Below are 55023 nucleotides of genomic sequence, written 5' to 3'. Positions count from 1 at the left end.
TGCGCGGGCGGGTCGCGGCGAGCTGCGCGGGTGTGAACGGCTGCTGCGGGCCCCCCGTGACCTGGCCCTGCGGGACGGTCTGGGACGGCGCTCCCGAGTTCGCGGCCGGCTTGCCGTCTTCGGCGTTGTCGCCGTTCCCGGCCAGCGCGAGCGCTCCTACGCCGAGCGCCAGACCGCCGGTGAGCGCGACACCGGCCGCGACGATCAGGCCGCGCCGCGGGCCGTTCTGCGGCCGGTCCTGGGTGGTCTGCTGCGGGTTCGTGTGCGGCGTCGTGGCGGAATCGCCCGCCCGCGTGTCGCCCGCGGCCGGTCCTTGCTGAGTCGGTGTCCAGCCCGCCTCGGGGACCGGCTGCGGCCTCGGGGCGTCCTGGGGGACGGCGTTCGGCGGCTGCGGCGGGACGGCGTTCGGCGCCCATGGCGACGGCGGCGCCTCCGGTGCCGTGACGGGCACCGGGGGCGGCGGAACGACGGCCGGCGTGGCCGAGGCGTCGGGGAACGAGAGCCGCCGCCCGGTGTCCGGCACCGGGGCCGGCAGGACGGCGCCGCCGCTGTGCGCGACGTCCGTCACCGGCAGCCCGAGCTCGGCCTGCACCCGCTGGAGCGCCTGTGCGAACTCCACCGCGGTCGCGAACCGCTGGTCGGCCGACTTCGCCATCGCGCGGCCGATCACGTCCGCCACCTGCGCCGGGACGTCCGGCCGGGGGATCGGCGGCGGCGGGTCGTTCAGGATCCGCAGCATCAGCAGCGCGATGCCCTCGCCCCGCGGCCCCTTGAACGCGGGCTTGCCGGCCAGGAGCTGGTACAGGGTCGAGCCGAGCGAGTAGAGGTCGGAGCCGACGCCGGGCGGCCGGCCCTCCAGCACCTCGGGGGCCGCGTGGTGCGGGGTGAACGCCTGCGTGTGCGTGGCGTCGAAGGAGTCGACCAGGCGGGCGATGCCGAAGTCGGCGAGCGCGGGCTCCCCGTACCGCGACAGCAGCACGTTCTGCGGCTTGACGTCGCGGTGCAGGACGTCGGTCTCGTGGGTGGCGGCGAGCGCGCCCGCCATCTTCACGCCGATCCGCAGTACCTCGGCGACCGGCAGCGGCCCCTCCCGCGCGAGCCGGTCGGTGAGCGCGCCGTGCTCGAAGTACTCCATCGCGATGTAGGGACGGCCGGAGCGGGTGGTGCCGGTGTCCAGCACGGTCACGATGTTCGGATGCCCGCTGAGCCGCCCGGTGATCTTGCATTCGCGCTGGAAGCGCCGCATCGCCGCGTCGTCGACCGCGCTGATCGACAGGACCTTCAGCGCGACCATCCGGTCGAGTCGCTCCTGGTGCGCGCGGTACACGACGCTGAAGCCGCCCTCGCCGACCTGCTCCAGCACCCGGTAGCCAGGAACGTCCTCGGTCATGGGTCGGGGGATCCCTCTCCGTTGCTCGTCTCGTCCGGGTCGCGGCGGGGGCGCGATCATTCGATGTCGTGCGGCCCGGGGCGGTTCCCCCGGCGGCCAACAGCGTAGTACGGGGACGAAACGGGCGTGGCCGATCTCGCCGGGACGCTCGGGCCCCGCCCGCCGCCCCGCGTCTCGTACGGAAATGAGATGACATTTCCATTGGCCTGGTTAATCCTTGTGCCAATTCCGCTCCAGGCGCGCCTCGATACGTCCTAACCTCGGGATTCGCGACGATGGAACGGCCCAGAGGGAGTGGCCCGCCGTGACGGACGATGTCATGACGAATCCGCGGACGGAAATGCCGCCGGCCAAATCGGCCTATGGCGACCTTGTCCGAATAGCGTATTTCGTTCTGCCGGGGAGGGGAAAGCGCGTCTACCGGCTGGCGATCGCCCGCCGGATCGTGGACACCAGTGCGCGCGGCGCCCGCGACCGCTCCGCCGCGGGGCACGCGCGCCGCCGCACCCGCGTGCTGCGCCGGGCGCTGCGCCCGTCCCGCCGCCTCCAGATCGGGCTCGGCCCGTGGCTGCGGGCGCTGCCCGCCCGGCTGCCCGATCCCGCGCTGACGGCGGCGCTGTCCAAGCTCGAACCGCACGTCCGCCTCGCCTACGTGCTGCGGAACGTGGAGGGGCTGCCCCGCTACGCCGTCCGCGACCAGCTGATCGAGCTGCGGGTGCGCGACCCCTGGTCGGCGATCCGCGCCGCCGAGGCCGTCGAGGTGCCCCCGCTACGCCGTGAGGACCGGTTCGAGCCGGTGCTGCTGCGTCCGGTCCGCAACCGCTCCGTGCTGCCGCTCGCCACCGCCGCCCTCCTCACCGTCGCGCTGGCCGCGGCGCTGGTCCTGACCGAGCGGAGCGGGCCGCCCGAGGCGTCCGCGCGCGTGCTGCGCCTCGTCGCGGCGGCGCCGGACGCCTGGACGCGCGGTGCCCGCACCCTCGACGCCTGGCCCGCCCGCGGCGACCTCGCCCGCGACCGGGCGTTCACCGGACGCGCCGCCGGCGCGTGGTCGGCCGTGCCCGGCGGCCGCCGCGCCGGCGGCGGCACCGCGCAGCTCCTCTTCGCCGGGCACCTCGACGGCGCGGCCCTCGCCGTCATGCGCAGTGGCGGCCTCCTGGCCCGCTACGCCTCGGGCCGCCTGGACGTCGTCACCGCCGGCGCCGACCCGTCCGCCCCGATCGCCCTCGGCGGCGGCCGCTACCTTCTCGCTCCCTGGGAGACGCGTCCGGAGACGCTCGCCGGGCAGCGGCTCGCCGTGTCCGGCGGCGTGACCGTGCCCGTGCGCCCCGGCACCGGCTGCGGGCGCGGCCCGCTCTTCCACCTCGGCTCCCGGACGGTCGGCGACCTCGGCGGCCCCCGCGGCACCGTCCTCACCTACCACTCGCCTGCCCACCGGCCGGGCGGCGCCGACCGCCAGGCACGCCTCGGCCGGACCGCCCGGGAGTTCTGGAACCGCCTGGCCTGCGCGACGCCCCGTCCGGCACAGGCGGTCTCCGAGGCGCTGGCGTTCGACTTCTGGTCGGGGAGGCTGCCGCACGGCGGGCCGTCCGCCGACTGGGTCTGCACCCGGCTGACGTACGCCGGTGGTGACGCGGCGGCCTTCGCGACGCTGCTCGCGGCGGAGGACGTGGCCACGGGTGCCTGCGACGCGCGCCGCCCGGTGAGCGGGACCTGGTGGCGCGCCCCGTCCCGCCGCCGGTACTACGTGGCCGCGGCCGGACGCGGCCTCGTTCCGCATGCGGACGGCGTCCGCCGGCCGACGACGCGGAACCGCCTCCTCGTCGCCACGGGCGCCCCGGACGGGCCCGTGCGCCTCACCGCCCGTTAGGACGGCCCGATCAGCACCCGCTTACCTCGATCGGGCACACTGGTGGGACCGAACGAGATTCAGGGAGTCGCAGATGGGCAAGGGGCCGCTCTCCGGAGTACGGGTGATCGAGCTGGCCGGGATCGGCCCGGGGCCGTTCGCCGCGATGCTGCTGGCCGACCTCGGCGCCGACGTGATCCGCGTGGACCGCGCCTCGGCCGTCCGCGACGGCGAGGCCACCGGCGGCACCGACTTCACCAACCGCGGCAAGCGGTCGATCGCGATCGACCTCAAGAGCGAACGCGGCAAGGAGGTCGTCCTCCGCCTCGCCGAGAAGTCCGACGTCCTCCTCGAAGGGTTCCGCCCCGGCGTGACCGAGCGTCTCGGCATCGGCCCGGACGACTGCCTCGCCCGCAACCCGCGCCTCGTCTACGGCCGGATGACCGGCTGGGGCCAGGAGGGCCCGCTGTCCCAGACCGCCGGCCACGACGTCGGCTACATCGCCATCACCGGCGCCCTGCACGCCATCGGCCGCGCGGGCGGTCCGCCCCAGGTCCCGCTGAACCTGCTCGGCGACTTCGCCGGCGGCAGCATGTACCTGGTCGTCGGTGTCCTGTCCGCCCTGCTGGAATCCCGGACGAGCGGCCGCGGCCAGGTCGTCGACGCCGCCATCGTGGACGGCACCGCGCACCTGTCGACCTTCATCCACGGCTTCCTCGCGGGCGGGATCTGGGAGGACCGCCGCGGCGTCAACATGCTCGACACAGGCGCCCCCTGGTACGACGTCTACGAGACCTCCGACGGCCGGCACATGGCCGTCGGCGCCATCGAGCCCCAGTTCTACGCCGAGTTCCTCCGCCGCGCCGGCCTGGACGAGGAGGACCTCCCGGCCCAGTACGACCGCGCCGGATGGCCGGCCATGCGCGACCGCTTCGCCGCCGTCTTCCGGACGAAGACCCGCGACGAGTGGACGGAGATCTTCGTTCCGAGCGACGCCTGCGTGGCCCCCGTCCTCTCCATGGCCGAGGCCGCCGAGCACCCCTACAACACGTCCCGCGACGTCTTCCCGGACCTGGCCGGCCACCGCCAGCCCGCCCCGGCCCCCCGCTTCTCCCGCACCACCACCGAGACCGCCGGCGTCCCCGTCCTCCCCGGCGGCCAGACCCGCGCCATCCTGGACGACCTGGGCTTCGAAGACACCGACACCCTCCTCAAGGAAGGCGCGGTGGCCCAGGCCTGACCCCGAGGGCGCCCGGCGACCACGACACACCGGCCGCCCTCGGCCCCTCAGACAGAGATCTCATCACGGTTGTGGTGATGTGTTCTTTTGTGAATTCTCCCGGCCGACGGGGCGCGGTTCCTGACGGGGGACGCGGGGCAGGGTGCGGGGGAGAGCGACAGCGAATGCGGTCGCCAGGAGGAAGAGGGTTGCGGAGATGGTGAGGGCCAGGGCGTAGCCGTTGTTGAGGGCGGATTCGGTCGTGGCGTCGCCGGTGTGGTGGGCGGCGACGGTTGCCAGGGCCGCCAGGCCGATGCAGCCGCCGAGCTGGCGGGAGCTGTTGAGCAGGCCCGAGGCCATCCCCGCCTCGCCGGGGGCGACGCCGGTGGTGCCCGCGACGGCGACCGGGGCGAGGACGAGACCGGTGCCCACGCTGCACAGCAGGGACGGGCCGAGGACGTCGGTGAGGAAGCCGCCGCCGGGACTGATGAGCGCGAACCAGCCGAGGCCCGCGGTGGCGAGCAGGCCGCCCGGGATCAGGGACGCGCGCGGCGAGCGGGCCGAGGTGACGCGGGTGGCGACCACGGATCCGGCCACCAGCCCGGCGGAGAAGGGCAGGAACGCGGCGCCGGTCGCGGCCGCTCCCAGGTGCAGGATCTCCTGAAGGTAGAGGGACACGAAGTAGAAGGCGGCGAACTGGCCCGCGGCGGCGAGGAAAACGATCAGGTTCGCGCCGGCCACCCAGCGGCCGCGCAGGAGGCCGAGGCGGACGAGCGGGGCCGGTGACCTGGACTCGGCGAACACGAACGCCGCGAGAATGATCAACGCCGTGGCGAGGGTGGCGATCGTCGCCGTGGACGTCCAGCCGCGGGTGCCGGTGCGGACGACGCCGAAGACCAGCAGCCCGATGCCGCCGGTGGCGAGCACCGCGCCGAGCACGTCCATCCGCTCCCGTGCGGCGGTACGCGCCTGCGCGGGGACTCCCGCTGGGACGAGCGCCAGGGCGGCCGCGACGATGGGCAGATTGATCAGCATCACCCAGCGCCAGCCCGCGTACTCGGTCAGGACGCCGCCGGCGAGGACGCCGAGCGCCCCGCCCGCCGCGTTCACGGCGCTCCAGACGCCGAGCGCCCGGACGCGGGCGCGGCCCTCGAACGTGGTCGTCAGCAGGGCGAGGGCGGCCGGGGCGACGGCCGCGGCGCCGAGGCCCTGCCCGGCGCGGGCGGCGACGAGCTGCCAGGGCGCCTGGGCCAGACCGCCGGCGAGCGAGCAGAGACCGAAGAGCGCGAGGCCGAGGACGAACAGCCGGCGCCGTCCGTACAGGTCGCCGGCCCGCCCGCCGAGCAGCAGGAACCCGCCGAAGGTGAGCGCGTAGACGTGCACGACCCAGGCCAGGTCGACCGGGGCGAAGCCGAGGGACGTCCGGATCGCGGGCAGGGCGACGTTGACCACCGCCATGTCCAGGGCGACGACGAACTGGGCGACGGACGCTGCCGCCAGCACGACCCCAGGTCTGGAGTTTCTATACATGTATAAAAACCTAGCCGGACTTCCGCCCGGCTGTCCAGCCCGCGCCGCGGGCATGGGCGATGATGAGGGGATGGCGTCCCCAGAGCGGCGGGGCGGCGGCAGGCCGCCCCGCATCTCCCGCACGGAGATCATCGAGACCGCCCGCCGGATCGTGGACGAGGAGGGCGTCGGCAAGCTGACGATGCGGCGCCTGGCCACGGAGGTCGGCAGCACGCCGATGGCGCTCTACCACCACGTGCGCGACAAGGAGGACCTCCTCCTGCTGCTGGTGAACGACTACGCCGCGCGGTCGCTGCACAGGCCCGACCTGCCGTCCGACCCGCGCGAGCGCGTCGTCGTCCTGGCCGCGGCCATCCGCGAGACGCTGGCGGGCGTCCCCTGGATCGTGGAGCTGCTCACCGCCGACGACCTGATGGCGGAGGAGGCGCTCTGGTACAACGAGCGGATCGTGGACGCCCTGATGGAGTGCGGCCTCACCATCGAGCAGGCCGTCCACGGCTACCGGGCGGTCTGGTACTACACCGCCGGAGAGATGCTCGTGCGCGCCGCCTCCGCCCGCAGGCGGGCCCGCGACGACCGGCCCACCCACCGCGACCGGATCTTCGCCGACCTCGACCCGGTGGCGCTGCCGAGGCTGGCGTCCCTGTCCGGCCGCTGGGCGACGCTCACCGCGCAGGACACCTACCTCGACGGGCTGCGCGCGCTCGTCGACGGGCTCACCCGTGACTGAACGCGCAGGTCGAGCGGTGTGCCGGCCGAGCCGATTGTGAGACGCCTGACAATTTCCCCGGGGTAACCGGCGGTCGTCGTACAAGACCGCGCCGGAAAGCGGCCGTACCTTGTGGGCACTCCACCCCGACCACGACGAATCGAAATGCCGGACGCCCGGCCTTTTCGTCGTGCCCGCATTAGGGAGATGCACATGCGTTTCAGACGGCTCCGTTCATGGGCGGTCATCGCCGCGACGGTTTCGGCCGCGTCCGGCATGGCCGGAATGGTCGCGCCCGCCGCGCACGCCGAGACGAGCCCCGAGGGGGCGAACGACTGGAACTGCAGGCCCTCGTTCCTCCACCCGCGTCCGGTGGTGCTCGTGCACGGCACGTTCGAGAACATGGCGTTCAACTGGCAGAAGCTCTCCCCGGCGCTGAAGAAGGCCGGCTACTGCGTCTACGCCCTCAATTACGGCGGCCCGAAGGACGGCCCCATCCAGGGGATCAACGACATTCCCACGTCGGCCGGGGAACTGTCCGCCTTCGTCGACAGGGTGATCGCCTCGACCGGGTCGTCCAAGGTCGACATCGTCGGGCATTCGCAGGGCGGCATGATGCCGCGGTACTACCTGAAGTTCCTCGGCGGGGCCGCGAAGGTGGGCAAACTCGTCGGGGTCGTCCCGTCCAACCACGGCACCAACATGTCGGGGCTGGTCGAACTGGGCAGCCTGCTCGGCATCACGCAGGCGGTCGTGAAGGCCGCGCCCGCCGCGGGCCAGCAGATCGTCGGCTCGGACTTCCTGAAGAAACTGAACGAGGGCGGCGACACCGTTCCCGGCCCCACCTACATCGTGCTGTCCACGAAGTACGACGAGGTCGTCACGCCCTACACGTCGGAGTTCCTCAACGGGTCGAACGCGCAGAACGTGCTCCTGCAGGACAAGTGCGCGAACGACACCAACGCCCACGTCGGCATCGCCTTCGACCCGGTAATGATCAAGTTCGTGCTGAACTCGCTCGACATCTGGGGGCCGTACTGGCCCATCGACTGCGGCGACCCGCTCGGCTGAGCCCGCCCAATGACAGCGGCGCCCGGTGGCCTCGTCCTCTCGCCACCGGGCGCCGCCCGCCGTGCCTCAGGTCAGCCGACCGCGTCCGCCACGGCGTGCGACCAGATGCCGAGCGCGTCGTCGATCTGCTCCGCCGTGACGATCAGCGGCGGGATCATCCGGACGACGTTGCCGTAGGCGCCACAGGTCAGCAGTAGGAGCCCGCGCTCCGCGGCCGCATTGTGCGCCCGCGCCGCGGCGGCGGCGTCGGGCTCGCCGTCCGGCGTGGTGAACTCGCCGGCCTGCATCAGCCCAAGGCCGCGCACGTCGCCGATCTCCGGATGGTCGGCGGCGACCTTGCGGAGCCCGTCGCTCAGCCGCGCGCCCTGCCGGGCCGCGTTGCCGACGAGGTCCTCGTCGGCGATGACCTGGAGGGTGGCGAGCGCGGCGGCGCACGAGACGGCGTTGCCGCCGTACGTCCCGCCCTGCGACCCCGGGCGGGCCTTCTCCATCAGCGCCGTCGGCGCCGCGATCGCCGACAGCGGGAACCCGCTGGCCAGACCCTTCGCCGTGATCAGGACGTCCGGACGGGCCGCCGAGTGCTCGTGCCCCCAGAACCGGCCGGTCCGCCCGAACCCGGTCTGCACCTCGTCCATGATCAGCAGGATGCCGTGCCGGTCGGCGCGCTCCCGCAGCCCTTCGAGGAACGCGGGCGGCGCGGGGATGTAGCCGCCCTCGCCGAGCACGGGCTCGACGATGAACGCGGCGGTGTCGGACGCGGGGCTGGCGGTGGCGAGCAGGTAGTCGAGCTCGCGCAGCGCGAACCGGGTGGCCTCCTCCTCCGGCCAGCCGTACCGGAACGCCTGCGGGAACGGGGCGATGGCGGCGCCCGGCATCAGCGGGCCGATGCCCGCGCGGAACTTCGTGCCCGCCGTGGTGAGCGCGGCGGCGCCCATCGTCCGGCCGTGGAAGGAGCCGTGGAAGACGACGATGTTCTGCCGCCCGGTCGCGTGCCGGGCCAGCCGGATGGACGCCTCGACGGCCTCGCTGCCGCTGTTGAGGAAGAACAGCGAGTCCAGGCCGTCGGGAAGGACCTCGCCGAGCGCTTCGACGAGCCGCAGCAGCGGCCGGTGCATGACCGTCGTGTACTGCCCGTGGATCAGCGTCCCGACCTGCTTCTGCGCGGCCTCGACCACGCGCGGGTGGCAGTGGCCGGTGTTGGTGACGCCGATGCCCGCGGTGAAGTCCAGGTGCCGGCGGCCGTCGGCGTCGTACAGGTACACGCCCTCGCCGCGCTCGGCGAGGACGGGGGTGGCCTGCTTCAGCAGGGGTGACAGCGTAGCCATGCATCCCTCCGGTAGATTGTCGACAATCTGCAATCTATGTGCCCCCGGGCTCGGATGTCCAGGGGACCTGGTTAAGACACGCGGAGCCGGTCGATGGAGTCGGTCATGTGCTCCTCGATGAGGGTCAGCAGCCGCTCCTCCTCCCCGTCCCCGATCGCGTCGACGAGCCTGCGGTGCTCCTCGACGAGGTCGGCGGGTTCGGGGTAGGTGTCCTGCAGCGCGTTCAGGCACATGCGGGTCTCCACGAGCAGCGTGTGCGCCATCCGCTCCAGCCGGGGGCTGCCGGACGAGCTGACCAGCACCTCGTGGAACGCCTGGTCGGCATCGCTCATCGCGACGCGGTCCCGCTGGCGCGCCGCCTCGACCAGCGCCTCCAGGGCCTCGGTGAGCCGGGCGACCGCCTCGCCCCGGTTCCGCTCCATGATCAGCTGGCATGCCTCGCGCTCGATCGCGAGCCGGGCGAGGTAGACGTCCTCGACGTCCCCCTCGTCCAGCGTGATCACGAACAGGCCGCGGTGCGGCTCGCTGACGAGCAGGCCCTCCTGGACCAGCCGCTGCATCGCCTCGCGGAGCGGGCCGCGGCTGATGCCGAGGCGCGCGGCGAGCTCGGCCTCGCCGAGCTGCGCGCCGGGCTCCAGCGATCCGTACATGATCGCCGAACGCAGCTCGTCCGAGACGATCTCGACGGTCGACTTGCGGGGGACAGGTTCCAGCTCACCCAACCGGCCCATGCCCGGGGCCCCTTTCGTCATAGCTGTCAGGTATGTCGCCCCTGCTCGGCCCCCTGTTCGGCGGGACCGGCGGGGACGGTGGCCGGGACGGCGAACAGCCGGCCCAGCCCGGTGCGCGGCGGGAGTCCCCCCGGGCCGGACGCGAGTCGCAGCCCCTCCCACACGCTCACCTGGTTGGCGGTCAGCACCGGCTTGCCGACGCGCGCCTCCAGCTCGTCGAGCCAGGACACGGTGTGCAGCGCGGTGTCGGGCACCAGCACCGCCTCGGCGTCCGGATGGTCGTTGGCCGCGACGAACGCGAGCACCTCGTCGCGCCCGAGGGTGCCGACCTCGGCGGCGGTGACGATGCCCCGGCAGGACAGCGCCACCACCTCGATGCCTGCGTGGCCGAGGAACGCGACGAACCGCTCGGCGACGTCGGACGGATAGGTCGCGGCGACCGCGACCCGCGTCACGCCGAGCGCCCGCGCCGCGTGCACGAACGCGAACGACGTGCTGGACGCGGGCACGCCCGCGGCCTCCCGCACGCCCGCGACCTGCTGCGCCGCGCCGTCCCAGCCGAACACGAAGCTCCCGCTGGTGCACGCCCACACGGCGGCCTTCACACCCATGGCGCGCAGCGTGCGGGCACCTTCGCCCAGCACGTCGGCGCCGCCGATGTCGAGCAGCGCGTCGACGCGGTGCGCGTCCTCGCGCATCAGCGTGTGGACGACCGGCAGGCTGACGCCGCCGAGGGCGCGCTCGATGGCCGGATACTCGTCCTCGGCGCTGTAGCCCGGGTACAGGAACCCGGCGCTCAACCTGTTATGCGGCATGTCGCGGTCAACCCTACCTTCGCGGATCATGGCGGTCAGGCCGCCGTGGTCGGGGCGAGCTGCACCAGCGACTGCCCGGGACCGGCCGCGGAGCGGCCCATCGCGCGCAGCGCCGAGCACATCGTCACCTGGTTGGCGGTCAGCACCGGCTTGCCGATCATCTGCTCGAGCGGCGCGATGATGTCGTACGTCGGGACGTTCGTGCAGCTGATGAAGACGGCCTCGGCCTCCGGGGCGTCCACCGTCGACACCGCCGACACGATCTCGCCGTACCCGACCTTCCAGATGTGGCTGAGCAGCCCCATCCCGACCGACGACACCACCTCGATGCCGTACTCGCCGAGGAAGGACACGAGCCGCTCGGTGACCGCGTCGATGTACGGCGTGACGACCGCGATGCGCGACACGCCGAGCAGCCGGAGCGACTCCACGAGCGCGCCCGAGGTCGTCGTCGACACCGGCGCTCCCGCCGCTGTCATGGACTGGTGCAGCTCCAGCTCGCCCGCCTTGCCGCGGATGAAGCTGCCGGACGCGCAGGCGTAGGCGACCGCGAGCGGCTCGGGGGCGAGGACGTCCCGGGTCGCCTGCCGGACGATGGACTGGTCGGACAGCGCGGAGGCCATCTCGACCGTGACCGGCACCGGGACGTACGGCAGCCGGGTCATGAACAGCGACACGTCGTCGGGCGTCCAGCGCCACAACTCACGGTCGAGCGCGAAGTCGAACGGCGCGACCACGCCGATGCCGTGCTGCGCGAGCAGCTCGGGGCCGACGACCAGCGTGGGGTCGAATGTCATCTGCGTGCCCACCGCTCTAGGACTCGGCACGGGCGTAGACGAGACGCTCACCGACGCCGCCGGATCGCCAGACGTCGTTGCACGCCTCCGCCATCCGGTCGAGTCCGTCGACGATCGTCGCGTACACGTTGCCGGGCACCCAGCCGACGTCGCCGTTCAGCAGCAGGTTGTTGCGGCCGTAGAAGATGGCGAGGTCGATGACGCCGGGCAACCCGTGGATGTTCTTCTCCTCCTTGAACTTCCGGTCGAGCATCCCGCCGGTGAAGGAGAAGTAGACGACGTCGCCCGGGATGGGGGTGACGGTGGTGTTCTCCAGGCCGACCTCTTCCTCGGAGAACCGTTCGACCATCGTGTACACCTCGTTGCGCGCGTACTTCGCGTGGTACGCCTCGCCACCGAGAGGCAAGGAGCGCCAGACCGCTTCGCAGGTACGAGGCGCGTCCTTCTCCAGCAGTTCCGCGACGCACGAAACACCGCGGCGCTCCAGAGTGATGGTCATGAGCTTGGGCATGCTGGTACCTCCCCGTGAACAGGGGTGGGCGAGAGCGTCGCCACCCGAAAGGACTCTCCATGTTTGCGAGGGCGCACCCCCACACCCCCGGAGGGGGCTTAGTCAGAGCGCTCTGGGATCCGTCCTGGCCGTGCTGGGCAGGTTGCGACGGTCTTGCAGCACACGTTTCAGTGCGGTGACCGGGGCCGCGGTGCACCGCGCTGATTGTTGACAATCCTACGAACGCTTTCTAGCGTGTCAATGCCTCCCCGAGTTGCCTTCTCGTAAACTCCGCACACCCCGGAAGTGACACCCATGCAGTCTGTTCAGCACGCCCGCGCAGGGCGGCCCGACGTGGTGGTGCTGGTCGGGGACGTCCAGCCGCGCGGCATGGCCGAGGCCGAGCGCCTCGCGCGCCTCCGTTACGTGGGCGAAACAGAGCTGGCCGAGGCGCTTCCGGGCGCCGACGCCCTGTTCATGTGGGACTTCCTGTCGGACGCGGTCGCCGCCGCGTGGCCGTCCGAGGGAGGCCCGGCCTGGGTGCACATCGCGAGCGCCGGCGTCGACCGGCTGATGTTCCCCGGCCTCGTCGAGAGTGAGACGATTATCACCAACTCGCGAGGAGTGTTCGACGAACCCATCGCCGAGTACGTCCTCGGGCTGGTGATCGCCTTCGCCAAGGACCTGCACACCACCGTCCGGCTGCAGGGCGAGCGGCGCTGGCTGCACCGCGAGACCGAGCGGATCACCGGTGCCCATGCGCTCGTCGTCGGCACCGGGCCGATCGGGCGCGCGATCGGGCGCCGGCTGTCCGCGGCCGGGCTCGCCGTCGCCGGCGCCGGCCGCACCGCACGCGACGCCGACCCCGACTTCGGCGTCGTCCACTCGATCGAGCGGCTGGACCAGGTGCTCGCCGACGCCGACTACGTCGTGCTCGCCGCGCCGCTCACCCCGCAGACCCGCGGCATGGTCGACGCCGCGACGCTGGACCGGATGCGGCCGTCCGCGCGGCTGATCAACGTGGGACGCGGCGGGCTGGTGGCCGAGCCCGACCTGGTCGAGGCGCTGCGCGCCGGCCGGATCGCGGGCGCGGCGCTCGACGTCTTCGAGGACGAGCCGCTGCCGCCGTCCTCGCCCCTCTGGGAGATGCCGAACGTGATCGTCTCCCCGCACATGTCCGGCGACGTGATCGGCTGGCGCGACGAGCTGGTCCGGCTGTTCGCCGACAACCTCGGCCGCTATGTGTCCGGCCGTCAGCTGCGCAACGTCGTGGACAAGCGGCTCGGCTATGTCGGGTCGGGTCCGCGGGCGGGCTCGAATCAGAGGGGGTAGCCATGAGTGACGCGGCCGATCTGACCGCGACCGAACTGCGTGCGGCGTACGAGGCCGGGACGCTCTCCCCGGTCGAGGCCGCCGAGGCCGTCCTGGCCCGGATCAGGCGGGACGACCCGGAGCTCAACGCGTTCTGCCTCGTCGACGAGGAGACCACGCTCGACATGGCCCGCGGGGCGGCGGACCGGTGGCGCCGCGGCGCGACCCTCGGTCCGCTGGACGGCGTGCCCGTCTCCATCAAGGACGTCCTGCTCACCCGCGGCTGGCCGACGCTGCGCGGCTCCACGACGATCGACCCGGACCGCTCGTGGGACGAGGACTCGCCGTCCGTCGCCCGCCTCCGCGAGCAGGGCGCGGTGTTCGCCGGCAAGACGACCACGCCCGAGTTCGCCTGGAAGGGCGTCACGGACAACCCGCTCACCGGCGTCACCCGCAACCCGTGGGACACGTCCCGCACGCCGGGCGGGTCGAGCGGCGGCGCCGCGGCGGCCGTCGCGGCGGGCATGGCGCCGCTCGCCCTCGGCACCGACGGCGGCGGCTCGGTGCGCATCCCCGCCGCGTTCACCGGCACCTTCACGATCAAACCGACGTACGGCCGCATCCCGCACTACCCGGCGAGCCCGTTCGGCACGCTCGCGCACATCGGCCCGATGACGAACACCGTGGCGGACGCGGCGCTGCTGCTCGACGCGGTCTGCGGCGCCGACGGCCGCGACTGGTCGGCGCTGCCGCCGCCGGACGTGCCGTTCCACGAGGGCGGGCCGGACGACCTGACCGGGCTTCGCGTCGCGTTCAGCCCCGACCTCGGGTTCGCGCGGGTGGACCCGGAGATCGCGGCGTCCGTGGCGGCCGCCGCCGAGGTCTTCACCGAGCTGGGCGCGAAGGTCGAGCAGGCCGACCCCGGCTTCGGCGGCGACCCGGTGGAGGAGTTCGAGACCCTGTGGTTCGCCGGGGCCGCCAAGGTCGTCGAGCACCTGTCGCCGGAGGAGTTCGCGCGGCTCGATCCGGGGCTGCGGGAGATCTGCGGGCAGGGCGCGCGGTACTCGGCCGTCGAGTACCTCACCGCCACGGCCCGCCGCATGGAGCTCGGCCGCATCATGGGCCTGTTCCACGAGCGGTACGACCTGCTCCTCACCCCCACGATGCCGATCGCCCCGTTCGAGGCCGGCCTGGAGGTCCCGCCGGGCTCCCAGTCCCCGCGCTGGACGAGCTGGACCCCTTTCACCTACCCGTTCAACATGACCCAGCAGCCGGCGGCGAGCCTGCCGTGCGGCTTCACGTCCGGCGGCCTGCCCATCGGCCTTCAGGTCGTCGGCGCCCGGCATGCCGACGCCCTGGTCATGGCCGCCTGTGCCGCCTACGAGCGGGCGCGCCCCTGGACGGCCTTCACGCGAAGGTGATGACGGCGCGGCCCCGGCTGGTGCCCTCGTCCATCGCGGCGAGGACGCCGGGGGCCTCGTCCAGCGTGACGGGCCTGACCTCGGGGACGATCCCGTGCGCCGTCGCGAACGCGAGCGTGTCGCGCAGGTCGTGCGGGGAACCGGACGGCACGCCCATCACCCGCAGCCGGTTCATGACGAGCGCCGCCGGCGGCACGCTCACGTTCTCGGCGCCCATGCCGAGGTAGAGCAGGGTGCCGTCCGGGCGCAGGCCGCCGAACGCGGCGAGGCCGGTCGCGGTGTCGGGCGCGGTGTTGACCACCAGGTCCGCGCCGCCCCACGCCCGCAGCTCCTCGGCCGGATCCTGCTCGGCGGTCGCGACGAACAGTTCGGCGCCGGCGTCCAGCGTCTCCTTCTCGGCGCGGCGCGACCGGGACACCACGGCGACGCGGGCGCCCATGGCGGCGGCGAACCGGAGCGCCATCGTCCCGACGCCGCCGGTGCCGAGCACGGCGACCTTCGAGCCGGCGGCGGCCCCGGCCTGCCGGAGCCCGTTGAACGCGGTGATCCCGGCGCACATCAGCGGCGCGCCCGCGACCGGGTCGAGGCCGTCCGGCAGCGGGGTGACGAAACCGGCGCTGCCCACGAAGTACTCGGCGTAGCCGCCGTCGGTGGTGACGCCGTTGACCTGCTTGGGCGCCCCGGTGCAGAGGATCTGGTCGCCCCGCACGCACTGGTCGCAGTGCCCGCACGACCCGTGGATCCATCCGGCGCCGACCGGGGTGCCGACCTCGGGCCACCCGACGCCCTCGCCGAGCGCGGCGACGACACCGCTGATCTCGTGCCCGGGGACGGCGGGGAACGTCCCGAACGGGTAGTGGCCCCGCAGGTGGTTGACCTCGGAGTAGCACATCCCGCAGGCGGTGACCTTGACGAGGATCTCGCCGGGGCCAGGTTCGGGCACCTCCCGCTCGACGATCTCCAGCGGCTTGCCGGGTGCGGTAAGAACGGCGCTGCGCATGGCGGCGCCCCCTCTCATGTCTCGTGACGGCCCGCGGCCGCCCATAGCGTTGGTATAAGCAGGACTATAGTCACGCTACACGCCGTTCGCATAGCGATGATTCGGAAATTTCTGTAACATCGTTGTTGTGACAGCTCAGAAGGACCTCGCCACACGGGACCGGATCGTGCGCGCCGCGGCGCGGCTGCTCACCGAGGCGAACGGCGAGCCCGTCTCGACGCGGGCCGTGTGCGCCGCCGCGGGCGTCGGGGCGCCGACCCTCTACCACCACTTCGGCGACAAGCAGGGCCTGTTCGACGCGGTCGCGGCGCACGGGTTCGAGGAGTACCTGGCGAGCAAGCGCGCGCAGGGCACCACCGGCGACCCGGTCGAGGACCTGCGCCGCGGCTGGGACCTGCACGTCGAGTACGGCGTCACCCACCCGGCGTTCTACACGCTGATGTACGGGACGTCGCGCACCCCGGCCGCCGCGAAGGAGGCGCACGGCCTCCTGCTCGGGCTGGTCGAGGCCATCGCGCGCGCGGGCCGCCTCCGCGTGCCGGTCGAGACCGCCGCGCGCGTCCTCCACTCCGCGGGAACCGGCGTCACCCTCACGCTCATCGCGAACCCCGCCGGCGAGGAGGCGGACCGGGAGACCTCCGTCCGGACACGGGAGGCGGTCCTCGCGGCCGTCACCGTCCCGCCCGACGCGTCCCCGCTCACCGACGCGGTGGCCCTGAGGGCGGCCGCGCTGCGGGGCGCGCTGGCCGCCGCTCCGCCGCCCGATCTGACGGGCGCCGAGGCGGCCCTGCTCGGCGAGTGGCTCGACCGCCTCGCGGCCCAGCCGGGCTCCAGTGCCGGCCAGTCGGAGTCCAGTGCCCGCTAGTCGGAGTCCAGTTCCTTCCGGCGCTTCTTCTGCCGGCTGGACTTGCGGCGCTTGACGCCGACGCCGCCCCAGAACGCCAGGCCCTTCACGACGACCGTGGGGGAGCCGGGCACGCCCGGCCCGCTCGCCCGCTGGTCGAACCCGCCCATGATCCCGAGGCCCTTGACGTGCACGGTGATGTCGTCCGGCACGATGATCTCGAACCCGCCCATGATCGCCAGCGCCCGGATCGTCACCTGGCCCTCGTCGAACCGGGCCTCGCGCAGGTCGATCTTCCCGCCGCCCCAGAACGCGAACGCGCTGAACCTGCGCGGCACGTTCCACACGCCCGAGCGCTGGAACCCGCTCATGATCCCGATGCCGATCCGCCAGGACGGCGCGCCCTCGACCGGCCGCCAGTCCGCCCCGGTCGCCGGCACCGGCGGCGCCGCCGTGCCCGCCGCCGGCAGGTCGCGGGTGATCGGCTCCAGATCGGCGTAGGTCTTGGCCGCGTAGACCGCGTCCAGCCGCTCGTCCAGCTCGGCCAGCGTCAGCCGCCCCTCGCCGGCGGCGTCCCGCAGGACCTGCGCGACCCGCTCGCGGTCGGCGTCGCCGGCCCGCATCTCCGGCGCTCCGGGCGTCCCGGCATGCTCGGGGAGGTTCGTCATGGATCGAGCCTAGACCGCCGCCGTGCTCCGGGCGACCGGATGGCCTACGCCTCCGCGGCCGCCGGTTCCAGGCGGACGACGACGGACTTGGACGTCGGGGTGTTGCTGACCTCGGCGGTGCTGTCGAGCGGAACCAGGACGTTCGTCTCCGGAAAGTACGCGGCCGCACAGCCCGGCGCGGTCGGGTACGAGACGACGCGGAAGGCGGGGGCGCGGCGCTCGGCGCCGTCCGACCACTCGGAGACGAGGTCGACCATGGCGCCGTCGGCGATCCCGAGCCCGGACAGGTCGGCCGGGTTGACGAACACGACGCGGCGTCCCGCCTTGATGCCGCGGTACCGGTCGTCCAGCCCGTAGATGGTGGTGTTGTACTGGTCGTGGCTCCGGACGGTCTGCAGCAGCAGCCGCCCTTCCGGGACCCGCAGGACCTCCAGTTCGTTCACCGTCAGGTTGGCCTTGCCGGTCGCGGTCGGGAACCTGCGCTCGTCGCGGGGCGCGTGCGGGAGGGTGAAGCCGCCCGGCTCCCGGACGCGGGCGTTGTAGGCGGCGAATCCGGGGACGACCCGCGAGACGTGGTCGCGGATCACGTCGTAGTCGCGCTCCATCGCCGCCCAGTCGATGCCCGCGCCCGGCAGCGCGGCCCGCGCGAGCCGGCAGACGATCGCGACCTCCGACACCAGGTGCTCCGACGCCGGGGCCAGGCGGCCGCGGGAGGCGTGCACCATGCCCATCGAGTCCTCGACGGACACGAACTGCGGCCCGGTCTCCTGCTCGTCGCGCTCGGTTCGGCCGAGCGTCGGCAGGATCAGCGCCAGCTCACCGGTCACCGCGTGCGAGCGGTTGAGCTTCGTGGAGATCTGGGCGGTGAGCCGGCAGTTCCGCAGCGCCGCCTCGGTCACGGCGGAGTCGGGGGTGGCGCGGACGAAGTTGCCCCCCATGCCGAGGAACACCCTGGCCCTGCCGTCCCGCATGGCGCGGATCGCGTCCACGGTGTCCACCCCGTGCTCGCGCGGCGGCTCGAACCCGAACTCGGCGGCCAGCGCGTCCAGGAAGGCGGGCTTCGGCTTCTCCCAGATGCCCATCGTCCGGTCGCCCTGCACGTTGGAGTGGCCGCGCACCGGGCAGACGCCCGCGCCGGGACGGCCGATGTTGCCGCGCAGCAGCAGGAAGTTGACGACCTCGCGGATCGTCGGGACCGAGTTGCGGTGCTGGGTGAGGCCCATCGCCCAGCAGACGATGATCCGCTTCGCGGCGAGGACGTCGCCGAGCGTCGCGGCGATCTCGCCCCGGGTCAGGCCGGTCGCCTCCAGCACGTCGTCCCAGTCCAGGCCGAGGACGTGCTTCTGGAAGGCGTCGAATCCGTGCGCGTGGGCGTCGAGGAACCCGCGGTCGATGGCGTCCGGCGCGTCCGACTCCAGCAGCATCCGGTTCAGCGCCTGGAACAGCGCGAGGTCGCCGTTCAGCCGGATCTGCAGGAACCGGTCGGCGAGCATCGTTCCCTGACCGGTCACCCCGGACGGGCGCTGCGGGTTCTTGAACCGCATCAGCCCGGCCTCGGGCAGCGGGTTGACGGCGACGACGCGGGCGCCCTCCTTCTTCGCCCGCTCCAGCGCCGACAGCATGCGCGGGTGGTTCGTCCCCGGGTTCTGGCCGACGACGAAGATGAGATCGGCCTGGTAGAGGTCCTCCAGCAGCACCGAGCCCTTGCCGATGCCGATCGTCTCGCTCAGCGCGGACCCGGACGACTCGTGGCACATGTTGCTGCAGTCCGGCAGGTTGTTGGTGCCGAACGCGCGGGCGAACAGCTGGTAGGCGAACGCGGCCTCGTTGCTCGTCCGGCCCGAGGTGTAGAAGACGGCCTCGTCCGGCGACTCCAGCGCGTTCAGCTCGGACGCCAGCAGCCCGATCGCCTCGTCCCACGACACCGGCTCGTAGTGCTCGGAACCGGCGCGCTTCAGCATCGGCTCGGCCAGCCGCCCCTGCTGCCCGAGCCAGTGGTCGGACCGCCCGGCCAGTTCGGCGACGGTGTGCTCGGCGAAGAACTCCCGGGTGACGCGCCGCGTCGTCGCCTCCTCCGCGACGGCCTTCGCCCCGTTCTCGCAGAACTCCGCGATGTGCCGGTGGTCGCCCTCCGGCCAGGCGCAGCCCGGGCAGTCGAAGCCCTGCTTCTGGTTGACGCGCAGGAGCGTCAGCGCCGTCCGCCGCACGCCCATCTGCTCGTACGACTGCCGCAGCGCGGCCGTGACCCCCGGAACGCCGGCCGCCCACGTCTTCGGTTTCGAGACCTCAAGGCCCGAGTCGTCGAAGTCGTCGGCGGGGGCTTTGCGCGTCATGGGAACCATCCTCGTAGTCGGCCGACCATCCCACTGTCGCACGTTACGCCTGTTCGGCGCGTTACTGAGGGGGGCCCTCGGTCAGGCGGAGGGTGGCCGCCGCGCGGTCGCCCTGGCGGGTCGCCCATTCGATGCGGACGACGTCACCGGGGTGGCGGGCCTGCATCAGGGCCGTGAGGGTGGACGGGGAGTCGACCGCGCTTCCGCCGAAGGTGACGATGGCGGCGCCGACCGGGACGCCCGCGGTCTCGGCGGGACTCCCGGGCACGATCTCGGCGACCAGCGCGCCGGGGGACCGGCCGTTGGAACGGACCTTGACCCCGAGCATGGCCGTCCGGCCGATGTGCACGGTCGAGGAAGCCTCGCCCCGCTGGATCTGCCGGGCGATCTCCAGCGCCCGGTCGGACGGGATGGCGTAGCCGCGGTGGTCCCTCTTCTGCTGCGTGCCCTTCATCGAGTACCCGGCGGACGCGGCCGTGTTGATCCCGATGACCTTGCCGCCGGTGTCGAGCAGCGGGCCGCCGGAGTCGCCCGGCTTGATCGGGGCGTTCGTCTCGATCAGGCCGGTGAGCCGCTCGGACGACCCGTTGCTGTCGTCGCGCGCGGTGACGGACTGCTGCAGGGCGGTGACCCTGCCGGTGACGACCGTGGGCGTCCCGCCCTTGCCGCCCGCGTTGCCGACGGCGGTGACCGTGTCGCCGACCGCCGCGCCGGCCGCGGAGGCGAACGCGGCCGGCTTCAGCCCGGACGCGCCGGACAAGCCGATCACCGCGATGTCGCCCGTCCGGTCGTAGCCGACGACCCGCGCGGTGTAGGTGCGGCGGTTGTCGGTGTCGGTGCCCTTGATCGTGGTGGCGCCCTGGATCACGTGGTTGTTGGTCAGGACGAGGCCGGACGGGGTGAGCAGGATGCCCGTCCCGGCGGCGCGGGTGCCGTTCAGCGTCTGCTCGGTCTCGATGTTGACGACGCCGGGCCGCCGCCCGCTGGGTTTGGCGGGCTTGGCCGTGGTGGCCTCGACGGGCGGCGGGACGTCCCGCGCGCCGCCGGTCTCCACCGTGCGGCAGCCGGGGACGAGGAAGGCGGGCACCGTGACCAGGAGCAACGCGATCGCGGTACGGGTTCCGTGCCGCGCGGGGTGCTCGCTCACCTCGGTGCCTCCTCCCTCGATTTCCTCCCATGATTCCCGATTCCTGGCGAATAGTCGTTGGGTGATCTGGGGGTCGGGCCGGGGGAGACGGCCGGGGGTCAGCGGGTGAAGTAGCGCCGGGGGTTCTCGACGAGCATCTGGTCGATCTGCGCGTCGGAGACGCCGGCGGCGCGCAGCGCGGGCAGGACGTCGTCGCTGATGTGCCGGTAGTTCCAGTTCGGCTGCAGCGCGGGCACCGTCGCGGGGTCGGGGCCGAACCAGTCGATGAAGCAGCTCGCGTCGTGGCTGAGGACCATACGGTCGGCGTAGCCGCGCTCGCACAGGGACGCGACGGTGCGCACCCGCTCCGCGGTCGGGTTGATGATGTCCAGCCCGAACCGGTCCATGCCGAGGATCGCGCCCGTGTCGGCCAGCTCCATCAGGTAGTCGAGGTCGTTGCTGTCGCCGGCGTGCCCGATGACGACCTTGGCGAGGTCCACGCCCGCCTTGCCGAGCAGGTCGACGACCGTCCGTCCCGCGTGGATCGAGCTCTCGGTGTGGACGGTGACCGGCGCGCCCGTCTCGCGGTGCGCGGCGGCGACGGCCCGCAGGATCCGCTCGACGGACGGGGTCAGGCCGGGGGCGTCGATCGCGCACTTGAGGAACGCGGCCCTGACCCCCGTGCCGGCGATGCCCTCGGTGAGATCCCGGGTGAAGCCGGCGATCATCGGGTCGGCGCCCTCGTCCATCATCGTGCCCGGGCCCCGGTGGAGGAACTGGAACGGGACGTCGTTGTAGGTGTAGATGCCCGTCGCCACGATGATGGTGAGCTCGGGGACCTGCTCGTTGACGCGCTGGATCCGCGGGATGTAGCGGCCGAGCCCCCACACGGTCGGGTCGGCGATGGTGGTGACGCCCCGCTCCGCCAGCTCGCGGAGCTTGCCGACCGCGTCGGCGACCTTCTCGTCCTCGTCCCACCAGTCGCCCGCGCCGTAGTTCTGGACGTTCTCGCTGCCGAGCACGAAGACGTGCTCGTGCATCAGCGTGCGTCCGAGGCTGGTGACGTCGACAGGGCCGCGGACGCTCTCGACTACGGGCATCGATTCTCCCCCCACACATGCATACCGACCGGTCGGTTTCTGGCAAGCTATGCGCAGGGCCCATCCGAGTCAATGCCCGCGTCCGAGGGAGGTGCGTCCGGTGCCGGAAACCGAACCGGCCGTCGACACGGTGCCGGAGTCGACGGTGCCGGAGTCCACGGTGCCCGTCCGGCATAGCGCGGTCGAGCGGCGGATCCTGGACGCCGCGCTCCGGCTGTTCGCCGAGCGCGGCTTCGACGGGACGTCCGTGCAGGGCATCGTGGAGGCCGCCGAGGTCACCAAGGGCGCCCTCTACCACTACTTCGACTCCAAGGACGATCTCCTCTACGAGATCTACCACTCGCTGATCGCCCGGCAGCTCGCGGACCTCGGCGCCGTGCTGGCGGAGTCGCCGCCGCCCCGCGAGGCCGTCCGCGCGGTGCTGACCGGCCTGATCCGCAGCACCGCGGAGCACATCGACGAGGCGAAGGTGTTCTCCCGCGAGATGCACCGCCTGGACGGCGCCCGGATGCGCTCGGTCCGCGACGACCGGCGCCGCTACCACGTGACGTTCCGCGGGCTCATCGAGCAGGGCCAGCGGGACGGGGTGTTCGGCACCGCCACGCCCGCCGAGACGGTCACGATCGTCGCGCTCGGCATGGTCAACCAGATGCCGTCCTGGTACCGCGCGGACGGCCCCAAGACCGCCGCCCGGCTCGCCGACGAGGTCGCCGCCTTCATCCTCGACGCCCTGGACCGGCAGGCCCCGGCCTAGCGCGCCGCTCAGCGGCGGGTCTGCAGGTGCAAAGCGGCGTCGCGGACGTCGGCGAGTTCGGCGTCCCAGTCGTCCGGAGGCGACAGCGGCGCCAGCACGAACTTCGACAGCCCGGCCTCGACGAGCCGCTTGAGATGCGCCTCCAGCCCGTCAAGATCCGGCACGAACTCGTCCAGCGAGGCGGGCCCGCTGACCCGCCGGACCCGGGCGAGCCGGGCCTCTGCTGTGTTGATTGCGACCCCCTTGGCGTCGGGCGCTGGGCGCCCTCCTTCGGCGGGCGTCGCGGCGATCGCTGCATCGCTCCGACTCGCCTCGCGGCTCGCTGCGCGATCAGGTTCTCGCGAGCTCGAACCTGGCTTCGCACGCGATCGCACGCAGTCAGGTTGTTGACGGCTGAGGAGGTCGACTGGTGTAGCTGCGTCCGAAAGCCTTGCCCGAGGTTTGGCGGGTTGGGACGGAGCGCCGCGCACCGAATCGTGGTGGCGGTGCCCATGTCATTCACCATCACCGGCGCAGAGGTGACTACGCCTTCTCAAAGATCACCGCTCGTTCTCCTGCCGCACCCCGATCGTCTGCGGTGAAGTGACCTTTTCGAGCCTGCGTCCGCGCTGATCACTCGTTGCCCTGCCAACGACACATCCCATCGCCGAGTACAAGGTGATCGCAAACAGGCTCACGTGCGCCTGAGTTCACTATTGGTCTCAGCCACGCAACAACTTCAATGCGTGCGATCGCGTGCGAAGCCAGGTTCGAGCTCGCGAGAACCTGATCGCGCAGCGAGCCGCGAGGCGAGTCGGAGCGATGCAGCGATCGCCGCGACGCCCGCCGAAGGAGGGCGCCCAGCGCCCGACGCCAAGGGGGTTGCAATCAAACACGCGCCTCCGGCCCGAGAGTGGACGCGGCCGGGGCCATGCCGATGCGAACGATCACAGGGCCGACGGTACGCGTGGTCAGTTCCGTGACGCAACCCTGGTGCGCCGGGGCGGGTCCGGAACAGGCGTCAGAACGGGAATCGTTGCGCCGCCGCGACGACCGCGCCGGTGACGGTGGCGATGGTCAGGACGGACACGCCGGACAGGACGGCCCAGCGGCCGAGCTGGTAGCCGGCCGGGACGCGGTCCGAACCGCGGCCGCGTACCGGCCAGGGGGCGCGCAGCGGCGCCGTCCCCGGAAGCTCCTGCGGCACGTCGGTGGGCGGGCGGTCCCCGTTGGACGCCGCGGCCGGCGGCAGCCCGGTCACCCAGCCGAGCAGGTCGGCGACGTCCCCGGGCTCGGTGCCGAGCCCGGACGCGAAGTAGCGCACCTGGCCGGCGACCTGGTCGAGGGTCCGGACGGTGTTGCCGAGCCCGACGCGTCCGAGCCATTCGCGCAGGTCGGCGTCGTGGTCCAGGCAGCGGCCGATCTCCGTGCGGGCCAGCAGGTCGGTCTTGGTGACGACGACGGCGACGCGTTTCTGCCGTCCCTGGTCGGGCCGGGAGCGCAGCTCGTTCAGCACCCGCTGGAGGGTGTCGGCGGGGTCCTCCTCCGACGACACGGCCGCCTCGTCGACGAACTCCCTCTCGTTCCCGGTGAGCGTCCTGCGGAGCTGCGGGAGGGCGAACGGGTCCACGACGAACAGCAGCGCCTCACTGTGGTCGAGGTAGCGCAGTGACTCGACCTCGGTCGCGCCCGTGTAGTGCTCGCCCGCGGGGTCGAACAGGTAGAGGATGCGCCGCGCGCGGCCCGGCAGCTCCACGTCCACCATCGTGGCCAGGGGAAGCTCCGGTCCGGTCTTGGCGAGGCGTCCGCCGCGCTGGAACTCGCGGATCGCGCCCGCGTACGCCTGCGCGTGCCGCTGCTCGACGAACGCGAGCCTCCCGTGGGCGGCGCGGGTCTGCGCGTGCAGTGCCCGGATGCCGAGGACCATGAACGTGGTCTTGCCGGCGGCCGGACCGCCGACGAACGGCAGCGGCTCCACCCGGACGCGCCCGATCCGCTCGGGGAGCCGCCCGCCGCAGTGCGGGCAGTACGCGGCGAGACGGAAACGCCCGAGGGGGACGGTCGTGGGCAGGCGCGCCCCGCAGCGGCACACGTGCCGGAACGCGCCGCCCGATCCGGGCGCGAGACGCCCGTGCCGCGCCCCGCATCCGGGGCATTCGTACTCGGGCAGGCCGATCCGCTCGTAACAGAACGGGTGCGGGCACGTCTGCAGGATGCGCCCGTACATCATGAAGACGCGTTCCACCGCCGCCAGGACGAGCACGCACGCCAGCCACACCGCGAGCCCGACCGCCGCGACCGCCCCGTACAGGACGGTCAGCGCCAGCACGAACACGGACGCGGGAACGGCGGCGGCGACGATGCCCGTGCAGAGCGCCAGCCAGACCGGGAAGACGAAGAACCCCCACGGGCCGCCGAGAAGCGTCTTCGTCAGGTGGTATACCACGCTGCGGGCCGTCCGGTACACCTGCGGGGCGACGGTGCGGCTGATCGTCCACCAGTCGCGCCACACCTGGCCGAGCAGGTAGTGCCGGTAGGCGATGCCGGGCGCGGCGACCGGCGACGGCCCCTCCAGGGTGGACGGCGCGAGCGTCCGGTAGGCGTGCAGGTAGTACACGCCGAGGGCGGTGGCGCCGGCGACGATCAGTGTGGCGGCGAACAGCACCGGGAACACGTACATGAACCCGAGCCACATGACGCCCACCCACACGGCGACCAGCAGCAGCACGATGAGGGGGTTCACGGCGTTCCCTCCGCGAGGAGGTCCCGCAGTTCGGCCCGCAGCTCGGGACGGCGCGCCAGATGCGCGTCGAGCTGTTTCGCCGCGAGCCAGCGTCCGGCCGCCGCCCGCGCCCATGTCTCCAGGGACGGTTCGGTGACGCCGCGCTTGCGCAGCCGCAGCACGACCTCGACCAGCGCGTTGCGCTGCTCGACCTCGCCGCCGCGCAGCGGGGTCCGCCCCGCGCGGACGCGGCCCGGCAGCTCGGCCGTCCACTGTTCGCCGAGCCGGGCCCGGACGGGCGCGGACACGGCCGCCAGCAGTTCCGCCCGGAACCCGGGCGGCCGCAGGAACAGCCGCCGCGCCGCGCCGGTGAACGCCTCTCCGGCCAGCTGCGGGGTGGCGCCGCCGGAGCCGCCGATCTGGTCCATTGCGCGGGCGGCCCGGGCCGGGCCCGCGGTGATCGCCTTCCCGTACGCCTGGACGAGGGCGGCGTCGTGTGCGGCGCGTCCGTCCGGCATGAGCTCGCGGACCCGGTCGGCGAGCCGCAGCGTCGCCGGGTCCGCGAGCGCGTCGCCGCCCGGGAACGCGAGCCGCGTGAACGTCCGGGACGGCAGCCCGGCCAGCGCCGGATGGACCGCGGGCCCGTGCGCGTCGAGCAGTTCGGCGCATTCGGCGGCGGACGGGGGCGTCGCCCAGATCCGCCGCAGCGCGGCCTCGATGTCACCGCCGTCCAGCCGTAACAGCTCGCCGGTCACCTTTGTCCGGCGGCCCGGATGCCTCCGCCCGACCGAGGTCAGCACCGGAATCGCGGCGGCGGGCACGCGGCGCAGCCGCTCGGCGTGCTCGTAGAGGAGATCGCAGTTCCCGGGCGTGAGGACGGCCGTCCGCCCCTCGGCGTCGGCGAGCCCGGTGACGGCGCCGTCCAGCAGCGCGTCCCGCGCCCCCGCCGGGCAGCCGGCCAGAGCCGCCCGCAGCTCGGCGGAGCCGTGCCGGACGCAGCGCGCCGCCGACGCGCTCACCTCGGCCGGATCGAGCGGCACCCGCGCCCGCTCGGCCACCCCGGCCGCCTCCGCGACGTCCCGCAGACCGGTCGCCTCCGCGAGCGCGTCCGAGACCCGTTCGCCGACGCGGAGCGCGCACTGCCGGGCGACGTCCGCCGCCCCCGCCTCCCGCGCCCGCTCGTGCAGGGCCAGCGCGAGATCGAGCCCCATGGACGGGACGCCGGGGACGAGGTCGCGCCACACCCATTCGGGGATGCCGGGCCCGCGTCGCGACAGCAACTCCGCCGCCGCGCCCTCCTCGCCGGCCGTGACGGTCGCGTCGCCCCGGCACAGCGCCAGCAGCGCGGCCGCCGCCTCCTGCGCGGGGTCGTTCAGCGGCGCCAGTTCGCCGAGGGTGTCCAGGCCGCCGAAGTCACGGACGCGCCAGCAGCCGGCGACGGTCCGGGCGAAGCGGCTCGCCCGGCCGCCCTCGGCGCCTTGGCGGAGGTCGAAGACGGCGGCGTGCGAGGCATGGTTCTGAGCGGCGGCCCAGACGGCGGGCGTGGTGCCCACGAGGCGCTGCGCGGCGCCGTCCGGGTCGGCGGTGTAGGTGACGAACGACAGCCGGGCGGCCGCCGCGACCGGCAGCGAGTACGACACGACCGCGATCCAGCGGGCGACCAGCTCGACGTCGTCGGCGACCAGGACGACGCGCCCGTGGCCCCTTCCCAGCACTCCCGCGACGGCGTCCACCAGCTGGGCGAGCAGCGCGTAGGGGTCGCCGGGGCCGGAGTCGGCGAGCCACTCCGCGAGGGACTCCGGATCGAGCCCGGCGCCCGGGTTCAGCTCGTCCAGCGGATCGAGGACGGCCTCCGGCGCGGGCAGCGGCGTCCAGTGCGCGGCCTGCCAGAGCTCGGCGGGGCGCAGCCCCTCCAGCTCCTCGGGCTCCGCCACCACCGCGTGCGCGAAGAAGTTGCCGTAGCGGCCCGAGTAGTCGCGGCCGAGGTACCGGCAGCGCAGCAGCAGCGGGCGGCCGTCCACCTCGTCGTACAGCAGCGAGACGGGGAACAGGTCCAGCTCGGAGTCGCCGGGGGACAGCGGCGCGTCGGGCGGCGGACGGTACGACAGGTACGGCGTCACCGCGGCCCGCGCCCCGTCCGGCAGGCCGGGCGTCTCGGCGACGAACTGGAACCCGGCCCGGCCGGTGGGGCCCCGCCGGGCCGACGTGTAGTGCAGCTGCCAGGCCACCGCTACGCCCCTCCCGGACGGACGCCGTCGAGCATTCCGAACCGGTGCAGCAGCCACAGCAGCGGGTCCTCGGCCCGGTAGGGCCGGACACCGCCCGCGCCGACGCGTCCGGCCTCCGGGACGCCGCCGAGCGCCGACAGCCCGAACAGCGCGTGGTCGGCGTACTGCTGCCCGAGGTAGGTGTCGAGCTGCCCCGCCTGCCAGTCGTGCAGCAGCGCGCGGACCTGCTCGTTCACCGCGTCCCTGTCGTCCAGGTCGAGGACGCCCTGCCCGGACCGCGACCGGTGCAGCGCCGACTGCTTCAGCAGCCCCGGCCGCAGCACGTCGATCTTGGTGAGCGCGACCGCGACCGGGACGGGCAGCGGGTCGCCCGGCCGGGTGCCGTGCCGCTGCCGGAGCGTCTCGGTGACGCGCGCGATGATGTTCAGCGGCTCGCTGTCCGGGTCCTCCGCGGCAGCGCGCGGGCCCGGTACGGTGTCCCGCACGCCGGTCCGCGCGCCGGGCAGCTCCAGCGGATCGACCAGGAAGATGATCGCGTCGGCGGCCTCCAGGTACCGCAGGTGCAGGTCGGTGGCCTCGCGGCTCCGCAGGTCCTCGCCGGCGGTGTCGAACAGCACCAGGGCGAGGGAGTCGTTGCGGGGACGCGAGAACCGGCCCTTCCGCGTCCGTGTCAGGAGGTACACCAGCGGCTCGCGCGGCCCGGTCGCGGCACTCGCCGTCGTCGGGAGCAGCCGCCGCTCCTCCAGCAGTGGCCGCGCGAAGTCGCGCTTGTACCGGTCGATCGTCCGGTCGTCGCACGCGACCAGCGACGCGTCCAGCTCGGTGCCGACCCGGTTCATCAGCTCGTGCAGCAGGACGGCGATGTAGGTGCTCTTCCCGGCGTTCTTCGCCCCGACGAGCGCGACGATCCGCCCCGGCGAGTCGCAGTACGCGGACGGCAGCGGATTGTGGCACTCGGGACAGGCCCGGTTCCCGGTCGGAAGCCCGCACTCGGGGCAGTCGGCCCGTCCCCGGCGCCCCGACGCGGCGAACACCGGCGGAAGCGACGCGCCCGCCGTCGACCCCGTGTACTCGGCCAGCTTCTCGTCGAGCTCCGGGGCGCAGCCCTGCCGCCGCCCGGACTGCCCCCGGCACCGGAACAGGATCCGCTGCGCCGCGACCGGCGCGAAGCAGTAGGGGCAGGTGACGTCCTGCCTGGACGGCACCCCGGGGATCGCCAACCGGGCCGGCGGTCTGGTCATCATGCGACCCGGAGCCGGCGGACAGGGGGGTCGCTCAGCTCCACGACGTCGTCGTCGGCGAAGCAGCGCAGCCAGTACGGCCCGGACGCGTCCGGCACGTCCAGCGACAGCTCGCCCGGCACGGGCACCTGCTCCCACGCGCCGAGCGTCTCGCCGTCGCCGGCGCGATGCGGCATCACCTTCCCGGTGCGCAGCACCAGCGACAGCCGCGCCACCCGCAGCGGACGGGACGAAGTGAGCCGGATCGTCAGCGACCGCCGCCACGGCGGCCCCGACCGCAGCACGTCGTACCGGACGATCGTGCGCGCCGCCACCTCGGCGGTGACCGGCGGCCCGGACACACGCGTGCCGCCGACGGTCCCGGCCGCGGCGACGGACAGCTCGACGGGCTCGTCCTCGGGGACGGCGAGCCGGATCCCGCCCTGGGTGTCGTAGGCGGCCCTGGTCACCACCTCGCTGGAGCGCGGGTCGCCGGTCTGCGCGGGTTCGCGGCCGACCCGGTAGACGACGTCGACCTCGGCGACGTCCGGCGGCCAGTCGAACCCGACGTGCACGTACGCCCCGCGCCGCTCGGCCACCAGCCGGCGCGGCGGGGGCAGGTTCACGTGCCGGTGGTAGGCGCCGATCGCGGCGGTGCCCTCGGCCACCGTCACCGCCAGCAGCCATCCGCCGGCCCCCGGCCGCACGTCGAGCCCGCCGGGCGCCGGCGTGCACGCCAGCCGCCGCGTCTCCCGCCGCACCTCCTCCAGCGGGACGAGCGCGCTGCGCGGCCACGGCGGCGGGCCGTCCGACAGCACCAGTTCCACGGTCCCGTTCCCGGGCGCGTCGAACCGGACCCGCACCAGCCCCGGATCGGACGCGCCGGTGTCGGTGGCCAGCTCGTACACCGGCTCGGGCGGCGCGCTCGGCGTGGCGGACGCCCGGACCCCGTCCGTGACGACCTCCCGCCCGGACGCGTCGAGGTAGACGGCGGCGATCCGGTAGTGATGCGTGCGCCCGTTCGGGACGCGCTCCCGGAACCCGTCCCTTCCCGCCGGGACCGGCTGCCCCTCGCGGACGACGACGACCCGCGCCGCCTCCACCGGGCACCGCCACCGTCCGGTGATCTGCCCGTCCCCGGCCAGCAGCTCGACCTCCCCGGGTTCGGGCCGCACTATCACCGGCCCCGCGACGGCGGGCGCCGCGACGGCTTCCCCCCGCGCCGCGAACACCCCGTAGTACAGGGGCACGTTCACCGGCGGCCGCTCGTCCACCGCGCCGCCGATCACTTCCCCGTCGCGCATATCGCGCGGTGCCCTGGCCCGCTGCCGCACGACGTGGTAGCCGATCTCTCCCGCCGTGGACGGCGAAACCTCCCACGACACCCTTACCGACGCCTCGCCCGGCCGGCCTGCGTCGGCACGGGCGGCGGGGACGGGACGTGGCGGCAGTCGCAGCTGGTGGGCGGCCGCGCCGGGAAGGTCGCGGACGAGGCGGAGGGCGTCGGCGAGGAGGCGGTGGGCGCGGTCCGGGTCGGGCTCGGCGGTGGCGGTCTCGCGGAGGCGGAGCGCGGTGTCGAGGCGGTGCCGGGCCTCGGCGGCGAGGACCTCCTCCTCGGACGCCTCGGCGTCCGGTGACGGGTGCGGGATCTTCGCGGCGTCGGCGAGCTCGGCCGCCGCGTACACGTCGCCCGCGTCCAGCAGTGCGCGGAGGCGGCCCGCGAGCCCGCCGCCCGGCCCGGTCTCGCGGACGACGGCGAACACCAGCCGGCGCGCGTCGCCCTGCTCGACGCCGAGGTCCTCGACCGCGTACCGGAGCAGGGCGCGCTCGGACGCGCGCTGCCGCAGGCGCTCGCGGAGACGGTCGGCGATGTCGAACAGCAGCAGCTCGGGCAGTTCCGCCCCCGACCGCAGCGCCGCCAGGATCGTGTCGGCGTGGGTGGTGCTGGTGTCGCGGCTGCGGCGCGCCCACCCGGCCCCGGCCGCCGCGACCGCGTCCTCGTCGGGGCGCAGGGCGCCGCCGGGCGCGGCGAAGCCGTCCAGCAGCCGGATCGGGCCGGTCAGCCGCTCGCCGAACAGGAAGTCGGCCAGGTGCCGCCTTCCCAGGACGTCCAGCGACTCCCGCACCTTCCGGTAGGCGGGGTAGGGCGCGGCGGACGGCAGCCGGTCCGGCTCGCGGATCTCGACCCGGTCGGCGGCGGCCAGCTCCGCCAGCTCGGCGCGGGTCACGCCGCCGGCGCGGGCGATGCTCTCGACCTCGGCGGGCGTGGCCATCCGCAGCGTCCCGGCGGCGTCGGCGAGCCGGGCGCGGGCCTCCGCGCGGCGCCGTTCGGTGCGTTCCGCGCCGCCGCGCAGCCGCGCCTCCAGCGCGCGCGGGTCGCCGCGCTCGGCGGCGGCGAACAGCGGTGCCAGCTCGCGGTGCTCGGCCTCCAGCCGGTCGATCAGCTTGCGGTACTTCAGCTGCCCGCGCGCCCGCCGCCAGCACTGCCGGACCTGCTTCACCCGCGCCGCGACCGCCGGTCCGTCGAGCGGAGCGTCGAGCGGAGCTCGTCCGTTGAATGGTGGTGGGTGGGGGCTGGAGGACGGTGGGCGGGGGCCGGAGGACGGTGGATCGGCCAGCGCGTAGCGGACGCGCAGATCCTCGGGAGGCTGGTCGCCCGCGGCCCGCGCGGGCTCCAGCACCTCCCGCCGGTAGTCGTCGTCGAACGCCACGGGCGCCTCCCGGTGGACGGCTGGTACTAGCTGACCTGGACCCGGGAGAGGGCCTTCCGGGAGCGCTCGACCTCCTCCTCGGACATGCCGCCGACGTCCACCTTCAGCTCCAGCCGCTCGCCCGTCTCCTTTTCCACGGCCGTGACGTTCAGCAGCCCCGACGAGTCGAGCGCGAACGTGACCCCGATCGGCCAGCCCGCCTTCTTGCCCGGCGGGACGCGGATCTCCCCGGTCGCGATCTCGGTGTTGTCGATCAGGTCGGCGGACTCCACGACCCCGGCCTGCTCCACCACCCGGATGTCGGCGGACGTCTGGTCGTCGTAGACGGTGAAGAAGTCCTCGGTCTTGGCGGCGGGCAGCTCGTCGTTGGCGTGCACGAGGTGCGCGACGTTCTCGGCGCCGGTCTCCCGGTCGACCACCACGATCCCGAAGGCGTGCGAGGCGACCGTCTTGATCTGCCGCCCCGCGATCTGCTTCTGCTGCTCGGCCGACAGCCCCGCCCGGCTCGCCATCTCCTCGGCCCGCTCGGCGGCGCCCTCCCGGACGAGCCGACGGTAGGTCTCCTCGAACGCGTACAGCGCAGCGCCCTTCGCGACCGCGAGGTCGGGGTCCTGCAGGCGGGGCGCCAGGCCGAGCTCGGTCTCCAGCCGCGCCGCGACGACCGGCATCTTGGTGGACCCGCCGACGAGGACCAGGTCGTCGTAGTCGTCCACGCCCTTCTCCGCGGCGGTCGACAGCGTCCGGCCGGTGATCTCCACGGTGCGGTCGAGGAGGTCCTTGGTCAGCTCCTCCAGCTTCTCCCGCGTCACCTCGACCGCCGCGACCCGCCCGCCGTGCATCACCCGGACGGTGTGGGACGTGCGCGTGGTGAGCGCCTTCTTCGCGTCCTCGGCGTCGCGGCGGAGCTGCTGCTCGGTCTGCTTGTCGTCGAGCGGGTCGCCCGCGTCCGCGTGCTCGGCGCGGAACCGCTCGGCGAGGTGCTCGACGAGCCGCGCGTCCCAGTCGGCGCCGCCCAGCTCGTGGTCGCCGTCGGTGCACACCACCTCGATGTGGCCGCCGCGCAGCGTGATGACCGTGGTGTCGAACGTCCCGCCGCCGAGGTCGTACACCAGGATGGTGCGGTCCTGCTCAGGGTTGAGGACGCCGTAGGTGATCGCGGCGGCGATCGGCTCGGACACGATGTCGATGACGTTCAGCCCGGCGATCCGGCCCGCCTTGCGGGTCGCGTCGCGTTCGGCCGCGCCGAAGTAGGCGGGGACGGTGATGACGACGTCCCGGGTCTCCTCGCCGGTGGTGGTGCGCGCGTCCGTCGCCAGCTTCAGCAGGATGAACGCCGACACCTCCTCGGGGGTGAAGTCGATCCCGTGGATGGGGCGCGTCACGTCCCGGCCCATGTCCCGCTTGATCAGGCTGACGACGTTGTCGGGCTCCAGGACCGCGGTGTCCTTCGCGGTCGCGCCGACGACGACGTTCTCGCCGCTCTCGAAGAAGACCACGGACGGCGTCGTGTCGGTGCCCTCCAGGTTCCGCAGGACCGCGGGCCGCCCAACGTCGTCGATGGAGGCAATGCAGGAGTACGTGGTTCCCAGGTCGATCCCGTAGACGGCCATGTCCCTCTCACCCGCTGTTCGTCGTCTGTCCGGTGTTCACCGTGCCGCCCGCCCCGCTGTCGCGGCCCGTCCCGCCGCCCAGGCCCGAGCCCGTCCCCGCGGCGGGCCCGGATCCGTTCGAGCCGGCCTCCACCGCCTTCCCGTTCCCGTCGTCCGCCGTCACGGCGAGGCGCCCGACGCTGACCGCCGCCTTGCGCAGCACCTTCCCGCTCTGCTCGAACCCGTCGGACTGGACGGCCGTGACGGTGCCGTCCCTCAGCGGGTCGTCGACGGGCGTGACCGCGACCGGGCGGTGCCGTGCCGCGTCGTAGGGCGCGCCCGGCTCGACCGTGAACCTCTCCACGCCGAGCCGCGCCAGCGCGTCGGCGACGTCGTCGGCGACGGCCGCGAGCAGCAGCGCCGTCTGCTCCGGATCGGGCGGTTCGGCCGGGCCGGGCGCGGCGAGCCGGCCGGACTCGCGCCGCGCCTGGTCGTGCAGCCGGTACAGCGCGGCGCGGACGGGCTCCAGCATCGCCTGCAGCTCCCCGCGCCGCAGCCGCTGGTTCTCCTCGTGCAACCGGTCGATGACGGCCTCGCGGTGCGCGGCGCGCTCGTGCTCGCGGTCGAGCCGCGCCGTGAGCCCGGCGAGCGCGTCCTTCATCTCGGCGCGGAAGACCGCCTCGGGGACGCCCGGCACGGCGGCCGCCCCGTTCCCGGCGGGCGCCGGCTCCGGCCCGGCTCCGGAGTCCTCGCTGACTGGGGGTTCCCCGTCCCTCGACACGTGCAGTTACCTTAGTGGTGGGCGGCAGGAGGTGACAGGCCATCCGATGACCTTCACCGGACTCTAGTTTGACCTGTACCCGCCATTCCAGCACCGACTTCCCGTGCCGTTTTCTTCGAACGACACCTCGGGGTAACACGAGGGAAACGGCCGTCGCCGAGGCTGGGGGCCTCGCACGAAGACTGGAGGTGGCGATGTTGCTGCGGATACGCGTGCGCCTGCCGGACCGGCCCGGCTCGCTGGGCCGGGTCGCGCGCACCCTGGGGGCGGCGGGCGTGGACGTCGTCCAGATGGCCGTGCTGGAACGTGACAAGGGCCGGGCGATGGACGACTTCACCGTCGCCTGGCCGGCCGGGGCGGGCGTGGAGCGCCTGGCCGAGGGGCTCGAATCCGTGCCCGGCGTGAGCGTCGTCGGGATCTGGCCGACGGCCGAGCCGCAGGGCGCCTACCCGGACGCGGCGGTGATCGGGCAGGTGGCGGCCGCTCCGGAGCGCGGCGCGGAGATCCTCGCCGACGCCGTCCCGGCCATCCTGAGCGCCGACTGGGCGGGTCTCGCCGAGCCGAAGGGGGAGCGCGGGGCGGTCCTCGTGCACGCCAGCGCCGGCGGCGAGCCGGGCGCCGATCTGCCGGGGCTGCTGCCGCTGCGGCCGCGCGCGTTCACGGCGCCGGACGGCACGCAGTTCGCGGTGTGCCCGCTCGCCGGGGGCGGTGTGGCGCTGGTCGTGGCGAGGACGGGCGCCCCGCCGTTCCACCGGACGGAGGTCTCCCGGCTGGAGCAGCTCGCCGCCGCGGCCGACGCGGTCCTCGCCGGCGCCGCCCGAGTCGTCGGAGCCTGACCTGGCCATTATGGCCCACCTGGTTTTAGAGTCGCGTTCTAGGATTTAGTCGCGCTCCAGGAGGTGGCCGATGGCCGTCCTGCTCACCCCGCACGCCGAAGCCAGGCCGGACGAACCCGCGATCACCGACGAGCGCGGCAGCACGTCGTGGCGGGAGCTGGACGCCAGGACGGGCCGTCTTGCGAACGCCCTGCGCGGCCTCGGCCTCGCGACCGGCGACGCGATCGCGATCCACTCCGGCAACCGGCGCGAGTACTTCGAGCTGATGTGCGCCGCCTCCCACATCGGCCTCCGCTACGTGATGGTCAACTGGCACTGGACGGCCGATGAGCTCCGCTACGTCCTGGAGGACGCCGGCGCGCGGGCGCTGTTCTCCGAGGACGCCTTCGGCGGCATCGCGCGGGAGGCGTCCGAAGGGCTCGACCTGGCGGCGCGCGTCGCGTTCGGCGACCCCGTCGAGGGCTTCACCCCGTACGAGGAGTTCCTGGAGACGGGCGGCCAGGAGGAGATCGCCGATCCCGCCCTGGGCTTCCCGATGTTCTACACGTCGGGCACCACCGGCCGGCCGAAGGGCGTCAGCCGCAAGATGCTGGGCGTGGGCGCCCCCGTCGAGACGGCGACGCTGCTCGGCGACGTGTTCGCCGACATCCTGCGGATCCCGCCGGACGGCCGGACGCTGCTGGTGGGGCCCGTCTACCACTCCGCCCAGTGGCTGTGGTCGTTCATGTTCCTGCTGGTCGGGCGGTCGGTGGTGATCCGGCGCGGCTTCGACCCGGCCGAGACGCTCCGGCTCGTCGACGAGCACGCGATCACGAACGTCCATCTCGTCCCGACGCAGTTCGTCCGGCTGCTGAGGCTGGACGAGGGGACCCGCGCGGCGTTCGACGGCTCCAGCCTGGCGGTGGTGTGGCACGGCGCCGCGCCCTGCTCGCCCGAGGTCAAGCGGCGGATGATCGACTGGCTCGGCCCGATCGTCTCGGAGTACTACGGCTCCACCGAGGCGTCGGTGAACAGCGTCATCACCGCGCCGGAGTGGCTGGAGAGGCCCGGCAGCGTCGGCCGCCCGCTGCCCACGACCGAGGTGCACATCCTGCGCGAGGACGGGGAGCCCGCCGGGCCGGGGGAGCGCGGCCAGATCTACTTCCGCTACACGTCCGGCGACGACGTCGAGTACTGGGGCGACGAGGAGAAGACCCGCTCGGTGCACCGCGCGGGCGGCCTGTTCACCACCGGCGACGTCGGCTACCTGGACGAGGACGGCTACCTGTTCCTCGCCGACCGCGTCATCGACATGATCATCAGCGGCGGGGTGAACATCTACCCGGCGGAGATCGAGGGCGTGCTGATCACCCACCCGTCCGTCCGGGACGTCGCGGTGTTCGGCGTCCCGGACGAGGAGTTCGGCGAGCAGGTGAAGGCCGCCGTCGAGCTCGGCGACGGCGCCGTCCCGTCGGACGCGCTCGCCGGCGAGCTGATCGAGCACGTCCGCGGCTCGCTGGCCGGCTACAAGGCCCCGCGCTCGATCGACTTCGTCGAGCGGATGCCGAGGACGCCGACCGGCAAGCTCTACAAGCGCCTTCTGCGCGACCCGTACTGGGAGGACCAGAAGCAGAAGATCTGAGTCAGCCCAGCAGGGCGAGGACCGCGTCCAGGCCGGTGAGGCGCGCGTCGGAGCCGAGCCCCTGGGCGACGGTCGCCGCCGCCGCGGTGCCCCAGAGCGCCGACTCCAGGACGTCCTTGCCGTGGACGAGGCCGGTGATGTACCCGGCGCAGTACGCGTCGCCGCAGCCGGTCGTGTCGACGACGTCCACGGGAAGGGTGGGGATCCGGTGCACGTCCTCGGCGGTGGCGACGAGGCTGCCGTCCCCGCCGAGCGTGACGACGACGGTGCCCGGCCCCTGCGTAAGGAGCGCGGCGGCGGCCTTCTCCGGGTCGTCCTCGCCGGTCATCAGGGCGGCCTGCTCCTCGTTGGGCAGGAAGTGGTCGACGTGGGGCAGGAACGCGGCGGCGCCGGTCAGCAGGTCGGGCATGTTGGACAGCAGGTCCATGGTCACCACGGTGCCGGTCTCGCGGGCGGCCGCCAGCATGCCGAAGAACGCCGGGTTGTTGAGCCCGAACGTGACGTCCGGCCCGCCGAGGTGCACCACGCTCGCCGCGCCCAGCAGGCCCGGCCCGACCGCGCCCGCGGTGAGGGTCAGGTTCGCGCCGGGGACGTGGAAGCTAGGCCGCCCGCCGTCCGGCCGGATCGGCAGGATGGACGCGCTGGTCTGGTCGGAGGTCCGCCGGACGAGCCCGGCCACGTCCACGCCGTTCCGCTCCATGATCGTGACGAGCAGGTCGCCGAGGTCGTCGTCCCCGATCGCGCCGACCGAGATCACCTCGTTGCCGAGCCGGGCGAGCGCGACGGCGGTCCCGGCGGCGGCGCCGGCGGCGGTCACCCGGATCTCGTCCACGACGACGGTGTCCTGCCCGTCCGGGATGCCCTGCACGGGCCGGGCGAGCACGTCGAGGATGTGCGCGCCGATGGTGACAACGGTCATGACCCGCCCCTTAATGATCGTCAGGGCCGTAGCGTACGCGGTGAGAACCGCGGAATGTGAGAGGTATTCGCATGTTGCTGGAGAAGGAACGGGACGACCTGTGCGCCATCGGCCGCAGGCTGGCCGATACCGGTCTGGTGACGGGCGCGTCCGGCAACATCAGCGTCCGGTCGGGCGACCTGGTCGCGGTCACGCCGGCCGGGATGATGCTCGACCGGATGGAGCCCGCCGACTGCCCGGTGGTGAACCTGTCGTCGCAGCTCGTCGAGGGTGAGCGGGCGCCGTCGTCGGAGACGCCCATGCATCTGGCGCTTTATGAGGCGACCCCGGCGACGGCGATCGTGCACACGCACTCGACCTATGGCGCGGTCGTCGCGACGACCATGTCCGAGCTGCCGCCGATCCACTACAACACGCTTCTGCTGGGCGGCGTGGTGAAGGTCGCCGAGTACGCCACCTACGGGACGCCCGAACTGGCGGAGAACGTCCGGACGGCCATGGCGGGCGGCAAGCGGGCCGCGCTGTTGGCCAACCACGGCGGAGTCACGATCGGCCGTGATCTGGACGAGGCGTTCGAGAACGCGCGTCTGCTGGAGTGGTTGTGCGGTGTCTATGTCCGGGCCAGGATGATCGGCGAGCCGCGCGTCCTGACCGACGAGGAGCTGGCGAAGGTGGTCGAGCGGGGCCTTGCGCCACCGGAGTTCCCGCGCATGTAACCTAACGCTTGTTAGGTCACCCTGGGAGGCCCGCTTTGCCCTTCGTCCTGATCGACAAGCCGCGCCCGGACGTCACGCTCATCACCCTCAACCGGCCCGAGCGCATGAACGCGATGGCGTTCGACGTCATGGTCCCGTTCCGCGAGGCGCTGGAGGAGGTCGGCCGCGACAACGGCACCCGCGTCGTCGTGATCACCGGCGCGGGGCGCGGGTTCTGCTCGGGGGCCGACCTGGAGAACCCGGGGCACATCCCCGGCATCGAGGGGCTGACGCTGCCGACCATCGCGCTCCGCTCGATGGAGCTGCTGGACGACGTGATCCGCGCGATGCGCCGCGTCCACCAGCCGGTCATCGCGGCGGTCAACGGCCCGGCGATCGGCGGCGGCCTGTGCCTGTCCCTGGCCGCCGACATCCGGCTCGGGGCGGACACGGCGCTGTTCCGCGCGGCCGGGATCAACAACGGGCTGACCGCGAGCGAACTCGGCCTCAGCTACCTGCTGCCGCGCGCGATCGGCGCGTCCCGCGCGTTCGAGCTGATGCTGTCCGGGCGGGACGTCGACGCGGCCGAGGCCGAGCGCATCGGCCTGCTCTCCCGCGTCGTGCCGGGCGACAAGCTGCTCGACGCCTGCTACGAGCTCGCGGAGCGGATCGCCGGGTTCAGCCGTCCCGGCACCGAGCTGACGAAGCGGATGCTGTGGTCGAGCCTGGACGCCGCGAGCCTGGAGGCCCACATGGGCCAGGAAGGGCTCGCCCAGCTGTACGTCCGCCTCACCACCCACAACTTCGAGGAAGCGATCAAGGCCCGGAAGGAGCACCGTCCCCCGGACTTCCAGGACTGACGCACCGCGGCCGCGTCCGGCGCTGGTACGACCACGCCGCGACGCCCAGCGCCACCCCGTAGACGGCGAACGCGCCGATCCCGCACGCCGCGACCGTCCAGCCGGACCATCCGTGCAGGAGCGGTTCGTCGGGGAGGTCGCCCAGGCCGATCACGGGCGGCAGCAGGTACCCGAACGTCGCGACGACGCCGTACGGACCCAGCGTCACGGCGCCCAGCCATGCGGGCGTGAGCGGCAGCCAGCGCGGCACCCTGCGCCCCGAGAACGGCGCCCATCCGGGAAAGACCTGCCCCCACTCACGCGTGAGACCCAGCAACAGGAAGATGCCCAGCAGCGCGGACAGTGTGGTGAAGTCCAGCCCGTACTTCTCCAGCGTCAGGATCAGGCCGGACGCGCCGTTGCGCTCGAACTCGGCGACGACCTGCTCGCCGTCGATCCCCGCGAACGAGCCGCCGAACGCCCACGTCGTCTTCATGACGATGTAGGGCGCGAACGCCAGCATCCCGGCGTGGGCCGCCCGGCGGACCCCGGGCGGCGCGGCCGACACGGGCGCGGGACGCTTCACGGCGCCCGTCCCGGCATGGACCTCGCCGCACCGGGCGCAGGCTCCGGCCGTGCCGCGCTGATACGCCAGCGCGGCGCCCGCCAGCAGCGCCGCGCCCGCCGCGCACAGGACCTCGACGCCGAAGGCGGGCCAGTCGTCGACCGTCCCGGTGAAGGCGAGCTGCAGCGCGTTCATGACGAACCCGAACGTCCCGGCCCCCGCGAGGACGCAGGCCGCCCATATCCCGGTGAGCGGCCACCAGCGCGGCATCTGCCGCCCGACGTCCCGGACGCTCGACACCGCCATGATCCCGCCGACGCCCAGGCAGGCGGCGATCAGCCAGGCGACGCTCTTGCCGTCGTCCAGGGGATATCCGGCCTCTCCACCGCCGGCCCAGTACAGGGCCAGCCCGACCGCGACCAGCGACCACGCGCCCGCCGCGTATCCGGCCCAGCGCGGCCACGTCCTGACGATCGGCTCCATGGGACGACCATCGCGGAGATCCTCCGGCGGGGCCTCCCGCCGAGGGGCGATCTCCCTACCCCGCGCGGGGGAGCGGCGTGGCAGGCTGAGGGATGTGCCGAAGCTTTCGCCGGACGAGGCGCGCCGGCTGCTGACGACCGTTCCCGTCGTGCGACTGGCGACCGTGGGGGAGGACGCGCGGCCGCATCTCGTCCCCGTGACGTTCGCCGTCCACCGCGGCTCCGTCTACACGGCCGTCGACCACAAGCCCAAGAGCACCCGCGATCTGCGGCGGCTGGCCAACATCCGCGCCAATCCCCGCGTCACGCTCCTGGCCGACCACTACGAGGACGACTGGGACCGCCTCTGGTGGGTCCGCGTGGACGGCCACGCTCACATCGTCGAGGACCGGGCGCAGATGGCCGAACCCGTCCGGCTCCTGACGGACCGGTACGCCCAGTACCGCGACCGCGCGCCGGAGGGCCCGGTCATCGCGATAACGATCGAAGCCTGGACGGGCTGGTCCGCGTCCTAGAGGGACCGCTGGAAGGTCTCGACGGCCTCGGCGATCTTCTCGGGGAACTCCACGTGCGGGTGGTGCCCGGCGCCGTCCAGGAGGACGACCTGGCCGTTCAGCTTGCCCGCGACCCACTCGGCCTCGGCGGCGGGGTCGTCCCAGTCGATGTCGCCCGTCCCCATGATGACGAGGGTGGGCGCCTGCACCCGGTCGAGCCGCGCCTCGGCCTCGGCGTGCGACATGCTCAGGTAGTCGACGATGACCTTGCTGCGGCCCGGCTCCTTGAAGCCGGCCTTCAGCTTCGCCTTGTGCTCGGCGAAGTCGGCCGGAGGCTTCGGCTCCCACTTCGGGTAGTACGACATGTAGAGCGGCAGCGCCAGCCCGGGGATCCGCATGAGCGCGATGGTCAGCTTCTGGGCGAACCCGGCCTTGCCGTCCCGGACGAACGGGGCCGCCAGCACGAGCCCCTTGACCAGTTCCGGCGCCTCTGCCGCCACCCACACCGCCGCGGCCGCGCCGTTCGAGCACCCGTAGACGAGGGCGGGGCCGGCGTCCAGGTGCCGCAGCAGCGCCAGCAGGTCATGGGCGAGCGGTGTGCTCCCGTACTCTGGCCACCGCGCGCTGGTCTCGCCCATTCCGCGCTGGTCGACGGTCACGACCCGGTAGCCGGCCTTGAGCAGCAGCGGGCGGAGGAACCGGTACTGCGACCGCAGGTCGAGCATCGAAGGCAGGCAGACGACCAGCGGCCCGTCCCCGCTGTCGTCGTACGCCAGCCGCCCGCCGGGAAGGTCGAGGAACCGGGTCTCGCTCATGACGCACTCCTAGAATTTCTGTAGCCCTATGGCTAATGAGATTAGCTTTGCGGTCCGGTCGCCGTCAAGCCCGTCGCGCGTTCGGCTGCGGATGACATTTGCAATCGAATATTTTATCGACATGCTTCCCCCAGGGTTGAGGTACCTGCCCGGCTGGCTGACGCCAGGCGAGGAACGCGACCTGGCCGGACGCATCGACGCCGCCGGCTGGTCGGAGGAACTGCGCCGCCGCGTCCAGCACTACGGGCACCGGTACGACTACGGACGCCGGGGCCTCCACAAAGACGAGCCGGTCGCGCCCCTCCCGCCCTGGGCGCGGGACCTCGCCCGGCGGCTCGCGGACGAGGAGCATTTCGACGCCGTCCCGGACCAGGTCATCGTCAACGAGTACGAGCCCGGCCAGGGCATCGCCCCGCACGTCGACTGCGTGCCCTGTTTCGGGCCGGTCGTCGCCTCCGTCAGCCTGCTGTCGGCGTGCGTCATGGAGTTCACCGAGCCTGACGGCGGGACGCGCGTGCCCGTCCGCCTGGAGCAGCGCGGACTCTGCGTGATGACCGGTCCGTCCCGGTTCACCTGGCGGCACGGCATCGCGGCCCGCAAGACCGACCCGGGCGCGGACGGCCGCGTCCCTCGGGGACGCAGGGTCTCGGTCACCTTCCGGACGGTGCTGCACTGACCTCCGGCCGGTCCCAGGCTCCGCCGATCCTGGCGAGGTCGGCGGCGTACTCGATGCGGGCGGACCACTCGCGCGGCCAGGCGTCCATGCCGAGGTGCGCGCCCGCGAACGCGCCGGCCAGGCAGGCGATCGAGTCCGAGTCGCCGGAGCTGGCCGCGCCGCGCCAGATCGCCTCGACGGGCTCCTCGGGGAACAGCAGGAAGCAGAGCAGCCCGGAGGCGAGCGCCTCCTCGGCGACCCAGCCCGCGCCGGTGATCTCGCAGGGGTCGGACGCGCGGTCGCCGCGCGCCACGGCCTCGTCCAGGCGGTCGAGGACGGCGAGGCACTCGTCCCAGCCCCGGGCGACGAACGTCTCCGGCGCGTCCATGCCGGGCTGCTGCCACAGGGTGCCGAGCCACCGCTCGTGGTACGTCCCGCGCTGGTCGTGGCAGCGGGCGCGGAGTGCTTCCGGCAGGTCGGACGGGTCCATCCCGTCGGCCAGCCACCGGACGGCGAACGCGGTCAGCTCGCTCGCCGCCAGCCCGGTCGGGTGACCGTGGGTGAGGGCGGCCTGGAGTTGCGACGCGCCCGCCCGCGTCTCGTCCGACATGCCGGGCACGAGTCCGACCGGCGCGACGCGCATGTTGGCGCCGCAGCCCTTGGAACCCGCCACGGTGGCGTCCACCCAGGGCATCCCGGCTTCGAGGTTCCCGCACGCCCGCAGGCACGTGTTGCCGGGCGCGCGGTTGTTGTCGGGACTGTTCAGCCAGTCGACGAAGCGCCGCCTCCACATGGGCGTGATCAGGTCGGGGGTGAACGGAGGGTTCTCCAGGGCGTCCAGGAGGGCGAGACCGACCGCTATCGCCATCTGGGTGTCGTCGGTGACGAGCGCCGGGTCGCCGTTCAGCTGCGTGGGCCCGTGGTCGCCGAAACGCCTGTGGATCTGCTTCATGGTGAGGAACTCGGTCGGCGCCCCCAGGGAGTCCCCGTACGCCAGCCCGAACATCGCCCCGCTCGCCCTTCTCATGGCGGGCATTCTTCCTCAAACGGCGCTCTGGAACCTGCCCGGCGTCATGCCGTAGCAGCGGACGAACCAGCGCGTCAGGTGGCTCTGGTCGGCGAAACCGGTGCGGGCCGCCACGTCCCCGATCTCGTCGCCCCGGGCGAGCAGCCGGCGCGCGGCGCGGAGGCGGAGCTGCCGCTGGTAGTCGCTCGGCGCCATCCCGTACGCCCGCCGGAACGCCCGGTACAGCGCGAACCGGCTGCACCCCGCCGCCTGGGCCAGCTCGTCGGCGCCGATGTCGTCCAGGTACGCGCCCTCAAGCCGCCGCCGGGCCCGCTCGACGAAGCCGCTGGACGACGAGGTGCGCAGCCGCCGCGTCGCGGCCCGGTCGACCATGGCCCCGACGGTCGCCGCGAGCAGCTCGTCCCGCCGCAGCGCGGGCGCGCCGCCGAGCAGCGCCGCGTGCAGGCCGCGCAGGTTCCTCGCCAGGACCGGGTCGGTCACGACGGGGGAGCCGAACAGGGGCAGGCCGGCCGGGGCGCCGGCGATGTCGGCAAGGACGTCGGCGACCAGGTCTGGGCCGATGTGCACGATCCGGTAGGTGAAGCCGAGCTCGTCGGCGGCGTGGCCGTCGTGCGGATCGTCGGGGTTGAACGCGATGACCATCCCGGCCGCGCTCGTATGGGCGTCGCCCCGGCACCGGAACGCCTGGTAGCCGTCCTCGGTGACGCCGAACGAGTACGTCTCGTGGCTGTGCCGGTGGTAGACGTGCCGCTCGAAGTGAGCGTGCATCGCCTCCAGCGGACGGTCGGGCGACCGCCAGTACCTGCTCCAGTCCACATGACCAGTCTGGCGCACGAGCGTTCAAGACGGCGCGCCCCCGCCCGGGCAGGCTGGCGGGCATGCGCTTCGACACCAAGATCGGGATCGTGGTGCGGGACGACCTGGCCGCCTGGCAGCGGCTCAACGTCACCGCGTTCCTCGCCAGTGCCGTCGCGGGCGGCGTGCCCGGCGTCATCGGCGAGCCGTACGAGGATGCGTCCGGCAACACCTACCTGGCGATGTTCCGGCAGCCCGTCCTCGTCTACGAGGCCGGCACCGAGACGATCCTCAAGGCGCACGGCCGTGCCCTCGCCCGCGAGATGGACCTCGCCGTCTACATCGAGGACATGTTCAAGACCGGCCACGACGAGGCCAACCGCGAGACCGTCCGCGCGGTCACCGCCGAGGAGATGCCCCTCGTGGGGTTCGCCGTCCACGGCCCGAGGAACGGCGTGGACAAGGTCCTCAAAGGGCTGCGGCTGCACCCGTGAGCCCGGCGAGCGCGGCGACGCGCTCCCGGTGGCGGTCCGGCGCCCCGAACAGCTGCCGCGACCCCTGCGCCCGCTTGAAGTACAGGTGCGCGTCGTGCTCCCAGGTGAACCCGATGCCGCCGTGCAGCTGGATGGCCTCACCGGCCGTGTGGAAGTAGGCGTCCGAGCAGTACGCCTTCGCCAGCGCGGCGGCGGCCGGCAGCTCCTCCGGGCTCTCGTCCGCGGCCCCCGCCGCGTTCAGCACCGCCGACCGCGCCGACTCCACCAGCACGAACATGTCGGCGCACCGGTGCTTGATCGCCTGGAACGACCCGATCGGACGCCCGAACTGGTGCCGCACCTTCACGTACTCGACGGTCATGTCGAGGGTCTTCTGCGCCCCGCCGAGCTCCTCGGCCGCCAGGGCGACGGCCGCGACGTCGAGCGCCCGCCCGAGCGCGCCCCGGCCGCCCACCTTCCGCGCCGGGACGCCGTCGAACTCGATCCGCGCCAGCCTCCGCGTCTGGTCGAGCGTCGGCAGGACGCTCTTGGCGAGCTCCGCCGTGTCCTCGACGGCATAGACCCCGACCCCGTCCCCGCTCCGGGCAGCCACGAGGATCACGTCGGCGACGTGCCCGTCCAGGACGTAGTTCTTCGTCCCCCGCAGCAGCCCGCCGTCGAACGTCGCCGCCACGTCGTCGACGTCCCAGGAACCGCCGTCCTCGGCCACCGCCAGCGTCGCGATCACCGACCCGTCCGCGATGCCGGGCAGCAGGTCGTGCCCGCCCTCACCGGCCTCCAAGGCCGCCGCGGCCGTGATCGTCGCGAGGAACGGCGCGCACACGACGGCCCGTCCCATCTCCTCGAACACGACGGCCAGCTCCCGCACCCCGAACCCGGCTCCCCCGTGCTCCTCGGCGATCGCGAGGCCCTGCAGCCCCAGCTGCCCGGCCATCTGCGCCCAGACTCCGGGATCGTGGCCCTCGGCCGTCTCCATCAGCCGCCGCACCTCGGCCGCGGGGGACCGGTCGGCGAAGAACCGCCGAAGTGCGTCCCGCAGCTCCCGCTGTTCCTCGGTGACGACGAGTTTCATCGGGCGGCCTCCCACACGAGTCCCACGTTTTACCGGGTCATCGTGCCACGCACCCGATGTCCGCTTTAAGGGGTTCCCGTCCACCGGGACGATCAGGGCGCCCAGTCGTGCGGCCCGAGCACGTATCCCTTGCTGGTCGAATGCAGGTGGTTGATCGAGACGAGGTGCCCGAGCGCGGCCCACAGATCCTCCTCGGGCGCCTCGACGAGCGCGCCGATCGTCTCGAAGTCGGCCGCCCCGCGCTCCTTGTCGATCTCCGCCACGGTCTCGTACACGACCAGCTCGAAGTCGCTGAGCTCCTGAACGTCCCCGCGCCTGCCATCTCGCTCATCCATAGACAAACCGTGCCCACTCGGGCTGGTTCTATCTGCCTCGCGTGAGACACAGGGCCGTACGCTGGGAGCGCAAGGCTCGGCAACTACGATCTGTATGCGAAAGGTGGCGCTCTGCTCATAGACTCGTCCGCGAGGAAAGGAGCAGAGCATGACTGTGATGGTTCATGAGCCTCTGTCACACGGGGACGCCGACGTTCTCCTGGAAGGTTTCCTCGCCCTCGACACCCCGGAGGGCTTCCGAGCCGAACTGATCGACGGAGAGATCGTCGTGACCCCACCCCCCCTTGGCGATCATGAGGACTGGATCGCCGAGATCTCCTTGCAGATCGTCCGAAACTCCCCTCGGCGGTTTCACTGGGCAGGTCAGAAGGGATTGATCATCCCGGGCGACGATGAGCGCCAGGAGAGCCGCGTGATTCCGGACATGGTCATCGCCCCCGCTGAGCTGCGCCTCTTCCGAGGAGCTCCCGAATGGATGCGTGTCGCCTCCGATGGCATCGCCATGGTGGTCGAAGTGACGTCCACCAGGCCGAAGACCGACCGGGGAAGTAAGCGGTACGGGTACGCGCGGGCTGGTATTCCGCTCTACCTGCTGGTCGACCGCGGCGAGGAGAGGGTAGTCCTCTTCAGCGGGCCGGACGGCAAGGACTACGGGCACATCGATCAGGTGCAGATCGGGAAGACGCTGCCGCTGCCGGAGCCGTTCGAGATCGAGCTGGACACGTCCGGCTTCGCCTGAGCGTGGCTTCAGCCGCCTGTCACAGTGGGCCGGGGATCATTGTCTCCTTGGGAAGGAGTCACTGCAGAGGAGCAGAGCACGATGAGAGCTGTACGAATCCACAAGCGCGGCGGTAGCGACGGGCTGGTCTTCGAGGACGCGCCGATGCCGAGCGGGGCCACCGGCGATGTCGTGGTGCGCGTGCACGCGGCCGGGTTCGTCCCGGACGAGCTGGACTGGCCCGGCACGTGGGCCGACCGGGCGGGGCGGGACCGGACGCCGTCGATCCCCGCCCATGACGTCGCAGGAGTGGTCACCGAGGTCAGGTACGGCACCGCCGGCCTGACCGTGGGCGACCGCGTCTTCGGCCTGACCGACTGGCACCGAGACGGTGCGGCCGCCGAGTACGTCGCTGTGGAAGCGCGCAACCTCGCCCTGATGCCCTCGTCCCTGACCTACACCGAGGCCGCCGCGCTGCCGCTGGCCGGGCTGACGTGCTGGCAGGCCCTCTTCGTGCACGGCGGGCTGGAATCGGGGCAGACAGTCGTCGTCCATGGCGGTGGCGGTGGGACCGGGGCGCTGGCCGTCCAGCTGGCACGGCAGGCGGGAGCGCACGTCATCGCCACAGGACGGGCCCGGGCCGCGGACCTCGCGATCGAGATGGGCGCGCACACGTTCGTCGACCTGGAACGGCAGCGCTTCGAGGACGCCGTCGAGCCGGTCGACCTGATCTTCGACACGATCGGCGGCGACCTCCTCGCCCGGTCGGCGGGCAAGATCAAGCCGGGCGGCGCGCTCGTCTCGATCACCGCGCCGCCCCCGGTCGAACCGGACGAGGGACGCGCCGTCTTCTTCATCGTCGAGCCCGACCGGGAACAGCTCACCGAACTGGCGAAGCGAGCCGAGTCGGGCGGCCTTCGGAACCACGTCGGCGCCGTCTACCCCCTGGCCCAGACGCGCGAGGCGTTCCAGGCGAAACAGAACGGCATCCCCGGCAAGGTCATCCTCGAAATCTGACCCGGAGGCCTGCTGCCGGCTCTCGCGCCTCCGACAATGGCAGGTCCAGGGCACGGGCCTCGCCTAGGCGCAATGCCCTGTAGTAAGCCTTGATCGCACCATCGACGTCCCCTTGTAGGTCCTCGCGGAGCCGGGCGAGTGAGATGGCCGCTTCTGCGGAGACGTCTGCAGGTCATGCCGGCTGGATATCGTCCTGCAATTGCAGAACGGCATGGACCAGGGGCGCGAGCGTGGGGTCGGCGGCCGCCTGGTCGAGGGCTTCGCGCAGAGCCGTGTTGTGGGTGGGGCGGGCCTCCTCCAGCAGGCGCAGGCCGGCCTCGGTGACGTCGGTGTAGATGCCGCGGCGGTCGGTGGGGCACAGGTAGCGGGAGAGCAGCCCGCGGTCTTCCAGTCGGGTCACCAGACGCGTGGTGGCGCTCTGGCTGAGGACGACGGAGTCGGCGACCTGGCGCATCTGCAGGTGTCCGCCCTCGCCGTCGTGCTGGCGGCTCAGCACGTCCAGCAGCGAGTACTCGCGTGCGCTCAACCGGTGTCCGGCCTGGAGCGCACGTTCGACTCTGCTCTCGATGCGTCCGTGCAGCAGCGAGAGCGCCGACCAGCTGTGCGCCAGCGCGGTCATCGCCGGGTCGGTCGCGGTCATGAGCAGCTCCCTCGGTCGGGCCGTGCGAGCGGACGCGCCCGCAGAGCGCCTACCGCCGTGTCACGGACCTCACTATACCCGCGCTTGCCATTAGCCCGCGTGTGCAATTATTGTCTACGCTTGTAGAACGCTCGCGCAACCTCAGTCGCAACGTCAAAGGGACTGCTCAACATGCCGCTCGCACTGCTGGCACTGGCCATCGGGGCCTTCGGAATCGGCACCACGGAATTCGTGATCATGGGGCTGCTGCCCCAGGTCGGCACGGACCTCGGCGTGTCCGTGCCGACGGCCGGCTTCCTCGTCACCGGCTACGCCCTCGGCGTCATGATCGGCGCACCGGTCATGACCGTCCTCGGCACCAGGATCTCCCGCAAGAACATGCTCATGCTGCTCATGGGCCTGTTCATCATCGGCAACCTCATCTCCGCCGTCGCTCCGGTCTTCGCCGTCATGCTGATCGGCCGGGTGGTCGCATCGCTGGCCCACGGCGCCTTCTTCGGCATCGGCTCCGTCGTCGCCGCCGAACTCGTCGCGCCGGAGAAGAAGGCCGGCGCCATCTCCATGATGTTCACCGGCCTGACCGTGGCCAATGTCATCGGCGTGCCCCTGGGCACGTTCGTGGGCCAGACCGCCGGCTGGCGCGTGACCTTCCTGATCGTCGCCGCCCTCGGCGTGCTCGGCCTGGCCGGCGTCGCCAAGCTGGTACCGGACGTGCCCAAGCCGGAAGGAGTACGGCTGCGGCACGAGGTCGCCGCCTTCAAGAACACCCAGGTCGTCCTGGCCATGGCCATGACGGTCCTCGGCTTCGGAGGGGTGTTCGCCGCGATCACCTACATCGCGCCGATGATGACCGAGGTCAGTGGCTTCGCCGAATCCGCCGTCACCTGGCTGCTGGTGGTCTTCGGACTGGGCATGGTGGCCGGAAACCTCATCGGCGGCCGTTTCGCGGACCGCAAGCTCATGCCGATGCTCTACACCGCCCTGGGCGGCTTGGCGCTGGTCCTGCTGCTGTTCACGTTCCTGGCCTCGGGCAAGGCCGCGTCCGTCGTCGCCGTCTTCCTCATCGGCCTTCTCGGCTTCGCCACCGTCCCGCCGCTACAGAAGCGCGTTCTGGACCACGCCCACGGCGCGCCGACGCTCGCCTCCGCGGCCAACATCGGCGCCTTCAACCTGGGCAACGCCCTGTCCGCCTGGCTGGGCGGCCTGGTGATCTCCGCGGGCCTCGGCTACACCGCGCCCAAGGCCGTCGGTGCCGTCCTGGCCGCCGCCGCTCTCGTGCTCGCCGTCATCTCACACCGGCTCGAACAGCACCGAACCCGCACCACCGCGCCCTCCACCTCGGCGAACCTCGGCCCCGCCAAGGCCTCTGACCACGACACCGCTCCCGCCGCGGCGGCACCGTAAGTGGCGGGGAAAGGGGCAAGGGTCCGGCTGTGCCGGACCCTTGCAGGCGAGTCAGCGAATCAGTCGCCGACGACGCCCTTGCGGATGAGGCCGACGGCGATGCCGGCGACGACGGTGCTGTAGAAACCGGCGAGAGGCATCGCCGTGAGGGCGATGTCGTAGCCGAAGATGAAGGCGATGTAGCCGACGGAGCCGACGGCGCATATGCCGACGCCACCGACGAAGCCGAAGCGTTTGCCGATGTTGCGGACGCCGTCGGCGGCGCGGCCGAGGTACCGGCCGTAGATGACAACGACAGCGCCGAGCACGGCGCCAAGGGCGCCGACGCCGGTAGCGACCACGGAGGCCCCGAAGGAGCCGCCGGCGATGCCGCCGACGAAGGCAGCGACGAGGACGGCGGCGACGCAGTGGGCGCGCTTGGTGGTCATGGTTTCCCCTTTTCCTTTGTAATGGCGTCTATGGGTGCGCTTCGTAGTGGACCGTCCAGAGCGCACCGCGAACCGCAGGCGGGATCGGCCGCGGGTGGATCGGCCGGTAGAGCCCGGACGCGTGTTCAAGGCTTGAGGTGGGCCCAGGCCCATTTGCCGCCGGACGGGTCGGGGGTGTGCCCGCACTCGGCGGCCAGGGCCGCGACGATCGGGAGGCCACGGCCGCCGTTGTCGTCCCAGTGCTCCTCGGAGACGTCCAGGGTGTCGAGCGTCATGTCGATCACCGGGCGCGGACGAGGGAGGGCCGGGCTGGCATCCCACACCGCGATGAGGACGCCGGCGGAGTCGCGGCTGCACTGGTAACGGATCTCCCCGCCGGGCGTGGCCGCCACGGCGTTAGTGATCAATTCCGAGGCGACCAAGAATGCATCGTCCGAAATGTGCATACAGCCCCAATTATGCAGACGAGTTCTGGTGAGCGTGCGCGCCAGACCCGGTGCCGCGTTCGACGCCAACATAGGGAGCAGCAGGCAGTCGGGCGTTGTGATCATCGGCCATTCGCCCTTCCCGGAGAGATCCATGATTCTTCCCTCCAGGGTCACGCCTATTAAGTAGAGAGACGGTGTATTCAAAAACATCTCAAACCCCGGGGAGATGTCGATGAGCGCCGCCGATGAAATCGACCCCACGTCCTCCCTCTACGCCTGGTTGGCCTATGACCTGCGGTTTTACCGTCAGCGGCGGGGGCTCACCGGTACCCAGGTCGGCAAGATCATCAATTGCGTTCGGTCTCATGTTGCGAACCTGGAAGCGGGGCGAACATGTATCGATATGGACCAGGCGAAGGCCCTCGACGGGACGTGGGAGACCGGAGGGCACTTCCAGCGACTCCTGTACTTCGCCCGTTCGCTGCACAACCCTGACTGGTTTCGCCAGAGTGCCGAGTATGAGGCAAAGGCCAGGATTCTTCGCATCTACCAGGGTCAGACGATTCCCGTCCCTCTGCAGACGAAGGACTACGCCCGTGCCGTCCTGGCGATGGCTCGCGTCGCCGACATCGAAAAGGCCCTGCTGAGCCGCATGGCGCGGCAGGAGTTGATCATTAGTGGGGAGGGTCACCCTCTGATCATGGTTCTCCTCGACCAGGACGCACTGGACCGTCCTACCGGGGGTCCTTCCGTCATGAAGGCCCAGCTTCGGCGGCTGCTGGAGTTGGGAGAGCGCTCGAACGTGAGTATCCGGGTCATCGCCCGATCAGCCGGATGGCACTTCGGGCTGAACGGGCCGTTCCAGATCATGAGCCTAGAGCGCCGAGACGTCGCCTACGTCGGCGCCTTCCGCGGTGGCCGGCTGGTCCAGGACGCTGCCGAGGTGCGGGAGATGGCCGTAGATTTCGAGTTGATCGGGGCAAAAGCCTCGTCCGAGAGCGAATCCCGTGCCCTGATCAAGCGGCTCATGGAGGCGTTTCATGATGATCGATTGGCGTAAGAGTTCGTACAGCGGTAGCTCTAACGACGAGATGTGCGTCGAGGTCGCCCACCTAGCCCATGGCATAGCTGTGAGGGATTCCAAGGACCCGGATGGTGACCGGCTGGCTGTGAGCGGGGAAGGGTTCAGCGAGCTTGTGCGGCAGATCAGGGAGGGAAGCCTCGACAGGCCAGGGCGGAGGTGAAGGCCATCCTTGACTCCGGCGGCGCGCAGCGCCGCGTCATCTAGACCAGGGTGCCCCTGGACGCGGCATAGGCCGTCTGCGCCTCAACGCGACCGAGGAGACGGAGGCGATCGAGACGTTCGCGCCGCCGCCACCGACCTCCATGGCCCGGAACCTGGGCCTGGACAGAGTTGCCCTGTGCGTTGACCTGCAGAATGCCGTCGAAGTCCTCGATGATCGGCTTGTTCAGGGTGCGGCCCCGTGCGGCCCGGTGGGTCACCGGCGATGGCGACCGGTGCGTCTGTCAAGGTTCGCCATCCTGCGGGATGTCGTAGAGCAATGTTAATGTTACTGTTCGTGGTCGGTGGTGGTGTGGTCAAGCGACAGTTCGGGCACCGAGCCCGGCTCGCGTTGTCACATGACCAGGTCGCGGTGCTCGACGCCCAGGCACACGCCGCGCGGACCATGTGGAACCTGCTGCACGACTACTGGACGATGACCCCCAGGTGCAAGCGGTCGCTGGCAGCCGCGGATGCGGCGATCCGCCAAGCCCGAAGGGACATCGACTGGCTCGCCGTGCTTCCCGCGCAGGCCGCCCAGGCGGTGTTGAAGACCTATTACCGGGCGTGGATCAACTGCTGGGAGGGCCGCGCGGACGAACCGAACTTCAAGGCCCGGTTCCGCACGTTGATGAGCGTGGACATCCCCCAGGGGCGTGACCTGCACGTTAAGCGCGTGCACCGCCGCTGGGGGATGGTCAACATCCCCAAACTCGGGCGGATCCGGTTCCGCTGGACCAAGGGCCTGCCGGTCGGCCGCCACGCCGGCACCGACAACCGGATCACCGGGGCCCGGCTGGTCAAGGACGCGCTCGGCTGGCATATCGCCTTCCGCATCCAGACCCTCCACACCGCACCCGCGCCGCACACCGGCCCGCAGGTAGGCATCGACGCCGGGGTGAACATCCCGCTCGCCCTATCCGACGGCAACCACGCCGACCATGGCCGCCCTGCCCGGCTCCCGGACGGCACCGCCGACCGGGACACATGGCTGAACACCGAAGAGAAGGCTAAACTGCTGCGCCTGGAACGCCGGGCCGCGCACCGCAAAAGCCGCCGCAAGCCAGGGGAGAAGACCTCCAACCGGCTGAAGCGGACCTACGACCAGATCGCAAGCCTTCGCGCGACAGCCAAGCGCAGAGCGACCGACTGGCAGCACAAGACCACCACGACTCTGGCCGGCACGTACGGCGTGATCGTGGTGGAGGAGTTGAACATCGCCAACATGGTCAAGTCCGCCCGGGGGACTGTGCAGGAGCCGGGGAAGAACGTCGCGGCCAAGTCCGGACTGAACCGCTCCATCAGCCAGCAGGCATGGGGCCGCACGGTCACGATGCTGGCCTACAAGACCGCCCAGCACGGCAGCCGACTGTATAAGGTCCCCGCTCCGGGAACGTCCCTTGCCTGCCACGCGTGTGGCCACACCACACCCGGCAGCCGGGAAGACCAGGCCACGTTCGTGTGCAAGAACACCGATTGCGGCTGGGAAGGCAACGCCGACCTGAACGCCGCCCGCAACATCTTGCACCTGTACCGGACGGGCCACGCGCTCGTCCCGGCTGCCGGGAGGGCAGTCGTCAGGCGCGCCGGCCGCGTCAAGCCCACCACCGCAAGGTAGGAGGGAATCTCCCGCGTCCACGCGGGAGAGCACTTCAATGGTGGGACGGCGCGGCCTGGGGCCGCACCGATTATCCGGACGGCCTGGTGGACGGCGGGGGCGGCCAGACGGGACGCGACGACCAGGTCGAAGACTCCTTCATCGCCTGGCAGGACGACAGCGGGCTTGCCCTGGACGCATTCGAGGGAGTCATCCGGTCCGCCCGCCGGCGAGCGGTGGACCGGAACGTCGTCGAGAAGCTGTTGCGGCACCTCGACCCGGACGCCTTCGACATCAAGCCGACCGAGCCCTGCACCGCCGAGGCCATGCTCGCGGTCGCGGAGCGGGCCGGGCTCACACCGGGCTCCAGCCGACCCGAGCTACCCGAAGGGCAGGGTGAACCGGTGGGCCGCCGGGCCCATCTCATCGACCATCCCGGCCAGTGGGCGCCGTTCGAGGAGAGCTTCCTGACCGAGGGCGTCCCCACGCATCTGTGCTGGTCGCCGTAGGGGAGTCGGACCGGTCAGGAATCGAGAAGCGCCCATGACCGAGCCGCTCATAGCGTCATGTCCATGGACACCACGGTGGAGGCGGACATGACGCAGAAGCAGGCAAGTGGTCGCGAAGAGCGCAAGAGCCGTACCCCCGGTGCGTTCTCACGATGGATGCAGCACCGCATGAACGCCCGAACGAACCGCAAGATCCGGCGCGGGCGCGGCACGTTCATGGGCATGGACGTGCTGATCCTGAACACGGTCGGCAGCCGGAGCGGGCAGCCGCGCGAAACGCCGGTGGCGTGGTTCGCCGACGGTGAGGACGCCCGGCTAGTCGTCGCCTCAGGCGGCGGGAGCCAGAACCCGGACTGGTACGTCAACCTGATGGCGCACCCCGACCAGGCGGCGATCGAACTGCCCGGCCGCGACGCCGTGCCGGTGACGCCGCACAGCCTCGACGGCGCCGACCGCGAGCAGGCCTGGCAGCGCATCGCCGAAGCGCAGCCCCGCATCGCCAAGTACCAGAGCAGGTCCGACCGCGAGTACCCGGTGATCCGCCTCACCCCGCGCGGCCAGTAGGTTGCGGGGGTGAAGGTTCGGGTCACCGGCGTCGTCATCGAGGGCGGGCGTATTCTGCTGCTCGACCAGGACACCGGCGCCGGGCGGTCGTGGTCGCTCCCCGGCGGGACGGTCGAGGAGGGCGAACCCCTGGCCGAGGCGCTGGTCCGCGAGATGCGCGAGGAGACCGGCCTGGACGTCGAGACCGGGCGGCTGCTCTACGTCTGCGATCACCTGCCGCCAGGCGGAGCCCACGTCCTGCACATCACCTTCGAGGCCCGCCGCATCGGCGGCACCGTCGGCGACATCGCCGCCGGCCTGGACACCAGGCCGATCCGCGCCGTGAAGTTCGTCAGGCTCGCCGACCTGCCGGGTCTCGGCTTCGCGGAGCGGTTCGCGGAGCTGGCCCGCACGGGGTTTCCCGGCGCGGGCTCGTACATGGGCGCCAAGGCCAACATCGGCCTCTGATCACTGGGCGGTCCAGCCACCGTCCACGGCGATGAGCGCCCCCGTGACGAAGCTGGACGCGTCCGACACCAAGAAGGCGATGGTCTCGGCGACCTCTTCGGGACGTCCGATCCGGCCGATGGGGTGGGCGGGGCCGAACGAGGCGAGCATCTCGCGGCCGTTGTCCACGACGCCCTCCATGATGTCGGTGTCGATGACGCCCGGGAGCACGGCGTTGGAGCGGATGCCCTTCGGGCCGCCCTCGATGGCGAGCACGCGCGTCATCTGGGCAAGGGCGCCCTTGGACGCGGCATAAGCCGTCTGCGTCTCGAACGCGACGACCGAGGAGACCGACGCGACGGACACGATCGCGCCGCCGTCACCCGCCTCCATCACCCGGAACGCCTCCCGGGCCTGGACGAAGTTGCCGCGCGCGTTGACCCGCAGGATGCCCTCGAAGTCCTCGACGGTGGTCTCGGTGACCGGCTTGTTGAGCGTGCGGCCCGCGTTGTTGACCAGGATGTCGAGCCGTCCGAAGCGGTCGAGGGCCAGCCGCATCGTCGAGCGGGCGAGATCTTCGTCGGCGACGTCCCCGACGAGGGCCTCCACACCATCGGCCTTGGCGAGTTCCTCGACGGCTTCTGAGCGGTCGGTGA

The 55023-nt window shown here is 72.4% G+C and carries 54 protein-coding genes (2 of these 54 only partly in view); 24 read left to right on the top strand and 30 right to left on the bottom strand.

Going from position 1 to position 55023, the window contains the following annotated elements; all coding sequences use genetic code 11:
- Positions 1-1390, bottom strand: partial view of a protein kinase domain-containing protein gene (locus tag ACQPZP_RS29140; protein ID WP_433472922.1) — the 5' portion only. The gene continues 278 nt to the left of window position 1, outside the view; only the first 1390 of its 1668 coding nucleotides appear in the window; it begins with the start codon at positions 1388-1390; its stop codon lies beyond the left edge, outside the window.
- 304 nt (positions 1391-1694) lie between these two features.
- On the opposite strand from ACQPZP_RS29140, the gene ACQPZP_RS29135 reads away from it, so the two are divergent.
- Positions 1695-3257, top strand: coding sequence for a hypothetical protein (locus ACQPZP_RS29135; protein WP_433472921.1), 1563 nt, complete (start codon positions 1695-1697; stop codon positions 3255-3257).
- A gap of 73 nt (positions 3258-3330) precedes the next feature.
- A complete protein-coding gene (locus ACQPZP_RS29130) occupies positions 3331-4476 on the top strand; it encodes a CaiB/BaiF CoA transferase family protein (RefSeq protein ID WP_433472920.1) in 1146 nt (381 codons plus the stop codon).
- Positions 4477-4539: 63 nt separating this feature from the next.
- Here ACQPZP_RS29130 and ACQPZP_RS29125 read toward each other — a convergent pair whose 3' ends face one another.
- Positions 4540-5958: an MFS transporter gene (locus ACQPZP_RS29125; RefSeq protein ID WP_433472919.1), complete on the bottom strand. Its 1419-nt coding sequence runs from the start codon at positions 5956-5958 to the stop codon at positions 4540-4542.
- Positions 5959-6055: 97 nt separating this feature from the next.
- On the opposite strand from ACQPZP_RS29125, the gene ACQPZP_RS29120 reads away from it, so the two are divergent.
- Positions 6056-6715: a TetR/AcrR family transcriptional regulator gene (locus ACQPZP_RS29120; protein ID WP_433472918.1), complete on the top strand. Its 660-nt coding sequence runs from the start codon at positions 6056-6058 to the stop codon at positions 6713-6715.
- 192 nt (positions 6716-6907) lie between these two features.
- Positions 6908-7765 carry an esterase/lipase family protein gene (locus ACQPZP_RS29115; protein WP_433472917.1) on the top strand — a complete coding sequence of 286 codons (858 nt, stop codon included), beginning with the start codon at positions 6908-6910 and terminating at the stop codon, positions 7763-7765.
- A gap of 71 nt (positions 7766-7836) precedes the next feature.
- Here the strand turns inward: ACQPZP_RS29115 and ACQPZP_RS29110 are convergent, their stop codons facing one another.
- The 5 genes from ACQPZP_RS29110 to ACQPZP_RS29090 all read right to left on the bottom strand — a co-directional run bounded on the left by ACQPZP_RS29110 (position 7837) and on the right by ACQPZP_RS29090 (position 11932).
- A complete protein-coding gene (locus ACQPZP_RS29110) occupies positions 7837-9090 on the bottom strand; it encodes an aspartate aminotransferase family protein (RefSeq protein ID WP_433472916.1) in 1254 nt (417 codons plus the stop codon).
- A 71-nt stretch (positions 9091-9161) separates the two neighbouring features.
- Positions 9162-9821, bottom strand: a complete 660-nt coding sequence (locus tag ACQPZP_RS29105; protein ID WP_433472915.1) for a GntR family transcriptional regulator — start codon at positions 9819-9821, stop codon at positions 9162-9164.
- 26 nt (positions 9822-9847) lie between these two features.
- Positions 9848-10636 (bottom strand): maleate cis-trans isomerase family protein, encoded by a 789-nt coding sequence (locus tag ACQPZP_RS29100; RefSeq protein WP_433472914.1) that lies wholly within the window; start codon positions 10634-10636, stop codon positions 9848-9850.
- Positions 10637-10671: 35 nt separating this feature from the next.
- Positions 10672-11433 carry a maleate cis-trans isomerase family protein gene (locus ACQPZP_RS29095; RefSeq protein WP_433462513.1) on the bottom strand — a complete coding sequence of 254 codons (762 nt, stop codon included), beginning with the start codon at positions 11431-11433 and terminating at the stop codon, positions 10672-10674.
- Between the two features lie 16 nt (positions 11434-11449).
- Positions 11450-11932, bottom strand: a complete 483-nt coding sequence (locus ACQPZP_RS29090; RefSeq protein ID WP_433479689.1) for a DUF3830 family protein — start codon at positions 11930-11932, stop codon at positions 11450-11452.
- Positions 11933-12238: 306 nt separating this feature from the next.
- Here ACQPZP_RS29090 and ACQPZP_RS29085 point away from each other — a divergent pair, with 306 nt between their 5' ends.
- Both ACQPZP_RS29085 and ACQPZP_RS29080 read left to right on the top strand, forming a co-directional pair.
- Positions 12239-13255: a D-2-hydroxyacid dehydrogenase gene (locus ACQPZP_RS29085; protein WP_433472913.1), complete on the top strand. Its 1017-nt coding sequence runs from the start codon at positions 12239-12241 to the stop codon at positions 13253-13255.
- A 2-nt stretch (positions 13256-13257) separates the two neighbouring features.
- Positions 13258-14655, top strand: coding sequence for an amidase (locus tag ACQPZP_RS29080; protein WP_433472912.1), 1398 nt, complete (start codon positions 13258-13260; stop codon positions 14653-14655).
- On the opposite strand, the gene ACQPZP_RS29075 is transcribed toward ACQPZP_RS29080, so the two are convergent.
- Positions 14642-15655: an alcohol dehydrogenase catalytic domain-containing protein gene (locus ACQPZP_RS29075; protein WP_433472911.1), complete on the bottom strand. Its 1014-nt coding sequence runs from the start codon at positions 15653-15655 to the stop codon at positions 14642-14644. The genes ACQPZP_RS29080 and ACQPZP_RS29075 overlap by 14 nt on opposite strands.
- Positions 15656-15782: 127 nt before the next feature.
- On the opposite strand from ACQPZP_RS29075, the gene ACQPZP_RS29070 reads away from it, so the two are divergent.
- Entirely contained in the window at positions 15783-16520 is a 738-nt protein-coding gene (locus ACQPZP_RS29070; protein ID WP_433472910.1) for a TetR/AcrR family transcriptional regulator, read from the top strand.
- Here the strand turns inward: ACQPZP_RS29070 and ACQPZP_RS29065 are convergent.
- From ACQPZP_RS29065 to ACQPZP_RS29050, 4 genes are all read right to left on the bottom strand, one after another.
- On the bottom strand, positions 16517-17167 hold the full coding sequence (locus tag ACQPZP_RS29065; protein WP_433472909.1) for a DUF1707 SHOCT-like domain-containing protein: 651 nt from the start codon (positions 17165-17167) through the stop codon (positions 16517-16519). The genes ACQPZP_RS29070 and ACQPZP_RS29065 overlap by 4 nt on opposite strands.
- A 44-nt stretch (positions 17168-17211) precedes the next feature.
- Complete coding sequence (locus ACQPZP_RS29060) at positions 17212-19500, bottom strand: FdhF/YdeP family oxidoreductase (protein ID WP_433472908.1); 2289 nt, start codon at positions 19498-19500, stop codon at positions 17212-17214.
- Between the two features lie 61 nt (positions 19501-19561).
- Positions 19562-20647, bottom strand: coding sequence for a S1C family serine protease (locus ACQPZP_RS29055; protein WP_433472907.1), 1086 nt, complete (start codon positions 20645-20647; stop codon positions 19562-19564).
- A gap of 98 nt (positions 20648-20745) precedes the next feature.
- On the bottom strand, positions 20746-21726 hold the full coding sequence (locus tag ACQPZP_RS29050) for a phosphotriesterase family protein (RefSeq protein WP_433472906.1): 981 nt from the start codon (positions 21724-21726) through the stop codon (positions 20746-20748).
- Between the two features lie 100 nt (positions 21727-21826).
- Between ACQPZP_RS29050 and ACQPZP_RS29045 the strand changes: the two genes are divergently transcribed.
- Complete coding sequence (locus tag ACQPZP_RS29045) at positions 21827-22480, top strand: TetR/AcrR family transcriptional regulator (RefSeq protein ID WP_433472905.1); 654 nt, start codon at positions 21827-21829, stop codon at positions 22478-22480.
- 8 nt (positions 22481-22488) lie between these two features.
- Here the strand turns inward: ACQPZP_RS29045 and ACQPZP_RS29040 are convergent, their stop codons facing one another.
- The 7 genes from ACQPZP_RS29040 to grpE form a co-directional block, all read right to left on the bottom strand.
- Entirely contained in the window at positions 22489-22644 is a 156-nt protein-coding gene (locus ACQPZP_RS29040) for a hypothetical protein (protein ID WP_433472904.1), read from the bottom strand.
- A gap of 836 nt (positions 22645-23480) precedes the next feature.
- On the bottom strand, positions 23481-25202 hold the full coding sequence (locus tag ACQPZP_RS29035; protein ID WP_433472903.1) for a TRAFAC clade GTPase domain-containing protein: 1722 nt from the start codon (positions 25200-25202) through the stop codon (positions 23481-23483).
- The gene (locus ACQPZP_RS29030) at positions 25199-27409 is read right to left on the bottom strand and encodes a hypothetical protein (protein ID WP_433472902.1); all 2211 of its coding nucleotides are present in this window, start codon (positions 27407-27409) and stop codon (positions 25199-25201) included. The genes ACQPZP_RS29035 and ACQPZP_RS29030 overlap by 4 nt, the downstream gene beginning before the upstream one ends.
- 2 nt (positions 27410-27411) lie before the next feature.
- Positions 27412-28653, bottom strand: a complete 1242-nt coding sequence (locus ACQPZP_RS29025) for a TRAFAC clade GTPase domain-containing protein (RefSeq protein WP_433472901.1) — start codon at positions 28651-28653, stop codon at positions 27412-27414.
- Entirely contained in the window at positions 28650-31340 is a 2691-nt protein-coding gene (locus tag ACQPZP_RS29020) for a hypothetical protein (protein WP_433472900.1), read from the bottom strand. The genes ACQPZP_RS29025 and ACQPZP_RS29020 overlap by 4 nt, the downstream gene beginning before the upstream one ends.
- Before the next feature lie 26 nt (positions 31341-31366).
- Entirely contained in the window at positions 31367-32950 is a 1584-nt protein-coding gene (locus ACQPZP_RS29015; RefSeq protein WP_433472899.1) for an Hsp70 family protein, read from the bottom strand.
- 7 nt (positions 32951-32957) lie between these two features.
- A complete protein-coding gene (gene grpE / locus ACQPZP_RS29010; RefSeq protein WP_433472898.1) occupies positions 32958-33710 on the bottom strand; it encodes a nucleotide exchange factor GrpE in 753 nt (250 codons plus the stop codon).
- Between the two features lie 194 nt (positions 33711-33904).
- On the opposite strand from grpE, the gene ACQPZP_RS29005 reads away from it, so the two are divergent.
- Together ACQPZP_RS29005 and ACQPZP_RS29000 are read left to right on the top strand one after the other, a co-directional pair.
- A complete protein-coding gene (locus tag ACQPZP_RS29005; protein WP_433472897.1) occupies positions 33905-34546 on the top strand; it encodes an ACT domain-containing protein in 642 nt (213 codons plus the stop codon).
- A 70-nt stretch (positions 34547-34616) separates the two neighbouring features.
- Positions 34617-36167, top strand: a complete 1551-nt coding sequence (locus ACQPZP_RS29000; protein ID WP_433472896.1) for an AMP-binding protein — start codon at positions 34617-34619, stop codon at positions 36165-36167.
- 1 nt (position 36168) lies between these two features.
- Here the strand turns inward: ACQPZP_RS29000 and ACQPZP_RS28995 are convergent, their stop codons facing one another.
- Complete coding sequence (locus ACQPZP_RS28995; protein ID WP_433472895.1) at positions 36169-37086, bottom strand: carbohydrate kinase family protein; 918 nt, start codon at positions 37084-37086, stop codon at positions 36169-36171.
- Positions 37087-37157: 71 nt separating this feature from the next.
- On the opposite strand from ACQPZP_RS28995, the gene ACQPZP_RS28990 reads away from it, so the two are divergent.
- Positions 37158-37802, top strand: a complete 645-nt coding sequence (locus tag ACQPZP_RS28990) for a class II aldolase/adducin family protein (protein ID WP_433472894.1) — start codon at positions 37158-37160, stop codon at positions 37800-37802.
- 35 nt (positions 37803-37837) lie between these two features.
- Positions 37838-38641 (top strand): enoyl-CoA hydratase, encoded by an 804-nt coding sequence (locus ACQPZP_RS28985; RefSeq protein ID WP_433472893.1) that lies wholly within the window; start codon positions 37838-37840, stop codon positions 38639-38641.
- Here ACQPZP_RS28985 and ACQPZP_RS28980 read toward each other — a convergent pair.
- Positions 38598-39668, bottom strand: a complete 1071-nt coding sequence (locus ACQPZP_RS28980; protein WP_433472892.1) for a hypothetical protein — start codon at positions 39666-39668, stop codon at positions 38598-38600. The two genes, ACQPZP_RS28985 and ACQPZP_RS28980, sit on opposite strands and share 44 nt — an antisense overlap.
- Before the next feature lie 94 nt (positions 39669-39762).
- Between ACQPZP_RS28980 and ACQPZP_RS28975 the strand changes: the two genes are divergently transcribed.
- The gene (locus ACQPZP_RS28975) at positions 39763-40182 is read left to right on the top strand and encodes a TIGR03668 family PPOX class F420-dependent oxidoreductase (RefSeq protein ID WP_433472891.1); all 420 of its coding nucleotides are present in this window, start codon (positions 39763-39765) and stop codon (positions 40180-40182) included.
- Here the strand turns inward: ACQPZP_RS28975 and ACQPZP_RS28970 are convergent.
- The gene (locus tag ACQPZP_RS28970) at positions 40179-40976 is read right to left on the bottom strand and encodes an alpha/beta fold hydrolase (protein WP_433472890.1); all 798 of its coding nucleotides are present in this window, start codon (positions 40974-40976) and stop codon (positions 40179-40181) included. The two genes, ACQPZP_RS28975 and ACQPZP_RS28970, sit on opposite strands and share 4 nt — an antisense overlap.
- Before the next feature lie 121 nt (positions 40977-41097).
- Here ACQPZP_RS28970 and ACQPZP_RS28965 point away from each other — a divergent pair, with 121 nt between their 5' ends.
- Positions 41098-41652, top strand: coding sequence for an alpha-ketoglutarate-dependent dioxygenase AlkB (locus ACQPZP_RS28965; RefSeq protein WP_433472889.1), 555 nt, complete (start codon positions 41098-41100; stop codon positions 41650-41652).
- On the opposite strand, the gene ACQPZP_RS28960 is transcribed toward ACQPZP_RS28965, so the two are convergent.
- Both ACQPZP_RS28960 and ACQPZP_RS28955 read right to left on the bottom strand, forming a co-directional pair.
- The gene (locus ACQPZP_RS28960) at positions 41627-42658 is read right to left on the bottom strand and encodes an ADP-ribosylglycohydrolase family protein (protein ID WP_433472888.1); all 1032 of its coding nucleotides are present in this window, start codon (positions 42656-42658) and stop codon (positions 41627-41629) included. The two genes, ACQPZP_RS28965 and ACQPZP_RS28960, sit on opposite strands and share 26 nt — an antisense overlap.
- A 15-nt stretch (positions 42659-42673) precedes the next feature.
- Complete coding sequence (locus ACQPZP_RS28955) at positions 42674-43474, bottom strand: AraC family transcriptional regulator (RefSeq protein WP_433472887.1); 801 nt, start codon at positions 43472-43474, stop codon at positions 42674-42676.
- A 62-nt stretch (positions 43475-43536) separates the two neighbouring features.
- Between ACQPZP_RS28955 and ACQPZP_RS28950 the strand changes: the two genes are divergently transcribed.
- The gene (locus tag ACQPZP_RS28950; RefSeq protein WP_433472886.1) at positions 43537-43947 is read left to right on the top strand and encodes a DUF2000 family protein; all 411 of its coding nucleotides are present in this window, start codon (positions 43537-43539) and stop codon (positions 43945-43947) included.
- On the opposite strand, the gene ACQPZP_RS28945 is transcribed toward ACQPZP_RS28950, so the two are convergent.
- Together ACQPZP_RS28945 and ACQPZP_RS28940 are read right to left on the bottom strand one after the other, a co-directional pair.
- A complete protein-coding gene (locus ACQPZP_RS28945; protein ID WP_433472885.1) occupies positions 43922-45019 on the bottom strand; it encodes an acyl-CoA dehydrogenase family protein in 1098 nt (365 codons plus the stop codon). The two genes, ACQPZP_RS28950 and ACQPZP_RS28945, sit on opposite strands and share 26 nt — an antisense overlap.
- A gap of 92 nt (positions 45020-45111) precedes the next feature.
- The gene (locus tag ACQPZP_RS28940) at positions 45112-45354 is read right to left on the bottom strand and encodes a hypothetical protein (protein ID WP_433472884.1); all 243 of its coding nucleotides are present in this window, start codon (positions 45352-45354) and stop codon (positions 45112-45114) included.
- A gap of 148 nt (positions 45355-45502) precedes the next feature.
- Between ACQPZP_RS28940 and ACQPZP_RS28935 the strand changes: the two genes are divergently transcribed.
- Together ACQPZP_RS28935 and ACQPZP_RS28930 are read left to right on the top strand one after the other, a co-directional pair.
- Entirely contained in the window at positions 45503-46093 is a 591-nt protein-coding gene (locus tag ACQPZP_RS28935; RefSeq protein ID WP_433472883.1) for a Uma2 family endonuclease, read from the top strand.
- 81 nt (positions 46094-46174) lie between these two features.
- On the top strand, positions 46175-47089 hold the full coding sequence (locus tag ACQPZP_RS28930) for an NADP-dependent oxidoreductase (protein ID WP_433472882.1): 915 nt from the start codon (positions 46175-46177) through the stop codon (positions 47087-47089).
- Positions 47090-47261: 172 nt separating this feature from the next.
- Here the strand turns inward: ACQPZP_RS28930 and ACQPZP_RS28925 are convergent, their stop codons facing one another.
- Positions 47262-47729 (bottom strand): MarR family winged helix-turn-helix transcriptional regulator, encoded by a 468-nt coding sequence (locus tag ACQPZP_RS28925; protein WP_433472881.1) that lies wholly within the window; start codon positions 47727-47729, stop codon positions 47262-47264.
- A 171-nt stretch (positions 47730-47900) separates the two neighbouring features.
- On the opposite strand from ACQPZP_RS28925, the gene ACQPZP_RS28920 reads away from it, so the two are divergent.
- Positions 47901-49133, top strand: coding sequence for an MFS transporter (locus ACQPZP_RS28920; RefSeq protein WP_433472880.1), 1233 nt, complete (start codon positions 47901-47903; stop codon positions 49131-49133).
- Between the two features lie 59 nt (positions 49134-49192).
- Here the strand turns inward: ACQPZP_RS28920 and ACQPZP_RS28915 are convergent, their stop codons facing one another.
- Together ACQPZP_RS28915 and ACQPZP_RS28910 are read right to left on the bottom strand one after the other, a co-directional pair.
- Positions 49193-49561 (bottom strand): hypothetical protein, encoded by a 369-nt coding sequence (locus ACQPZP_RS28915; RefSeq protein ID WP_433472879.1) that lies wholly within the window; start codon positions 49559-49561, stop codon positions 49193-49195.
- Positions 49562-49686: 125 nt separating this feature from the next.
- Positions 49687-50007, bottom strand: coding sequence for an ATP-binding protein (locus ACQPZP_RS28910; protein WP_433479688.1), 321 nt, complete (start codon positions 50005-50007; stop codon positions 49687-49689).
- Positions 50008-50221: 214 nt separating this feature from the next.
- Between ACQPZP_RS28910 and ACQPZP_RS28905 the strand changes: the two genes are divergently transcribed.
- The 6 genes from ACQPZP_RS28905 (at position 50222) to ACQPZP_RS28880 (ending at position 54388) form a co-directional block, all read left to right on the top strand.
- Complete coding sequence (locus ACQPZP_RS28905; RefSeq protein WP_433472878.1) at positions 50222-51049, top strand: helix-turn-helix domain-containing protein; 828 nt, start codon at positions 50222-50224, stop codon at positions 51047-51049.
- Positions 51030-51233, top strand: a complete 204-nt coding sequence (locus ACQPZP_RS28900; RefSeq protein WP_433472877.1) for a DUF397 domain-containing protein — start codon at positions 51030-51032, stop codon at positions 51231-51233. The genes ACQPZP_RS28905 and ACQPZP_RS28900 overlap by 20 nt, the downstream gene beginning before the upstream one ends.
- Before the next feature lie 324 nt (positions 51234-51557).
- Positions 51558-52889, top strand: coding sequence for an RNA-guided endonuclease InsQ/TnpB family protein (locus ACQPZP_RS28895; protein ID WP_433472876.1), 1332 nt, complete (start codon positions 51558-51560; stop codon positions 52887-52889).
- An 86-nt stretch (positions 52890-52975) separates the two neighbouring features.
- The gene (locus ACQPZP_RS28890; RefSeq protein WP_433472875.1) at positions 52976-53377 is read left to right on the top strand and encodes a hypothetical protein; all 402 of its coding nucleotides are present in this window, start codon (positions 52976-52978) and stop codon (positions 53375-53377) included.
- 63 nt (positions 53378-53440) lie between these two features.
- On the top strand, positions 53441-53941 hold the full coding sequence (locus ACQPZP_RS28885; protein WP_433472874.1) for a nitroreductase family deazaflavin-dependent oxidoreductase: 501 nt from the start codon (positions 53441-53443) through the stop codon (positions 53939-53941).
- A 9-nt stretch (positions 53942-53950) separates the two neighbouring features.
- Positions 53951-54388 carry an NUDIX domain-containing protein gene (locus ACQPZP_RS28880; RefSeq protein ID WP_433472873.1) on the top strand — a complete coding sequence of 146 codons (438 nt, stop codon included), beginning with the start codon at positions 53951-53953 and terminating at the stop codon, positions 54386-54388.
- Here ACQPZP_RS28880 and ACQPZP_RS28875 read toward each other — a convergent pair whose 3' ends face one another.
- Positions 54389-55023 carry the 3' portion of an SDR family NAD(P)-dependent oxidoreductase gene (locus ACQPZP_RS28875; protein ID WP_433472872.1) on the bottom strand. 121 nt of this gene lie beyond the right edge of the window, so the window shows 635 of its 756 coding nt (coding positions 122-756); its start codon lies beyond the right edge, outside the window — the gene reads right to left on this strand; its stop codon occupies positions 54389-54391. It lies immediately after the preceding gene.

The sequence above is a fragment of the Spirillospora sp. CA-142024 genome (genome assembly GCF_050942325.1).
Taxonomy (GTDB): domain Bacteria; phylum Actinomycetota; class Actinomycetes; order Streptosporangiales; family Streptosporangiaceae; genus Spirillospora.
This window is presented reverse-complemented; position numbering and strand designations above follow the sequence as displayed.

What these genes read in the sequence shown, in the direction of transcription:
- ACQPZP_RS29130 (WP_433472920.1), top strand. Translation starts at nt 3,331, where the DNA reads ATGGGCAAGGGGCCGCTCTCCGGAGTACGGGTGATCGAGCTGGCCGGG.
- ACQPZP_RS29120 (WP_433472918.1), top strand. Translation starts at nt 6,056, where the DNA reads ATGGCGTCCCCAGAGCGGCGGGGCGGCGGCAGGCCGCCCCGCATCTCC.
- ACQPZP_RS29115 (WP_433472917.1), top strand. Translation starts at nt 6,908, where the DNA reads ATGCGTTTCAGACGGCTCCGTTCATGGGCGGTCATCGCCGCGACGGTT.
- ACQPZP_RS29110 (WP_433472916.1), bottom strand. Translation starts at nt 9,090, where the DNA reads ATGGCTACGCTGTCACCCCTGCTGAAGCAGGCCACCCCCGTCCTCGCC.
- ACQPZP_RS29105 (WP_433472915.1), bottom strand. Translation starts at nt 9,821, where the DNA reads ATGGGCCGGTTGGGTGAGCTGGAACCTGTCCCCCGCAAGTCGACCGTC.
- ACQPZP_RS29100 (WP_433472914.1), bottom strand. Translation starts at nt 10,636, where the DNA reads ATGCCGCATAACAGGTTGAGCGCCGGGTTCCTGTACCCGGGCTACAGC.
- ACQPZP_RS29095 (WP_433462513.1), bottom strand. Translation starts at nt 11,433, where the DNA reads ATGACATTCGACCCCACGCTGGTCGTCGGCCCCGAGCTGCTCGCGCAG.
- ACQPZP_RS29090 (WP_433479689.1), bottom strand. Translation starts at nt 11,932, where the DNA reads ATGACCATCACTCTGGAGCGCCGCGGTGTTTCGTGCGTCGCGGAACTG.
- ACQPZP_RS29085 (WP_433472913.1), top strand. Translation starts at nt 12,239, where the DNA reads ATGCAGTCTGTTCAGCACGCCCGCGCAGGGCGGCCCGACGTGGTGGTG.
- ACQPZP_RS29080 (WP_433472912.1), top strand. Translation starts at nt 13,258, where the DNA reads ATGAGTGACGCGGCCGATCTGACCGCGACCGAACTGCGTGCGGCGTAC.
- ACQPZP_RS29075 (WP_433472911.1), bottom strand. Translation starts at nt 15,655, where the DNA reads ATGCGCAGCGCCGTTCTTACCGCACCCGGCAAGCCGCTGGAGATCGTC.
- ACQPZP_RS29065 (WP_433472909.1), bottom strand. Translation starts at nt 17,167, where the DNA reads ATGACGAACCTCCCCGAGCATGCCGGGACGCCCGGAGCGCCGGAGATG.
- ACQPZP_RS29060 (WP_433472908.1), bottom strand. Translation starts at nt 19,500, where the DNA reads ATGACGCGCAAAGCCCCCGCCGACGACTTCGACGACTCGGGCCTTGAG.
- ACQPZP_RS29050 (WP_433472906.1), bottom strand. Translation starts at nt 21,726, where the DNA reads ATGCCCGTAGTCGAGAGCGTCCGCGGCCCTGTCGACGTCACCAGCCTC.
- ACQPZP_RS29025 (WP_433472901.1), bottom strand. Translation starts at nt 28,653, where the DNA reads ATGATGACCAGACCGCCGGCCCGGTTGGCGATCCCCGGGGTGCCGTCC.
- ACQPZP_RS29015 (WP_433472899.1), bottom strand. Translation starts at nt 32,950, where the DNA reads ATGGCCGTCTACGGGATCGACCTGGGAACCACGTACTCCTGCATTGCC.
- ACQPZP_RS29005 (WP_433472897.1), top strand. Translation starts at nt 33,905, where the DNA reads ATGTTGCTGCGGATACGCGTGCGCCTGCCGGACCGGCCCGGCTCGCTG.
- ACQPZP_RS29000 (WP_433472896.1), top strand. Translation starts at nt 34,617, where the DNA reads ATGGCCGTCCTGCTCACCCCGCACGCCGAAGCCAGGCCGGACGAACCC.
- ACQPZP_RS28995 (WP_433472895.1), bottom strand. Translation starts at nt 37,086, where the DNA reads ATGACCGTTGTCACCATCGGCGCGCACATCCTCGACGTGCTCGCCCGG.
- ACQPZP_RS28990 (WP_433472894.1), top strand. Translation starts at nt 37,158, where the DNA reads ATGTTGCTGGAGAAGGAACGGGACGACCTGTGCGCCATCGGCCGCAGG.
- ACQPZP_RS28980 (WP_433472892.1), bottom strand. Translation starts at nt 39,668, where the DNA reads ATGGAGCCGATCGTCAGGACGTGGCCGCGCTGGGCCGGATACGCGGCG.
- ACQPZP_RS28970 (WP_433472890.1), bottom strand. Translation starts at nt 40,976, where the DNA reads ATGAGCGAGACCCGGTTCCTCGACCTTCCCGGCGGGCGGCTGGCGTAC.
- ACQPZP_RS28965 (WP_433472889.1), top strand. Translation starts at nt 41,098, where the DNA reads ATGCTTCCCCCAGGGTTGAGGTACCTGCCCGGCTGGCTGACGCCAGGC.
- ACQPZP_RS28960 (WP_433472888.1), bottom strand. Translation starts at nt 42,658, where the DNA reads ATGAGAAGGGCGAGCGGGGCGATGTTCGGGCTGGCGTACGGGGACTCC.
- ACQPZP_RS28950 (WP_433472886.1), top strand. Translation starts at nt 43,537, where the DNA reads ATGCGCTTCGACACCAAGATCGGGATCGTGGTGCGGGACGACCTGGCC.
- ACQPZP_RS28945 (WP_433472885.1), bottom strand. Translation starts at nt 45,019, where the DNA reads ATGAAACTCGTCGTCACCGAGGAACAGCGGGAGCTGCGGGACGCACTT.
- ACQPZP_RS28940 (WP_433472884.1), bottom strand. Translation starts at nt 45,354, where the DNA reads ATGGATGAGCGAGATGGCAGGCGCGGGGACGTTCAGGAGCTCAGCGAC.
- ACQPZP_RS28935 (WP_433472883.1), top strand. Translation starts at nt 45,503, where the DNA reads ATGACTGTGATGGTTCATGAGCCTCTGTCACACGGGGACGCCGACGTT.
- ACQPZP_RS28930 (WP_433472882.1), top strand. Translation starts at nt 46,175, where the DNA reads ATGAGAGCTGTACGAATCCACAAGCGCGGCGGTAGCGACGGGCTGGTC.
- ACQPZP_RS28925 (WP_433472881.1), bottom strand. Translation starts at nt 47,729, where the DNA reads ATGACCGCGACCGACCCGGCGATGACCGCGCTGGCGCACAGCTGGTCG.
- ACQPZP_RS28920 (WP_433472880.1), top strand. Translation starts at nt 47,901, where the DNA reads ATGCCGCTCGCACTGCTGGCACTGGCCATCGGGGCCTTCGGAATCGGC.
- ACQPZP_RS28915 (WP_433472879.1), bottom strand. Translation starts at nt 49,561, where the DNA reads ATGACCACCAAGCGCGCCCACTGCGTCGCCGCCGTCCTCGTCGCTGCC.
- ACQPZP_RS28910 (WP_433479688.1), bottom strand. Translation starts at nt 50,007, where the DNA reads ATGCACATTTCGGACGATGCATTCTTGGTCGCCTCGGAATTGATCACT.
- ACQPZP_RS28905 (WP_433472878.1), top strand. Translation starts at nt 50,222, where the DNA reads ATGAGCGCCGCCGATGAAATCGACCCCACGTCCTCCCTCTACGCCTGG.
- ACQPZP_RS28900 (WP_433472877.1), top strand. Translation starts at nt 51,030, where the DNA reads ATGATGATCGATTGGCGTAAGAGTTCGTACAGCGGTAGCTCTAACGAC.
- ACQPZP_RS28895 (WP_433472876.1), top strand. Translation starts at nt 51,558, where the DNA reads ATGTTACTGTTCGTGGTCGGTGGTGGTGTGGTCAAGCGACAGTTCGGG.
- ACQPZP_RS28885 (WP_433472874.1), top strand. Translation starts at nt 53,441, where the DNA reads ATGGACACCACGGTGGAGGCGGACATGACGCAGAAGCAGGCAAGTGGT.